Source organism: Citrobacter sp. MGH104 (genome assembly GCF_001034485.1).
Taxonomy (GTDB): Bacteria; Pseudomonadota; Gammaproteobacteria; order Enterobacterales; family Enterobacteriaceae; genus Citrobacter; species Citrobacter freundii.
In genome coordinates, this window is sequence record NZ_KQ089819.1 from 691,375 (window position 1) to 746,177 (window position 54,803).

Here is a 54,803-nt window from a genome sequence, read left to right on the forward strand (position 1 = left end):
TATCTGGATTAACGGCGACAAAGGCTATAACGGCCTCGCTGAAGTGGGCAAAAAATTCGAGAAAGACACCGGGATCAAAGTCACTATTGAGCACCCGGACAAACTGGAAGAGAAATTCCCGCAGGTTGCCGCGACCGGCGACGGCCCGGACATCATCTTCTGGGCTCATGACCGTTTTGGCGGTTACGCTCAGTCTGGCCTGCTGGCTGAAATCACGCCTGACAAAGCGTTCCAGGACAAACTCTATCCGTTCACCTGGGATGCCGTACGCTATAACGGCAAACTGATTGCCTACCCGATCGCGGTTGAAGCGCTGTCGCTGATTTACAACAAAGACCTCGTGCCAAACCCACCGAAAACCTGGGAAGAAATTCCTGCACTGGATAAAGAGCTGAAGGCGAAAGGTAAATCCGCGCTGATGTTCAACCTGCAAGAGCCGTACTTCACCTGGCCGCTGATTGCCGCCGACGGCGGTTACGCATTCAAGTTTGAAAACGGCAAGTACGATGTGAAAGACGTGGGCGTGGATAACGCCGGCGCGAAAGCGGGTCTGACCTTCCTGGTTGACCTGATCAAGAACAAACACATGAACGCGGATACCGATTACTCCATCGCCGAAGCGGCCTTTAACAAGGGCGATACCGCGATGACCATCAACGGTCCGTGGGCGTGGTCCAATATCGACAAGAGCAAAATCAACTACGGCGTCACGCTGCTGCCAACCTTCAAAGGTAAAGCGTCTAAACCATTTGTTGGCGTTCTGAGCGCCGGTATCAACGCCGCCAGCCCGAACAAAGAACTGGCGAAAGAGTTCCTCGAAAACTACCTGCTGACCGATCAGGGTCTGGATGAAGTGAACAAGGACAAGCCGCTGGGCGCCGTTGCGCTGAAATCCTTCCAGGATCAGTTAGCAAAAGACCCACGCATCGCCGCCACCATGGATAACGCCCAGAAAGGCGAAATCATGCCGAACATCCCACAGATGTCCGCATTCTGGTATGCCGTTCGTACCGCAGTGATCAACGCAGCCAGCGGCCGTCAGACCGTCGATGCCGCGCTGAAAGATGCACAAGGTCGTATCACCAAGTAATGCTGTAGCACACGTGCCGGATGGCGGCATAAATGCCTTATCCGGCCTACAACACACCGTAGGCCTGATAAGCGCAGCGCCATCAGGCACGCTGACCAACAGGTTTTCATTGTTGTTGAGGATTGAACCCCATGGATGTCATTAAAAAGAAACACTGGTGGCAAAGCGACACGCTGAAATGGTCAGTGATGGGTCTGCTTGGGCTGCTGGTCGGTTACCTTGTTGTTTTGATGTACGCTCAGGGGGAGTACCTGTTTGCCATCATGACGCTGATTTTAAGCTCTGCTGGCCTGTATATTTTCGCTAACCGTAAAGCCTATGCCTGGCGCTATGTTTACCCGGGCGTTGCCGGTATGGGGCTGTTTGTCCTGTTTCCGCTGATTTGTACGATCGCCATTGCCTTTACCAACTACAGCAGTACTAACCAACTGACCTTTGAACGTGCTCAGGAAGTCCTGATGGATCGTTCGTATCAGGCTGGGAAAACCTACAACTTTGGCCTGTATCCGGCGGGTGATGAGTGGCAATTGGCTCTCACCGACGGTGAAACCGGCAAGAATTATGTTTCCGACGCCTTCAAATTTGGCGGCGAACAGAAACTGCAACTGAAAGAAACGGATGCTTTGCCAGCGGGCGAGCGTGGGACGCTGCGCATCATCACGCAGAATCGCCAGGCGCTGAACCAACTGACCGCCATCCTGCCGGATGAAAGCAAAGTGATTATGAGCTCGTTGCGCCAGTTCTCCGGCACGCAGCCACTTTATACGCTCGCTGATGACGGTACGCTCACCAACAACCAGAGCGGCGTAAAATACCGCGCCAATAACGATATTGGTTATTATCAGGCGATTAACGCTGACGGTAGCTGGGGTAGCGAAAAACTCAGTCCAGGCTATACCGTTGCCATCGGCTGGGATAACTTCACTCGCGTGTTTACCGACGAAGGCATCCAGAAACCGTTCTTCGCCATCTTTGTCTGGACGGTGGTCTTCTCCGTTCTGACCGTGATCCTCACCGTTGCTGTGGGGATGGTGCTGGCCTGTCTCGTACAGTGGGAGTCTCTCAAAGGCAAAGCGATTTACCGTGTCCTGTTGATTCTTCCGTATGCCGTACCGTCGTTTATCTCGATTCTGATTTTTAAGGGCTTATTCAACCAGAGCTTTGGTGAAATCAACATGATGCTGAGCGCACTGTTTGGCATCAAACCGGCCTGGTTCAGCGACCCAACCACCGCGCGTTCGATGATTATTATCGTCAACACCTGGCTCGGTTATCCATACATGATGATCCTGTGCATGGGTCTGCTGAAAGCGATTCCTGACGATCTGTATGAAGCCTCGGCGATGGATGGTGCAGGTCCGTTCCAGGACTTCTTTAAGATAACGCTACCGCTGCTGATTAAGCCGCTGACACCGCTGATGATCGCCAGCTTCGCCTTTAACTTTAACAACTTCGTGCTGATTCAGCTGTTGACCAACGGTGGCCCGGACCGACTCGGCACCACCACGCCAGCCGGTTATACCGACCTGCTCGTGAGCTACACCTACCGTATCGCCTTTGAAGGCGGCGGTGGTCAGGACTTCGGTCTGGCGGCGGCGATTGCCACGCTGATCTTCCTGCTGGTGGGTGCGCTGGCGATTGTGAACCTGAAAGCCACACGTATGAAGTTTGATTAAGGGAGACAACGAACATGGCTATGGTACAACCCAAATCTCAGAAACTGCGTCTCTTAACAACGCACCTGCTGCTGCTGATTTTCATCGCGGCGATCATGTTCCCGTTGCTGATGGTTATCGCTATCTCGCTGCGCGAAGGTAACTTTGCTACCGGCAGTTTGATCCCGGAAAACATCTCCTGGGAACACTGGAAACTGGCGCTGGGCTTTAGCGTTGAACACGCGGATGGCCGCGTGACGCCACCGCCGTTCCCGGTATTGTTATGGCTGTGGAACTCGGTGAAAGTGGCCAGCATTACCGCGATCGGTATCGTGACGCTTTCCACCACCTGTGCTTACGCCTTTGCCCGTATGCGTTTCCCGGGCAAAGCAACCCTGCTTAAAGGGATGCTGATTTTCCAGATGTTCCCGGCGGTGCTGTCTCTGGTCGCGTTGTATGCTTTGTTTGACCGCCTGGGTCAGTACATTCCGTTTATCGGCCTGAACACGCACGGCGGCGTGATCTTCGCCTATCTTGGCGGTATTGCGCTGCATGTATGGACGATTAAGGGTTATTTCGAAACCATCGACGGTTCGCTGGAAGAAGCGGCCGCGCTGGATGGCGCAACGCCGTGGCAGGCATTCCGCCTGGTGCTGCTACCACTTTCCGTTCCGATTCTGGCGGTCGTGTTTATTCTGTCTTTCATTGCCGCTATTACCGAAGTACCGGTCGCGTCACTGCTGCTGCGTGATGTGAACAGCTATACCCTCGCGGTAGGTATGCAGCAGTACCTCAATCCACAGAACTATTTGTGGGGCGACTTTGCCGCCGCAGCTGTACTTTCAGCCATTCCGATCACTCTGGTGTTCTTGCTGGCGCAGCGCTGGCTGGTCAACGGACTGACGGCAGGTGGTGTGAAAGGTTAAGTTTTACCGAAGTAACTGCCCGGCAACGGGCAATGCCACTGCAACCCTCAACTTATGTTATCCCAACCTGTGACTGTTATTCGGCGCTCTACGGAGCGCCCTTTTTTTATGTTATTTTGTATTACGCTTACGATTATTTCCTTTCGTGCGCCCCATCACTGCAATTCTATTTTGCACCCGAACGCAATAAAATTAAACAGAATTAAGATCACAGAAAAGACAAAACGTAATTGCAATGTAAAAAATGATAATTGTCTTCCCTGCCTGTTAAATTCAACATCACGGCACTGATCAAAAGAGCTGTATCCTCTAAGGCAGGTCTGAATGAACACTCAATATAATTCCAGTTATATTTTTTCGATTACATTAGTGGCAACATTAGGAGGGCTATTATTCGGCTACGACACTGCAGTCATATCCGGAACGGTAGAGTCCTTAAATACCGTATTTGTCGCCCCACAACACTTAAGTGAATCTGCCGCCAACTCGCTGTTGGGCTTTTGCGTCGCCAGTGCGTTGATTGGCTGCATCATCGGCGGTGCGTTGGGCGGCTATTGCAGTAACCGATTTGGCCGCCGGGACTCGCTGAAAATCGCGGCGCTGCTGTTCTTTATTTCTGGTATTGGTTCCGCCTGGCCGGAACTAGGCTTTACAACTATTAATCCAGATAACGCCGTACCCGTTTATTTAGCCGGATACGTTCCCGAATTTGTTATTTATCGTATCATTGGGGGTATTGGGGTAGGTTTAGCTTCAATGCTCTCACCAATGTATATTGCTGAACTGGCACCCGCGCACATTCGTGGGAAACTGGTGTCATTTAACCAATTCGCCATTATTTTTGGTCAACTGTTAGTGTATTGCGTTAACTATTTTATCGCCCGTTCGGGTGATGCGAACTGGCTGAATACCGATGGCTGGCGCTATATGTTTGCGTCCGAAAGTATTCCCGCTCTGCTGTTTTTACTGCTGCTGTACACCGTACCAGAAAGCCCGCGCTGGCTGATGGCGCGTGGCAGACACGAACAAGCGGAAGGTATTCTGCGCAAAATTATGAGCAGTACCCTCGCCACCCAGGCCATGCAGGAGATCAATCACTCTCTGGAACATGGTCGTAAAACCGGTGGTCGCCTACTGATGTTTGGCGCAGGCGTTATCGTCATCGGCGTAATGCTGTCTATCTTCCAGCAATTCGTCGGTATTAACGTCGTGCTCTACTACGCCCCGGAGGTGTTTAAAACGCTGGGAGCCAGCACCGACGTGGCCTTGTTACAGACCATTATTGTTGGCGTGATCAACCTGAGCTTCACCGTGCTGGCTATCATGACGGTGGATAAATTTGGTCGCAAACCACTGCAGATTATTGGCGCTCTGGGCATGGCCATCGGTATGTTCAGTCTCGGTACCGCGTTTTATACCCAGGCTTCCGGGCTGGTTGCTCTGCTGTCGATGCTGTTTTACGTCGCCGCATTCGCCATGTCCTGGGGACCAGTTTGTTGGGTGCTGCTGGCCGAAATCTTCCCGAACGCGATTCGTGGCAAAGCGCTCGCCATTGCCGTTGCAGCTCAATGGCTGGCGAACTACTTCGTCTCCTGGACCTTCCCGATGATGGACAAAAATTCGTGGCTGGTTTCCCATTTCCACAACGGTTTCTCCTACTGGATTTACGGTTGCATGGGCATTCTGGCCGCGCTGTTTATGTGGAAGTTTGTGCCGGAAACCAAAGGCAAAACGCTGGAAGAACTTGAAGAACTGTGGGAACCCTCCGCAGAGAAAACCCAGCCTGCCTCTGCGCAGTAATCCTGACCTGCAACACGCCGCAGCCCGATTGCGGCGTGTTGTCTTTTACTCTCGCTTCAGCCGTTTGGAATTACACAGCCACAGGGTGATCACCAGCAGCAGGATCGCTGCAGAATAGATCAGCACATCCATCGGCGCTTTATGATCGACAATGATCAACCGCACAATCGCAGTGATCCCGATATAGACAAAGTAGCGCAACGGAAAGTGAAACCCTGACTGAAAGTACTTCACAATCAACGCGATAAATTCAAAGTAGAGGAAGTAAACCACCAGCCCTTCCACCAGCTCATACTTGCTGGTTTGTTCCGGCGCGAACAGCACGTCCGCCAGATGCAGCGTTTCTTTCCCGAGGAATACAACCAGGATCAGGCCCAGACTCAGCAGTCCCAGATTCAACACGGTCTGTAAAATAGTGGAGATAAACTCCACGCGCGGACGAGATAGCGACGTCATAGCAGCACCTCTTACTCAGTGGCGAGGTTCCTGTATAACGCAAAAATGTGACAGAGATCTACATTTTTTGTTTATATTTTGTGCAAGAAAGGTCAACGGAGAATGATGAATGCCACGATACATTTCACAGGATGAATTATGCAGCTAAGACAATCCGCTGTCCGCAACGTTACCTGCGGTGAGAACGTGGTGATTTATGAACCTGCCAATCTCTACGATTGCACATTGGGAGACAACGTTTTTGTCGGACCATTTGTTGAAATCCAGGGCAACACACAGATTGGCGCAGACAGCAAAATTCAGTCGCACACCTTCATCTGCGAATATGTCACCCTCGGCGCCCGCTGTTTTATCGGTCATGGCGTGATGTTCGCCAACGATATGTTCCGCGAAGGAAAACCCAACGCCGACCGCAACAGTTGGGGAAGAATTACGATTGGCGACGATGTTTCGATCGGCAGCGGGGCGACCATTCTGGCGGTCACTGTCTGCGATGGCGCGGTCATCGGCGCAGGAAGCGTAGTGACCAAATCAATCACCGAGAAAGGCGTGTACGCGGGAAACCCGGCAAAATTATTGCGTCGCCTGTAACTTCCCTGATGACGGCGTAAATACCTTATCCGGCCTGCAATACAGGCTCTTTGTAGGCCGGATAAGCGTAGCGCCATCCGGCTGGCAAACGGCTCGATTACCGAAAATTCACGCTGCGATCGCTGGTCATATCGTACAGACCAAACTTACGCCCAAGCTGCTGACCGCCATCACGTGTTAACGGCGTCCAGCCAATCGCCGCACGGCTGCGGGTCGGACCAGACGAGAACAGATCCAGCGGCACGGAAACGTACACCCCTTTAGTAAAATCACCCTCGCCATACTCATCCGGCGAGGCGTTAGTGATAGTCGCATAACCACCCACCACGACACCGCTGTCGAAGCGTTTGGCGATCTCCAACGTTCCGCCCTTATCCCCGGCCAGATACTGACCCACGCTGGCTTTCACCAGCACATCCTGGGCGAAAGAAGGATTCCAGTACGCGGTCAAATGCCCGGTCTTCACGCTGTAGTCGGTGAATTTCATCATGTCCTGCGCGCTACGCCAGTCACGCTGTTTCACGTAGTTGGCATCAACACCAAACGCCCAGTTGCTGTCCAGCGGGCGATACAGCACTTCTGCCCCCGCCCCGCCGTACATGGTCTCCAGATAGCCGCCGTAAACCTGTCCGTAAAAGCCGTTGCCGAGTGACTGGAAGTAGTTGGCCTGCAGGTTATTCACGTAAACATCGTTTTGCACGTAGTCACGTACATGGGTACGCACACGCGGCAAATGCGAATCCTGCGGCGGGTTGGTGTAGTTAAACTTGTCATAGTTATTGGCGAGGTTGGCGAACAAACTCCCGGTGGTCAGCAGATGATCGGTCACCCACCAATCCGCCGTACCCATCACGCCCAACTGATACATATAGAAGTTTTCCGGGCCGCCCACCGACTGGTTAAGCACCGGATCGATGTGGAAATCGAAGCGCGACTTATCTATATACCAGCCCTGCTCGGTCGTTTTCGGCACCACCGGCTCCACGCGTTTTTGCGCCAGCTGAGTCTCATGGCCCAACGGCTCGCCTTCCAGATGGCGCTTGAGGCTGGAAACCTCTGTTTCGGTCGTCACCTGCGGCAAGTTAAGACGATTTTCCGTAATACGGATCGTGCGGATCCCGTCAGGAAGATCGTTCATCACGATCCGGTTGGCACGCTCGATCCCCTCGCGTGAATCACGGTATTTCACCTGTTCGCCTGTTACATACAGCGTATCGCCCTGCACCTGGATTTTAGGATCAGCCAGCCCGGCATTGTATTTCAGCAGCGTTAGCTGATTCGCCACCACCGAATGTTGCAGGATGGCATCCTGCGGCTGCGGCTGATATTTCGGGCGGGCGTTATCGTTATAGTTTGGTCGCAAATCGTTGAAGTTAGTCCGCAGCGTGAACCCAAACATAAAGGTGTTCCCGCGCTCATAGCTGAGGTTAACGTCGGCCCAATCGGTGACGCGATAAATAGCGCCGACGTTAAACTTGCTCTTCTGATCCAGCTTGCCCGCGAAATCCTGCTGGTAATTATTACCCTCATACTCCAGTTTCAGACGCAGCGGCTGCCAGGGTGTCTGATATTCCACGCCGCCAAACAGCGATGCCGGGCCGTGGAACATCTGGCTGCCGTCAATGGAACCCGCCTGCTTGTAACTGTTATCGCGATGACAGAATTTATCGCTGTATGAGCAAAACGGATTGCTGACGTTGCCGCTGGTCCCGAGGTATCCCCAGCCAAGACCGAGTGAGAAATCAAACGGTCCCCAGGCTTTGTTTGCCACAATATACTCCGCATCGAACAGGCCCGTTCCGCCAATATCGCGCGCACCTACCGCCACCTGCGGCATCCAGTAGCTCTCTTCCCACAGACGTAGTTTGAGATCAAAAGCTTTATCCTTGTATGTCTGATCGCCAGAAAACGACTCGACGCTGCTGTATTTTTTAGTACGCACATCGGTGTAGCGCAGCGTGGTTTCCAGCCACGGGAACAGTTGTACCGACGCAGAGTAATAGCGGTACTGATCGTTATCGCGGTAGTTAAGGCTCATTTCGCCCTCACGCGCCATGCGTGCGGTTGGGGTTTGCAGCAGCCCCACGCCGCCAAAATCGGACTGGGAAGGACCAATCGGCGCAGGATACGTTTCACCGTGACAGGCCGCACTGATACCCAGCGCCAACAGGCTGAGCAGATAAGTTTTTCTCATTATTCGGGTATCCGCTGGGTCAGGGTGCGAAGAATGTCGGCATTGATTTCATCCGGGGTGCTGCTCCAGACAGAGTCCGACAACCCGACAAAAATGATGCTGCCGGGCATCGGCTCAATGTGACGTTTGTTCCAGTAGGCGACCGGTACTTTTTGTGTGCGTCCGTTGGGATAGACAACCCAGGCGTAGCTACGATCCGCGCCGCTGAGCCGATGCTGCCCATCGAGATAGCTGGCAACATCACGTCCGGGTATAAACAGCTGTTTACCCGTGTGGCTTAGCAAACCCAACAGCGTGATATCCGTGGGCTGCGGTCCGACCCACAGTGTGTAATTACCCTGCAACGGCGGGTTGCCTGGCTCACTGGTACGCACTACATCCGGGTCGAGATTAATCGTCTGTCTACCGGCCACCTTCAGCGCCTGAATTTGCTGGCGTAATGCGTTGATAGCGCCAGCATCCTCACCGCTTGCTTCAGCGCTCAACGTCGCCAGACGAGCCAGTAATGCCTGCTGCTGACGTTGTGCCTCAGTTGTTGCCCGCTCTTCGCTGATAACCGCGCCTGGCCACCAGCTATTGCTTAACCGCGGCTGTCCAACCAGGTCGAGCAGATGTTCAGCACCGGTCAGCATTTTTGCTTCTGTGCTACCTGTCGTAATCACTTTTACGCTGCCCGCAGCAAAAACAGATGCCGCGCACAGGCTGAATGTCAGCGCAGTAATCATTTGTTTCATCATGGTTTTGCCGCCTTAATCAGCGTGGTTTTCACCGGGAAGAAACCTGCGCCAAGATACTGTTCCGACTGGCGAATCATGCCGTCACTGTCTACCCAGTAGCGGTTATGCCAGCGCGTTTGATCGGTGGTGACCTCTTCATCAAGGATCCGTACCGGCGTGTTATCGCTGCCGACTTTGATGGTGTCTGCGCCATCCCATGTGAAAACCGAGCGCGCGGTGGCATAGCGTACCTGCTGATGTTCAGTCCAGCCCATCGTGCGGGTCCACGTTGTGCCGTCGACTATCTGATTTGGCTTGATGAGCGGGTCTGTCGCCAGATTATTCACCTCGATTAGGTTGTCCCCGCCAAGGTGCGTTTTCACAATGCGCCCATGCTGCGTGACGAGAATAGCCCGATCCTGAGTCACCCATTTCTGCTGTCCGTTTTCTGCAAACGCGAGTACCACAAACAGTTGGGGACCGCCGTTGAGCTGCATGTACTGGCTGGCGTAAGGCATGTTTTGAATTTCATCGTCCGTCATCTGTACGCCGGGAGTACCAAACACGCTATCCCACAGCGAATGACCCAGCCCTTCGGTAGTGGCTGAGCACGCCTGCAGTAGCAGGCAAACCATTATGATCGCTGGTCGCTTCACGACGTTTCTCCGCATTATTGCCGGGTGGCGCGACGCTTACCCGGCCTACAAATCCCACAGACTTTTGGCAATTCCAAAATAACCACACCGAAGTGTGGTTAGAATTAAACGTACCTTTATTACTGGGTACTGGTGGTTGTGGTAGTTGTGGTTCCGGTATTAGAACCATCGCCGCCGCCGGTCGCCGCCAGGGCAACCCCCACCGCAGAACTTACGGTGCTCACGCTGGTTGCGGAGGAACTTCCTGCCGAAACCGACGCAGCAGCCGACCCTGCAGCCTCACCCACCTGAACGGGGGCGGCATAGACAGAGGTCGCCGCAAGCGCAGATATAGCCCAAAGGCCATACAGAACTTTTTTCATCACAAATTCCCTTCATTGTATGAATGGAGATTTACCCAAAAGAATTTCGGGCGAGATCGAGTATACACAAGCGAAGTTTGTAAATTAGGTCGAGAGAGAATTTAGGACAATTAGATAACGAGAGAAAATATGATTAACAACAAATAATAAAAACAAATTAATTCAAAGAGTTAAAATATCATAATAAAAACACAATACCCGGTAAATCTGAAAATATCAGAAACAGGATAACGTTGAATAAATTATTTTAGGATTAAGCTCAATTAAAGAGTGAAGTAAAAACGTAGATATCCTGGAGTAATCTTATAAAAAAGCCGATATTAATATCGGCTTTTTTATTTCATTAATGCCGGATGGCGGCGAAACGCATTATCCGGCCTACAGGATATGTGCCTGTAGGCCGGATAAGCGCAGCGCCATCAGGCGCGCCAGGCTTTGTAACGGTTAATCAACCCATTAGTAGAAACATCATGGGAAGAAACAGTTTTATCATCGTTCAGCTCTGGCAGAATGCGGTTCGCCAGCTGTTTGCCCAGCTCAACGCCCCACTGGTCAAAGGTGAAGATGTTCAGGATCGCGCCCTGAGTGAAGATTTTGTGTTCGTACAGCGCAATCAGCGCACCCAGGCTGAACGGCGTGATTTCGCGCAGCAGGATGGAGTTCGTTGGACGGTTACCTTCGAACACTTTGAACGGCACAACGTGCTCAAGCGTAGCCGGATCTTTACCCTGGTCGCGATATTCCTGCTCAACCACTTCGCGAGATTTACCAAAAGCCAGCGCTTCGGTTTGCGCGAAGAAGTTAGACAGCAGTTTCGGATGGTGATCCGACAGCGGGTTGTGGGTGATTGCCGGCGCGATGAAATCGCACGGCACCATTTTGGTACCCTGGTGGATCAGCTGGTAGAACGCATGCTGGCCGTTAGTACCCGGCTCACCCCAGATGATTGGGCCAGTCTGGTAATCCACCGCATTGCCGTTACGGTCAACGTATTTACCGTTGGATTCCATGTTGCCCTGCTGGAAGTAGGCCGCGAAACGGTGCATATACTGGTCATACGGCAGAATCGCTTCGGTTTCGGCACCGAAGAAGTTGTTGTACCAGATACCGATCAGCGCCAGCAGCACCGGCAGGTTTTTCTCAGCCGGGGTGGTGGAGAAGTGTTTGTCCATCGCATGCGCGCCGGAGAGTAGCTCAACAAAGTTGTCGAAGCCTACGGACAGGATGATGGACAGACCGATTGCAGACCACAGGGAGTAACGACCGCCAACCCAGTCCCAGAACTCGAACATATTGGCTGTATCAATACCAAACTCGCCAACCGCTTTACCGTTAGTGGAAAGCGCTGCGAAGTGTTTGGCTACGTGCTTGTTGTCGCCAGCGGTCGCCAGGAACCAGTCGCGCGCGCTGTGGGCGTTGGTCATGGTTTCCTGGGTGGTGAAGGTTTTGGAAGCGACCAGGAACAGCGTGGTTTCCGGATTCACTTTCTTCAGCACTTCGGCAATGTGCGTACCATCGACGTTAGACACAAAGTGCATGTTCAGGTGATTTTTATACGGACGCAGCGCTTCGGTCACCATGAACGGGCCAAGGTCAGAACCGCCGATACCGATGTTTACTACATCAGTGATGGCTTTGCCGGTATAGCCTTTCCAGCTCCCGGAGATGATCGCTTCAGAGAAAGATTTCATCTTCTCCAGTACCGCATTCACTTCCGGCATCACATCTTTGCCGTCAACGATGATCGGCGTATTGCTACGGTTACGCAGCGCCACGTGCAGCACGGCACGGTCTTCAGTACGGTTGATTTTCTCACCGGAGAACATGGACTTGATGGCACCCGCCAAATCGGTTTCTTTCGCCAGATCCTGCAGTTTAGCCAGCGTCTCTTCAGTGATGCGGTTTTTGGAGAAATCCACCAGCATCAGATCGTCAAACGTCGCGGAAAACTTAGTGAAACGATCGCTATCTTTCGCGAAAAGATCCGCGATAGTAACGTCTTTCATTTCTTCAAAGTGTTTTTGTAGTGCCTGCCAGGCTGAGGTCTGCGTTGGATTGATGTTTTTCATTAGCAATACTCTTCTGATTTTGAGAATTGTGACTGAGATCGATTGTAACGCCAGTCACAGAAAAGTGTGATTGTTTTAATGCCATTGCCAGGGCATCCGCCAAACGTGGCTAAAAAGTATAGCGGTTATCAGCGTTGTTATTAGTACCGTTACTCAACGCAGTTGCAGCATGAAAAATCCGCATAATCCCAGCGTTGACAGTGCAAGCTACACATTTTATTTATAAATACGGTATTTGCATTTGCGCCTGCACCGGTTTTCGTTCTGCCTTATGTGCCATGGTCGCTCTATTCATTCCCTGACACGAGGTAGTTATGACTGATGTAGTTGTCTCCAAGTTTGGTGGTACCAGCGTGGCGGATTTTGATGCCATGAATCGCAGCGCTGATGTAGTGCTTTCTGATGCTAACGTCCGTGTGGTGGTACTTTCCGCTTCTGCGGGAATCACCAACCTGCTGGTCGCACTGGCTGAAGGGCTGGAGCCAACCGCGCGCTTCGAAAAACTCGATGCCATTCGTCAAATTCAGTTCAATATTCTGGAACGCCTGCGTTATCCAAACGTGATCCGTGAAGAGATCGAACGTCTGCTGGAAAACATCACCACACTGGCAGAAGCGGCGTCACTGGCGACCTCAACCGCGCTGACCGACGAACTGGTCAGCCACGGTGAACTGATGTCTACCCTGCTGTTCGTCGAGATCCTGCGTGAACGCAACGTGCAAGCGCAGTGGTTTGACGTGCGTAAAGTGATGCGCACCAACGATCGTTTTGGTCGTGCAGAACCCGACGTCACGGCGCTGGCTGAACTGGCAACGCTCCAGTTGGCCCCGCGTCTGAGCGAAGGTCTGGTGATTACTCAGGGCTTTATCGGCAGTGAAGGCAAGGGCCGCACCACCACGCTGGGACGCGGCGGCAGCGATTATACCGCCGCCTTACTGGCAGAAGCCCTACACGCAACGCGCGTTGATATCTGGACCGACGTTCCCGGCATCTACACTACCGATCCGCGCGTGGTTCCGGCTGCGCAGCGTATTGATGAAATCGCCTTTGAAGAGGCCGCGGAAATGGCGACCTTTGGCGCGAAAGTACTGCATCCGGCAACCCTGTTGCCAGCCGTACGTAGCGATATTCCGGTGTTTGTGGGCTCCAGTAAGGATCCAAAAGCAGGCGGTACGCTGGTCTGCAATAAAACCGCGAATCCACCGCTGTTCCGGGCGCTGGCATTACGCCGTAAGCAGACGCTGCTGACGCTGCATAGCCTGAATATGCTGCACTCTCGCGGCTTTTTGGCGGAAGTGTTCGGCATCCTGGCACGCCACAATATCTCGGTCGATTTAATCACCACATCCGAAGTCAGCGTCGCGCTGACTCTGGATACCACCGGTTCAACGTCCACCGGCGATACACTGTTAACACAGTCTCTGCTGATGGAACTGTCTGCCCTGTGTCGGGTTGAAGTGGAAGAAGGCCTGGCGCTGGTGGCGTTGATTGGCAACGACCTGTCCAAAGCCTGCGGCGTGGGTAAAGAGGTGTTCGGCGTACTGGAGCCGTTCAATATTCGGATGATTTGCTATGGCGCGTCCAGCCATAACCTGTGCTTCCTGGTACCCGGTGCTGAAGCCGAGCAGGTGGTACAGAAGCTACACCATAATTTGTTTGAATAAGTAGACGTCAACGCCCGATGGTTCTTAGGCCATCGGGCATTTTCACCGCATCACCGTGCCATATAGCAGCCTGTCCAATTCCCTCACATCCCCTTCCCGGCTGTCTGGTAAGGTTGGCGGGATTTCTCCTCTCTCCAGTTCGGCGCGGATAAACGCATGTAACAATGGACGACGCGGACCATACTCAGCCTCACCTGACCGCTGTTTGCGCGCCAGCAATTCGTCGATTTCCTGACGCAATGGCGCATCCAGTTCACTTCCCGCCAGCAGGTCGGCAAAACGCATCGGCGGTACGCCCTTGCCCGCTTCCACCCAACGCACCGCCAACAGGGGTCGCAGAACGTAGAAGTACTTCTTCAATCGCACGTCGTCACCTTGCAGATAGCCACGGAAGTTTTTCCGCGCCATCGAGTAGTAGTGCCAGCGGGCACGTAGCGGAGAAAACCATTTGGGCACCAACGCTTTCAGCGCCGAAACGGTCACTTCATCCTGCTGATAGACAACTGGCGAATCCAGCCACTCGATAAGCGTCGGGTTTGCGCCTTTGAGTAACCCCAGCGCCTTGCGCCATTCCCAGCCGCACACGTCCAGCTCATCATCTATCGGCAGCTCGATAACATCGCGAGGCGCTTCGACCCGCAGATACCATTCAGGGGGATGAACATAGAGAAATCGCACGTCGTAGTCGCTGTCCGGCGAGGCAAATCCCCAGCCACGGCTGCCGGATTCACAGGCATACAGCACCCTGACGCCATAACGCTGCTCAACCTCTTTTAGCTGGCGCAATACCCTTTCACGCATTGCGCTGTCCACTGTGTTGTCGCTCATTATTCTTATCCTTTTATGTTCACAAGGCCGTGCAGCACCTGATCCAGGCCCCCGAACACCGAGATTTTATCGATACGCTCAGCAACTCTTTCGAGGGTTTCCAGTTCTTTTAAGCGCAGCGCTACCGGGTTGTTTTCCATCACTTTTGCCGTATTTAACAGCGATCGCGTGGCGGCAGTCTCTTCACGACGTCGGATCACGTTGGCCTGGGCGGATTTTTCCGCTTCAACCAGTTGCGATAAAATAGCCTTCATATCGCCGGGCAGGACAATATCCTTTACCCCCAGTGAAGCCACCTCGATACCAAACGGCGTCATCCGGGCTTTCACCTGCGCGCTCACTACTTCATCGATCACCTGCTTATCTTCCAGCAATTCGTCCAGCGTGCGCGTTCCCACCGCTTCACGCAGCGCAAACTGCAATTCACGGTAAAGGTGATCCAGCGGTTTAGTCAGTTGACCAAATGCCAGCAACACATCGCTATAACGCCAGTTCGCCGCCAGGTTTAAACGCAGGTTGACCTTATCTTTGGTCAGTATCTCCTGGCCGCCAACCTCCAGCACCTGCAAACGGGTATCCACCACTTCCGCTTCAATCAGATGGTTTACCTTCCAGTATGCTGTTAACCCCGGCAGCAACAGCGCCTGAGTTTCACCATCAATTTTCAGTACACCGACGTGCCACGCCGGGACCTGCACCGTTAAGATAGCTTCGCGACCTTTCACCGCACCGCTGCGACGTGGCTGTAATACTGCGTTCATCACGTCAACAGGAACCAAAACCTGACGTGTATCCATCCGTACCAGCTTCAGCGCTTCATCGGCCTGCCAGTACAGACGGCGCGTTGCCGGTGGCAAAATTTCCTGCAAGACGCCGTTCACATACAGCGCACCTGCTTCAGTATCGGTTAAATCAGCCACCACACAGTACTGCTCCACCCATGTAGGCTGGAAGCGACGTAAATACTCCGCGAGCGCTTCCGGAATTTCGCTGCCATCGGTATTGATTACCAGAACGTCCGGAGTGTTAAACCATGGCAAACGGTGTTCACCTGCATCCAGTACCTGATAGTAATCACCCTGTCGGGATAACAGGCCAAGCTGGCCTTTACGAATAGTGATTTTTTTCATCATTTTTTATTCCTTATTGTGAGTCAGGCGCGGGTGCAGGGGCGAAGCGACAGGGGAATTCCTTTTTGCCTGTCACACGGCATCATTACCGGCAGCCTGTTCTGGAGCGTGCTAACTGCGCATCACTCCGCTTTATTTCTATGATTAACAACCAGTTTTCATTCGGGGATGAAATTGGGAATCGAACCCACTGTGTGTCATCGGCTGACGGAACACTCCCGGAAAACAGCCTGTGCCGTTCCTGACGTGCCGGCGGGGTTTAACCCCCTGCGCTTTCAGCGTGATTGACGCAAGTGTTATTGCCAGAAGCGTGCCAGGAATTAAAAAAGGCATATTTAATTGTTAATTAATTGATTTTTATAATTTTAATTATTGATGCCAATAATGGCGGTTGTCTTGACGGGTTAATTTTTTTATCTTTTATTCTCTTATTTATCTTTTTGGATAAACCATGAAAAAACGGCGGGTAGTGATTGGCGTACTGGGAACGGTGCTCGATAAGCGCGGCAAGCGGGCCAATCGGTTTAAGAAGTGGCGACCCACGGTTGGGCTATGCCAACAACCCGATTTCCCTGTCGACAGGCTGGAACTCCTCCACCAACCACGCGATGAGAGCATGGCGCAAAGGTTGATTGAAGACGTCGCGCTGCTTTCGCCGCACACCCATGTTCGCCCGCATGCCGTCACCATTAACGATCCGTGGGACTTTGAAGAGGTCTACGCCGCGTTTCTCGACTTTGCCACGCATTATGAATTTGATACGGAAAACGAAGAGTATCTGGTGCACATCACCACCGGCACTCACGTGGCACAAATCTGCTGGTTTTTGCTGACGGAAGCCCGCTACCTGCCCGCCAGCCTGCTGCAAACCGGCCCCGCGCCACGCGGTTCATCAGATGAGGCCATCGCCGCTGGCGTCTGCTCGGTTATCGATCTCGATTTAAGCCGCTACGCCACGCTCACCAGTCGTTTTCAGCGCGAACAGCAGCAGTCGGTCTCTTTTCTGAAAGCCGGGATTGATACGCACAACGCCACCTTCAATAAACTGATCGATCGCATTGAGCGGGTCGCTCTGCGTTCGACCGACCCGATCCTGCTCACCGGCCCTACCGGCGCGGGCAAATCCTTCCTCGCGAAACGCATTTTCCAGCTACGCCAGTCGCGGCATCTGGTAGCGGGAAAACTGGTGGCGGTTAACTGCGCGACCCTGCGCGGCGACAATGCGATGTCCACGCTGTTCGGTCACGTGAAGGGAGCCTTTACCGGTGCGCTCACGGCGCGTAGCGGATTACTGCGAGAGGCCGATGGCGGCGTGCTGTTTCTCGATGAGATCGCCGAATTAGGGCTGGATGAGCAGGCCATGCTGCTAAAAGCGATTGAAGAAAAAACCTTTTTCCCGTTTGGATCGGACAAAGAGGTACACAGCGATTTTCAGCTGATTGCCGGCACCCATCGCGACATGCGGCAATGGGTCGCTGAAGGCCGTTTTCGCGAAGATCTCCATGCGCGTATCAATATGTGGAGCTTCGCCCTGCCCGGTCTGGCGCAGCGGCGGGAAGATATCGCGCCGAACGTCGAGTATGAGCTACACCGTTTTTCCAGCAGTAAACAGATGCAGATCCGTTTCGACAAAGAGGCACGCGCTTCCTATCTGGCATTTGCCTGTTCCTCACAGGCGCAGTGGCGTGGCAATTTTCGCGAGCTAAGTTCATCCATCGCGCGCATGGCGACGCTTGCCGAACAAGGTCGCATCACCTTATCCCTTGTCGAAGAAGAGATTGAGCTGCTAAAGGAGAGTTGGCAGATAGCCACTCCACAGCCTGAACTGAATATGGACATTGACCTGTTCGATCGCCGCCAGTTAGAAACGGTACTGGAAGTGTGCCGCCGCTGCGCGTCGCTGTCGGAAGCCGGACGCGAACTGTTTGCCGTCTCACGGCAGAAAAAAGCCAATCCTAACGATGCAGACCGCCTGCGAAAATATCTCGCCCGCTTCGGGCTGAGCTGGGAAAACATTCACTGCGGAACATAAACATAATTTGTTTGAATAATATTCCATCACGCGATAAACCATAACTATGGTCGGGCTCGATCCCGGCTTTTTTATAACAACACAACACATTTCAATCGCAAGGAATACAACATGCTCGCTACTCTCACGCGGCTGTTCCCGTTATGGGCGCTGCTGCTCTCTGTTATTACGTATTACACACCCTCCACCTTTACGCCTGTCGGGCCATTCGTGCCGTCGTTACTGATGCTGATTATGTTCGGTATGGGCGTGCACCTGAAGGTGGATGACTTTAAACGCGTACTCTCACGCCCGGCCCCGGTCGCGGCGGGTATTTTCCTGCACTATCTGGTGATGCCGCTCGCCGCATGGGTTTTGGCGCTGGCTTTTAATATGCCGCCGGAATTGTCCGCAGGTATGGTGCTGGTCGGTAGCGTGGCCAGCGGAACGGCATCTAACGTAATGATCTACCTGGCGAAAGGCGATGTGGCGCTCTCCGTGACGATTTCATCGGTTTCAACGCTGGTCGGTGTTGTCGCCACGCCGCTGCTCACCCGTCTTTACGTCGACGCGCATATCCAGGTGGATGTGATGGGTATGCTGCTGAGTATTCTGCAGATCGTGGTTATTCCGATTGCTTTGGGTCTGGTCATTCACCATCTGTTCCCACGCGTCGTGAAAGCCGTAGAACCGTATCTGCCCGCGTTTTCTATGGTGTGCATCCTGGCGATTATCAGCGCTGTTGTGGCAGGTTCTGCGTCGCACATAGCGTCAGTCGGCTTTGTGGTAATTATCGCCGTTATTCTGCATAACACCATTGGCCTGCTTGGCGGCTACTGGGGCGGGAAACTGTTCGGCTTTGATGAATCCACCTGCCGCACACTGGCGATTGAAGTCGGCATGCAAAACTCCGGCCTCGCCGCTGCGCTGGGCAAAATTTACTTCGGTCCGCTCGCCGCTCTGCCCGGCGCGCTATTTTCCGTCTGGCACAACCTTTCTGGTTCGCTACTGGCGGGTTACTGGTCCGGGAAGGCGATTGAAGAGAAACCGCACGCAGTAAAACAACACTGATCTCTATAAAATGGAGGAGGCATCCTCCATTTCTCCCTATCTGCATTTGAACCTCATCACAAAACAACAAACATCAACATAAAACAAAATAATTATTTAATTTTTATATTTCAATTGTATATATAAAAAATACAGTTTAAAACTCAAATAAACCCACTTCATAGATGTTGATTTGGTTTGTTTTAATTGGGAATATGCTGTCACTACAACACAGATAAACCCTTACCCTATCTTCGAGGCCGCTATGAAAAAAATTGCGATTATTGGAAGCAGTGGAGGCAACCTCTACAACCTGGGTGGCGCAGAGCCAGAGAAGTTACTCCAGGAAATCTATCAGCAGTGCGAAGCCGCAGGTGTGGAAGTTGCCGCCGTGCAGTTTATCGCGGCGGAAGCTTCGATGGATGTAGCCAAACCCCACACACCGGCATCCGTGTATGCATTAACCACAGAAAACCAACAAAAACCACAAAGGATATTTCAGGGCAAACTTTCAGAGGTGAACGCATCGGTGGTCGAAAGCGATCGCCAGATTGCTGAGATGATCCGTAGCGGCGCGATCGACGGAATCGTTGTGATGAGCGCCGATCCGGGAAAAGCGAACCACGAAGTCTTCACCGCCGCCGTTGAAATGAAAACGCCGATCGTTGGCACCGGCGGAACGTCAATGGCGCTGGTGGCTGCAAAAGGGGCAAATATTGTCGCTACCTCTGGTACGACCGGCACCACCAGCCGAACCCGCGCAGTCTCTTTCGTGGCGTCTCTGTGTAAACACTGGGGCATTAAGTACAAGCCGCAGTTGGGTAACGCTTCACCCTCCCAGGGTGGCTCCGGAAAGAGCCTGCTCAAACGCTTTAACATTCGCAGCATTATGATCCCTGCGCTGCCTGGCTTTATCGCGATGGCGATTGTTCTCGCCCTGAGCCACATCCCGGGTCTGGAAAAACTTAACGATATTTTTGAAATCCTGCTGAAAGGCCTGCCGGTATTGGTTGCCGTGCTGGCGGCAAAACAGATTTCTGAGCTGGATGAAGTCTCAATCGTTGCCGGGGTCGTCGCCGGGGTGCTGTCCGTCGAGGGGGGCCTGATTGGCGGGATCATCGGTGGTTTGATGGCCGGGATTTTCGTTCGTTGGCTGTTTGAATTATGCCTGAACTGGCGCTTTCCGATGACCACCGTCAACATCGTTGCCGGTGGGATTTCAGGTCTTGCCGCCGGGTTGATCATGCACTATCTATTGAGTCCGCTGGCGTTGTCAGCAGGTAATTACATCAAACTGGCTATCGAAAGCACCCTGGCTTTCAGTCCTGTTCTTGCCGGACTGCTGGCAGGGCTGGTTATCTGGCCAGCCATCCTGGGCGGTGTCTATCATGCGGTCATCCTGCCGCTGGTTCTGCTGGAGATGGAAAAATCCGGCGTAAGCTTCCTCGGCGCAGTCGATATGGTGGGTCTGGTGATGGTTGCCGCAGGGATTAACCTTGCCAACGTTATCGCCCCTCGTGAAAAAAGTGAAGCCGCCGTCGCCACACCGGGGCTGCTTATAAACCTGGGTTTCGGAACCTTCGTGGAATCTGCCTACCCCTTCATGTTCGCCAACAAAATTGTCTTTGGCTCCGCCATTTTCTGGGCCGGAATGGGCGGCATGATGCTGGGCTTCTTTAACGTTAAAGGCGTGGCCTATGTTCCCGCTTTTGCCTCGCCGTTCTTGTCCAGCAATGCGCTTCAGATGGCCATCGTGATGATCACAACAATGGCGATGACCTGTATTACCACCATTATTGCTAACCGTTTTAAGGCTGTCGTACAGAGCGAACCTGCAGCGTCAGCCCGTTAATTAATGCACCAACACCAGAGGTACACCATGTTTAAAGGCGATATGAATAAAAAACGCGCCAAAGCGTTACAGAAAGTGAAAGACGCCATTGCGCTCCACGGCGGACAAACCATCCTCAGTACCGGGATCACTGGCGACGATGCGCGTCTGGCGAAAGCGGTGTGTGAGGCAGGCGTTAAGCTGCTGGAACCAAACCACCCAGCACTGGCGCTGGCGCGTGGACACAAAGGCGTGAGCAATATGCATGCAGCGGAGCAGATCCGCCATGAAATCACCAACGGGCAAATGGCTGAAGCGGTACACGGCGTGCGTAACGTGGTTCCTGACGATATTTTCATTACCGTGGGTATTGCGGGAGGTTTTACCGAAACCTTGCCCGTGCCGCTCAGTGACACTGAGATTCTGGAGATTGCCCGTGCCGGAGCCGATGGTTTGCACACGCATAAATCCGACTGGGACGATCTGCAGGATATCGTTAATCTCGCCCATCAATATGGTCTGACCGTTGACGCCTATATTGGTCACCCGGACGATCTGCATACTTTCGGTATTCCTGCGCGCACGCCGGAAGAGGTTTCCAGCGTGGCGAAGCGGATGCAGGAAATTGGCGTCGATATGATCGGCCTGATGACCGGTATGAGCTATGAAGGCGTAGCCGCAGGCGACATTCCACAGGCCATTAAAGAAAGGCTGCGAGCGCTGGTTGGCGCGGTTGATGTACCGACGCTGGCAGAAGGCGGTATTAACCTCGCCAACGCCAAAGCGTTTAAAGATACCGGGGTCAATATTCTGGTCGTCGGTACGGCAATCGACAATATGGTCTGCAACGCCGCCAAAGAGGCCGTCACGCCGTTTATTGCTCAGTAAACGCAGAGGAAAGAGAAATGTTGCTGGTGACCGATCTGGATGGAACGTTACTGACATCACAGAAAACAATCAGCCCGCGCACGCGTCAGGCGCTGGTTGAGTTCCGCCAGCGTGGCGGTCTGCTGGCAGCCTGTTCCGCCAGGCCGGTCTCCTCTATGGTGCGCCTGTTACAACAGCAACAGGTAGATAAATTGTTTGCCTGGTGCGCCGGTTTTAATGGCGGGCAAATTCTGGAGATGACGTCGCAGCATATGATTCATACTGCGACACTCTCTTGCATGGCTCTCCGGGAGATTGACCAATCTCTTTCCTGCTACCCCCATCATTTTTTTAGCGCCGATGCTATTTATCATCGTGATGACCGACTCGTGGCACCATGGACGACTTATGAGGCCAACTTATTTGAGCTACCCTTTATTTCGGCAGCGCCTGAATATATTTTTAATCAGCATGACATTTATAAGATCACATTAGTGGCAGAACAATCAAAAGTAAATGCATTATGTACGGCAATGAATAATGAATTACCCTATGGTTATATGGCGACAATCACCGGAGGGAATTATATTGACATCCAACGTACTGAAATAAACAAAGGCTATGCTATAAACATGTTAAGGCAACAGCTAAATATAGCGACCGAACAGGTTACGGCGATTGGCGATCAGCAGAACGATATCAGTATGTTTACCGCTGCGAACATCGGTATCGCCATGGGCAATGCGCCTGATGCAGTAAAACAACACGCCAGCTATGTAACGGCCTCTAATGATGATGAAGGTATTGTCTGTGCACTGGAGTGGTTGCGTTGCTTTGCGCATCCAGTTACCATGCGCCAAAGCACGACATTGGCGGAAAATAATGAACCCGATTAAAAGAAGAAAACATATTCTTGATGAATTAAATAAGTTCGGTGAAGTCACAGTCATCAAATTATCGGAAACGCTAAAAGTTACATCAGAGACCATTCGCCGTGACCTCTCGATACTGGAGTCCGAAGGACAAATTACCAAAATCCATGGCGGGGCTGTCAAAAAACAGGTCGTTCAGGAAGATGAGTTCGGCGCGCGGATTGATATACACCGTGATGAAAAAATGGCAATTGGTAAAATTGCCGCCACGATGGTTAGCGAACGCGATACGCTGTTTATTGACTCCTGTACGACTAACTTAATTCTTGCTGAACTATTACCCCCACTCGCTTATTCTGTTATTACCAACTCAGCGTTAATTGCGGATAAAATTAAAGAGCATAATCTTCAGGCCCGCGTTTACGTCTTAGGCGGTGAATATGACTACCATTTTCGCGCCAATCTCGGTGTCTCGGTTTGTCAGCAAATTAACGCCATTCACGCCGATATCTGCTTTATTGGCGCAGGTGGAATTTCGCCTCAGCATGGAGTGCTGGTAAAAAGTTTTGATGAGGCGTACGTGGCGAAGTCCATGATTGCCATGAGCAAAAAAGCGGTAATTCTCGCCGACCATACCAAATTTGGTCAGGATGGGGTGATGTGTATCGCCACGTTAAAAGAAATCGATAGCATCATCACGGATAAAGGATTCAAAACAACGGGTTATACCCAGCAGGACTTTGGCGGAAAATTGCGTATTGCCTATTGAGCGCTATCAGCCTGGCCAGGATTACCGTACACTGAGGATATCGGCTAACAGAGGGCACCCGTATGGCACTCCCCCGCATTACCCAAAAAGAGATGACCGAGCGCGAACAGCGTGAACTGAAAACGCTGCTTGACCGCGCGCGCATTGCGCATGGCCGGCTGCTGACCAACGCAGAGACCAACAGCATCAAGAAAGAGTACATCGATAAACTGATGGCCTTGCGCGAAGCGGAAGCGAAAAAAGCCCGCCAGTTAAAGAAAAAGCAGGCTTATAAACCGGATGCGGAAGCATCGTTTTCCTGGTCAGCGAATACGCCAACGCGCGGCAGACGTTAACGTCCTTTCTTCTTACGCCCCGGCGAGGTAAAGCGTTTACCGTTTGCTGCCGGGCGTGATTTCTCTTTCTCCGCAGATTTTTCGATTTTCACTACCGGGCGCTTAATGCCTGCGGTTTTTGGCTTCGCTTTCGCCTTCGGTTTGGCCTCTGAGGACGAGTTCTCAATCAACTTGAACAGATCGATCAGTTCGTCATCCGTCAGGTCGCGCCATTCACCCAGTGGCAAGCCGGACAAACTCACGTTCATGATGCGTGTGCGCTCAAGCTTGGTAACTTCATAGCCAAAGTGTTCGCACATACGACGGATCTGACGGTTCAGCCCCTGAATCAGCGTGATGCGAAACACAAACGGCGCTTCTTTCTTCACCTTACATTTCTTGGTGACGGTACCGAGGATTGGCACACCAGCCCCCATACCACGGATAAAGTCATCAGTGACCGGCTTATCTACCGTCACCAGATACTCTTTTTCGTGATCGTTACCGGCACGCAGGATTTTATTCACCAGGTCGCCGTGGTTGGTCAGAAAGATTAGCCCCTGGGAATCTTTATCCAGACGGCCAATGGGGAACACGCGCTTGCTGTGATTCACGAAATCAACAATGTTGTCGCGTTCGCTGTCTTCGGTGGTGCTGACAATTCCTACCGGCTTGTTCAGCGCGATAAAAACCAGATCTTCCGCTTCACGCGGCTCAATCAACCGACCATTCACTTTTACGACGTCGCCAGGCATCACCTGATCGCCGATGGTGGCGCGTTTACCATTCAGGAAGACATTCCCTTGTTCGATAAAGCGATCCGCCTCGCGACGCGAGCAGATTCCGCTTTCACTGATGTATTTATTTAATCGGATGGATGAGTCGGGCAGCATAATTTCTCCTGTATACACTTCATCCTTCAAGCCGTCTCTGCGTTGGCTGCCCTCACTTACCCTGGTCACATAGTTATCTATGCTCCCAGGAATTCGTTCCCTTGCCGCCTTGATACAACTTGAATGCTTTTGTGTATTAAAAGCGAAATATACCCTACCTTGCGGACGATAAAAAATAATCGTGTTCGACTGCCCACGCGCTATTTGTGATCCGTCACACCTTTTGACACAAAAGTGTCAGCGATTCATCCCTGCAATTTTGTTGGGTGAAAACAAGCAGAATCAATACATTAGAGAGACAAACACATCTGTGCCGACAGCACGCCATCACCACATCAAATGTGCAACACAATCGGCCATTACAGGGCACTGAAATAAGTGAAAATAGCTTTGAGATGGAGAACGGTTGGGGTTATATCAGATCAAGAAGACAATTTCGTGATTTGCACAAATGTGCAGGAGTCCAAAAATGGCGACGGAAAACAGCGATGATATCCGCCTAATCGTAAAGATAGCGCAGCTGTATTACGAACAGGATATGACACAAGCGCAAATCGCCCGCGAGCTGGGGATTTACCGCACCACGATCAGCCGGTTGCTAAAACGTGGACGCGAGCAGGGTATCGTCACCATCGCCATTAATTACGACTACAACGAAAATCTGTGGCTGGAACAGCAGCTAAAACAGAAATTTGGCCTGAAAGAAGCGGTGGTGGTCTCCTGCGACAGTGAACAGGAAGACGAACAACTCACCATGATGGGTGTGCACGGTGCACAGTTGCTGGAACGCTTACTGGAACCAGGGGACATTATCGGGTTCTCATGGGGCCGCGCGGTGCGGGGACTGGTGGAAGGGTTATCCCCTGCCAGCCAGTCGCGCCAGCTGATCTGCGTGCCGATTATCGGCGGACCGTCCGGCAAGCTTGAAAGCCGCTACCACGTCAATACGTTGACCTACGGCGCTGCGGCAAAGCTTAAAGGGGAATCACACCTGGCAGATTTCCCGGCACTGCTGGAAAACCCGCTGATCCGTAACGGGATCATGCAGTCACGACATTTTAAATCGATTTCAGCTTATTGGGATAATCTGGACATCGCGCTGGTTGGGATTGGATCTCCGGCAATACGTGATGGCGCCAACTGGCACGCTTTTTACGGCAGTGAAGAGAGTGATGACCTGCATGCTCGCCGGGTCGCCGGAGACATTTGCTCGCGCTTTTACGATATCAACGGTGCAACCGTAGAAACCAATATGAGTGAAAAGACGCTCTCCATCGAAACCAATAAATTAAAACAGACGCGTTATTCCATTGGCATTGCAATGGGTGAAGAAAAATACAGTGGGATATTAGGCGCATTACGTGGGAATTATATTAATTGTTTAGTCACCAACAGCCATACCGCTGAATTATTGTTGAAGTAAATAAATTCTAATTGGTCCTGCCATAATTAATTTTATGTGGGATCCCCTTATCTGAAATCGGGAGTTAATTATGCAAACGTGGTTAAACTTGCAGGGCAAAGTCATTATTGTTACCGGTGGTGCATCCGGTATTGGGCTAGCGATTGTTGAAGAGTTATTAGCGCAGGGCGCTAATGTGCAAATGGCGGATATTCACGGTGGTGACGGTAAATATGAAGGCCATAATGGATATCATTTCTGGCCGACAGATATTTCCAGCGCCAAAGAAGTTAATCATACCGTTACCGAAATTATCCACCGCTATGGGCGTATCGATGGTTTGGTGAATAACGCAGGCGTTAATTTTCCGCGGCTACTGGTCGATGAAAAAGCCCCCGCCGGGCAATATGAACTCAACGAAGCCGCTTTTGAAAAAATGGTGAATATCAACCAGAAAGGTGTGTTCTTAATGTCGCAAGCAGCGGCACGCCAAATGGTAAAACAGCGTAACGGCGTGATTGTGAATGTCTCTTCAGAAAGCGGGCTGGAAGGTTCAGAGGGCCAAAGTTGCTATGCCGCCACCAAAGCAGCATTGAATAGCTTTACCCGTTCCTGGTCGAAAGAGTTGGGCAAACACGGCATTCGTGTGGTGGGCATTGCACCCGGCATTCTGGAAAAAACCGGACTGCGTACCCCCGAATATGAAGAAGCGCTGGCCTGGACTCGCAACATCACCGTCGAACAGCTGCGCGAGGGCTACACCAAGAACGCGATCCCAATTGGGCGCTCAGGGCGCTTAAGCGAAGTCGCTGATTTTGTTTGTTATCTTTTGTCTGAGCGCGCCAGTTACATAACCGGAGTAACCACTAACATTGCTGGCGGAAAAACGCGAGGCTAAGGAGGTTTTATGGTCAATGCAATCTTCTGTGCTCACGGCAAACTGGCCTGCGCCATGCTGGAATCGGTACAGATGGTCTACGGTGATGCCAACGTTGAAGCCGTGGCATTTGTCCCCGGAGAGAACGCCAGCGACATCGTGGAAAAGCTGAAAAAGTTAGTAAGTATTCACACTGGCGATGAATGGCTGATTGCCGTCGATTTGCAGTGTGGCAGTCCCTGGAATGCTGCCGCGACGCTGGCGATGCACAATCCGGCGATACGGGTCATTAGCGGGTTATCACTGCCGTTGGCGCTGGAACTGGTAGACAACCAAAGCAGTATGAATGTGGATGAACTGTGCGAACACCTGACGACCATTGCTCAACAAACCTGTGTCGTCTGGAAACATCTGGAAACGGCCGAAGAGGATTTCTGATGAACATTACCCTTGCTCGTATTGATGACCGCCTGATCCACGGTCAGGTCACCACCGTCTGGTCGAAGGTGGCGAATGCCCAACGGATTATTATCTGTAATGACGACGTTTATAACGATGAAGTACGTCGTACATTATTACGTCAGGCCGCCCCGCCGGGAATGAAAGTGAACGTTGTTAATATCGAAAAGGCGGTCGCAGTTTACCATAATCCGCAATACCAGAACGAAACCGTTTTTTATCTATTTACCCGCCCGCAGGATGCATTAGCAATGGTAAAACAAGGGGTAAAAATCACCACATTAAATATTGGCGGCATGGCCTGGCGACCAGGTAAAAAACAATTAACCAAAGCCGTTTCTTTAGATAACGACGATATTCATGCGTTTCGTGAGTTAGATAAACTGGGTGTCACGCTGGATTTACGCGTCGTCGCATCCGATCCATCTATTAATATTCTCGAAAAAATAGAAGAACAATCGTTCGCTGAATAAATAAAAATGCCTGTGTACTTATGCTTTAACAGGCAGGGATGATCACATTCACAAGGTGACATATTATGGAAATAAGTACCCTACAAATTATCGCCATATTCCTATTTTCCTGTATTGCCGGAATGGGTAGCGTGCTGGATGAGTTCCAGACCCACCGTCCGCTAATTGCTTGTACCGTTATCGGCCTGATCCTCGGTGATTTAAAAACCGGGATTATGCTCGGCGGCACGCTGGAGTTAATCGCTCTTGGCTGGATGAACGTCGGCGCAGCCCAGTCTCCCGATTCGGCGCTCGCCAGTATTATCTCCGCCATTCTGGTTATCGTCGGTCAGCAAAGCATTGCTACCGGTATCGCCATCGCCCTGCCGGTGGCGGCGGCAGGCCAGGTACTGACGGTATTCGCCCGTACTATCACCGTGGTGTTCCAGCACGCGGCGGATAAAGCCGCCGAAGACGCCCGCTTTCGTACCATCGACATGCTGCACGTTTCCGCTCTCGGTGTACAGGCGCTGCGCGTTGCCATTCCTGCATTAATCGTCTCGCTGTTTGTCAGCGCCGATATGGTCAGCAATATGCTCAACGCCATTCCGGAATTCGTCACCCGCGGATTGCAGATTGCCGGTGGCTTTATCGTGGTGGTCGGCTACGCCATGGTGCTGCGCATGATGGGGGTGAAATACCTGATGCCCTTCTTCTTCCTCGGGTTTATCGCTGGGGGTTATCTCGATTTGAGCCTGCTGGCTTTCGGTGGGGTTGGCGTGATTATCGCGCTGGTCTACATCCAGTTGAACCCACAGTGGCGTAAAGCCGAACCGCAGGCGCAACCCGCCTCTTCTCAAGCTATCGATCAGCTTGATGACTAATGGAGCCAGCCATGGAACAGAAAAAACTGACCAAATCCGACCTGTTTAGCATGTTCGTTCGCTCCAACCTGCAACAGGCGTCATTCAACTTTGAACGCATTCATGGGCTGGGCTTTTGCTACGACATGATCCCTGCCATCAAGCGCCTGTATCCACTGAAAGAAGACCAGGTTGCAGCACTCAAACGGCACCTGGTGTTCTTCAATACCACACCTGCCGTTTGCGGTCCGGTGATTGGCGTGACCGCCGCGATGGAAGAAGCTCGCGCCAACGGTGCGGAAATTGACGACGGTGCCATCAACGGTATCAAAGTTGGGCTGATGGGTCCGCTGGCCGGCGTCGGCGATCCGCTGGTATGGGGAACGCTGCGCCCGATTACCGCCGCGCTCGGCGCATCGCTGGCGCTGTCCGGTAACATTCTCGGCCCACTGTTGTTCTTCTTTATTTTCAATGCAGTACGTCTGGCAATGAAGTGGTACGGCTTACAGCTTGGCTTTCGTAAAGGGGTCAACATCGTCAGCGACATGGGCGGCAATCTGCTGCAGAAACTGACCGAAGGCGCATCGATTCTCGGCCTGTTTGTGATGGGAGTATTGGTCACCAAATGGACCAGCATCAACGTGCCGCTGGTGGTATCGCAAACGCCTGGCGCAGACGGCGCCACCGTCACCATGACCGTGCAGAACATTCTCGACCAACTCTGCCCCGGCCTGCTGGCGTTGGGTCTGACGCTGCTGATGGTGCGTCTGCTCAACAAGAAAATTAATCCGGTATGGCTAATCTTCGCCCTGTTTGCGCTGGGAATTATCGGTAACGCACTGGGCTTCCTGTCCTGATTTTTCGCTCCGGCAATGCCGGGGAAACTTCAACAAATAGTCCTCGAAAGAGGAAGAGGTGGTAACAATGCAAACAACAACAGCTTTACGTCTTTATGGTAAACGCGATCTGCGCCTGGAAACTTTCGACCTTCCTGAAATGCGGGATGACGAAATTCTGGCCTCAGTCGTAACCGACAGCCTGTGCCTTTCTTCCTGGAAAGAGGCTAACCAGGGTGAGAACCACAAAAAGGTGCCGGACGATGTGGCCACCAACCCGATCATCATCGGTCATGAGTTTTGCGGCGACATTATTGCCGTAGGCAAAAAATGGCAGCATAAGTTTCAGCCCGGCCAGCGCTATGTCATTCAGGCTAACCTGCAACTGCCGGATCGCCCGGACTGTCCCGGCTACTCCTTCCCGTGGGTAGGCGGGGAAGCCACGCACGTCATCATTCCTGATGAAGTCATGGAGCAGGACTGCCTGTTGGCCTACGAAGGTGAAACCTATTTTGAAGGTTCGCTGGTTGAGCCGCTATCCTGCGTGATTGGCGCATTCAACGCCAACTATCACCTGCAGGAAGGCTCTTATAACCATAAGATGGGCATTCGTCCGCAGGGACATACACTGATACTCGGCGGCACCGGTCCGATGGGACTACTGGCGATCGACTATGCACTGCATGGCCCGGTTAACCCGGCGCTGCTGGTGGTAACCGACACCAATAACGACAAGTTGAGCTACGCCCGCAAGCACTATCCATCAGAACCACAAACGTTGATCCATTATCTCCACGCCCAGGATGCGAGTTATGACACCTTGATGGCGCTGAGCGGCGGGCACGGGTTTGATGACATCTTTGTGTTTGTGCCCAACGAACAGCTGGTTACGCTGGCCTCTTCCCTGCTGGCTGCCGATGGTTGCATGAACTTCTTTGCTGGTCCGCAGGATAAGCAGTTTAGCGCGCCGATTAACTTCTACGACGTACACTACGCCTTCACCCATTATGTTGGGACGTCTGGCGGCAATACCGACGACATGCGCGCGGCGGTTAAACTTATCGAAGAGAAGAAAGTCCAGGCGGCAAAAGTGGTGACGCACATTCTGGGGTTAAATGCGGCAGGTGAAACAACGCTGGAACTGCCAAAAATCGGCGGCGGGAAAAAACTGGTTTATACCGGCAAAGCCTTACCATTAACCGCGCTCACGCAGATTGATGATCCAGCCTTGCGCGATATCCTGGAGCGTCATCAGGGGGTCTGGTCGCAGGAAGCCGAACAGTACATATTGTCTCACGCCGAGGAAATTTAACATGATTAACCGCGACACCCAGTTGTGCATGTCGCTTGCCGGTCGCCCCGGCAACTTTGGCACTCGCTTTCACAACTATCTGTATGAAAAATTAGGGTTAAATTTTATCTACAAAGCCTTTACCACGCAGGATATTGAGGCCGCAGTGAAAGGCGTTCGCGCGCTGGGTATCCGCGGTTGCGCGGTATCAATGCCGTTTAAAGAGAGCTGCATGCCGTTTCTGGATGCCATCGATCCTTCCGCAAGCGTCATTGATTCCGTCAATACCATCGTCAATGACAACGGTACGCTGACAGGATTTAACACCGACTATATTGCGGTAAAAAGTCTGATTGCCAGCCACCAGCTCAATAGCAGCGCACGCGTGATGATTCGCGGCAGCGGCGGCATGGGCAAAGCGGTGATTGCCGCCTTTCGCGATGCGGGGTTTACGGATGTAATCATTGCCGCACGTAATCGAGAGAGCGGCACTACGCTGGCAAAACAGTACGGTTTCCAGTGGCAGCCGCAGCCGGATGGAATTGCCTGCGATATTCTGGTCAACGTGACGCCCGTCGGCATGGCGGGCGGTAAAGAAAGCCATGAGCTGGCCTACAGCGAAGCGATGGTCGCTGCCGCCAGCGTAGTGTTTGACGTCGTCGCCCTGCCGCCAGAAACACCGGTGATTAAGCTGGCACAGCAGTTGGGTAAAAAAACCATCAGCGGTGCAGAGGTGATTGCCTTACAGGCTGTAGAGCAATTCGCCATGTACACCGGCATGCGCCCGGATGACGCGCTGATTGCCGAAGCCGCAGAATTTGCGCAGGCGGGATAAAGGAGCAGAACTGAGCGCCGGGGATGGGCGCTCTAATAACCATTAATCAGAAAATCATCATGTCACACTAAGGTGGTTATAAAGGTCTGTCACGCCCCCAAAGAAGACGTCTGCGAGACGCTTTCCAGATTAGTTTCTTCGTCCTTCATTTTGTCCATTCTTTATGGAGTAACGCGTAGATGTATGTGTCGTCATACCTTGCCTTACCATCCTCGTTTTCAAAAGAGACAAACTCTTTAAAACACCCTTCATTTCGCATATGCAAACGTTCACAGAGTTTTTGAGAGGCCAGATTGAAAACCTCTACCCAGGCATACAAACGTCGGGCATCTTTTACTTTAAATAAATAATCAAACAGTGCAGCGACTGACTCGCTCGCATATCCCTGACGTTCATAACTTTGATTAAAATGCCAGCCCACTGACCAGGTATTGCTGTCTGGCTCGTTGCTATTGTCTGCAAAAAGATGGCCGATCAACTCATCAGTTTCTTTTAAACAAACGGCAAACTGTCCTGGTTCACTGGCCCGCTTAGTCACTTCTGCCTCCGCCTCGGCTATCGAATGCAGTTTTTCTTCATTAAAGCAGGGGACACGTGGCGTAGAAAGATAATCAAAAAGTGCAGCTGCATCTTTTTCCTTAAAAGGCCGAATAATTAATCTTTGGGTGAAAATGACGTTCATAGTGTCCTTAACTATTAAATACCAGCCAGCCAAGCGTTAAGTATGCTTGTTGCTGGCTGGGCGTATAATTGTTATTAGCCGTTCCGGCTATTATCCTTGCTGTCTTTTCGCATTTCAGTAATTCGGGTAATCACCACAAAAAATACCGGAACGAAGAAAATTGCCAGTAACGTTCCGCTAATCATCCCGCCGAATACACCAGTACCAATCGCATGTTGCGTGCTGTCGCTGGCTCCACTGGCGAGCATCAGCGGAACAACGCCTAATGTGAAAGCCAGAGACGTCATAAGTATTGGCCGTAAGCGTTGTTTTGCTGCCGTCAATGTTGCATCAATAAGGCTCTTTCCTTCTTTAATTAATTGTCTTGCGAACTCGATAATCAGAATCGCATTCTTGGCGGAAAGTCCAATCAAGGTTATCAGGCCCACTTTGAAAAAGACGTCATTCGTCATATTCGCAACGGATACGGCCAGCACGGCGCCGAGCAGTCCCAAAGGAACAACGAGCATGACTGCGAAGGGAACGGACCAACTTTCGTAAAGAGCAGCCAGCACCATGAATACCACCAGTACCGAGAGCACAATAAGACCTGGAAGCTGTGATGCGGACTCCTTTTCCTGTAACGAACTTCCCGCCCACTCACCGGCGAACCCTGGCGGTAAGTGCTTAGCCAGCTTGTCCATTGCCGCCATTGCGGTACCCGTCGATTTTCCCTGTGCGGCACTCCCGGTTATGCGTATGGCTGGATATCCCTGATAACGTATCAGTTGCTGTGGTGCAACATTCCACGAAAGCGTCACAAAAGTGGATAACGGAAGCATCTGTCCCAACCGATTTTTGACAGACAAAGCCAAAAGTTGTTCGGGTTGCATCCGGTAGGGCGCATCCGCCTGGACGATAACCTGCTGAACCCGGCCATTATTGGTATAGTCATTAACATAATTGGAGCCTGCTGCAACGGAAATTGTTTGATTTATCTCATCAAACGACACCCCCATGGCCTCCGCTTTTTCCCTGTCGATATGCAGGGCAAGACTTGTTCCCTCACCAAGCCCATCAATATAGACATCGGAAAGATGAGAATTACTATTTGCCTGCACAATAAGCTTATCGGCCGCCTGCTTGAGTGCCTGATAGCCTTTCCCGCCTCTGTCCTGCAAATAGTAAGTGAAACCGGATGATGTTCCCATATCAGAAATGGCCGGAGGCAGCAGGCTCATCGTTACGGCGTCCGGCACATTTGCCATTTGGGCCTGAATATAGTCGGCTTCCTCTTGCGCCGTGGTGCCTTTGCGTTGCTTCCAGTCCTTGAGGGTAGTGAATGCCATGGCCGAGTTCTGGCCTGAGCCAGAAAAACCGAATCCCAGAATCATAATGTTACTTTCTACCGCCTGCCGGTGGGCGATCTCCTCTTCAAATGTATCGACGACCTTAAGCGTCCGCTGCATCGTGGCATCAGAGGGAAGCTGGATTGAGGACATAAAATAGCCCTGATCTTCATCGGGTAAAAATGATGAAGGTAAGGAAGATAGACCGGCAAACAATGCCAAACATAATGCAGCGTAGATCATCATCATACGGCCGGTACGCTTCAGAAAAAAGCCCAGACCAGTGGCGTAAAACGAAGTCAGACGATGAAAGTGAGCGTTAAACCACCCTGAAAATGCGCTGCTTTTACCCCGATGTTTATCATGCGGCTTGAGTAGGGTTGCACAAAGCGCAGGGGTTAACGTCAGCGCCAGGAATGCCGATAGTAAAATGGATATCGCCATCGAAATGCTGAATTGTTGATAAATAATACCCACGGATCCGCTAGCAAAGGCCATAGGGATAAATACCGCAGTGAGTACCAGCGTAATGCCAATAATGGCCGGCGTAATTTCACGCATCGCTTCTCGTGTCGCTTCCTGCGGAGACATTTCTTTGTCTTCCATCAGTCGTTCGACGTTCTCTACCACAACAATCGCATCGTCAACAATAATCCCGATGGCCAGCACCATTCCAAACATGGTCAAAATATTGATGGAATAACCGCTTAATAGCATGACAGTAAAAGTGCCGAGCAGCGCCACAGGTGCCACAATCGCAGGAATAAGCGTGCAGCGTATCTTGTGAAGGAAAAGCAGCATAACGAAAAAGACCAGTACCATGGCTTCAACAAATGTCTCAACCACCTTCAATATCGATAGTTTTACGAACGGAGCCGTATCGAAAGGCACGGTGAATGTCATTCCCTCAGGAAGTACACCCGACAGTTCGGTTAACCGCGCACGGATACCCGACGCGGTACTAATCGCATTTGCGCCGGGAGAAAGCTGAATAGCTGCCGCCGTTGCGGGGACGCCATTTTCACGGATTCCAAATGCGTAACTTTGTAACCCTGATTCCACGCGGGCGACGTCTGCCAGCGTCAGCCGGGCGGCGGAGACCTGTGATTTAATCGTGATATTACGAAATTCTTCAACCGAAGAGAGTTGTCCTTTTACCGATATCGGATAAGTCACACCTTGCCCGCCAATCGCAGGTTCATCTCCGGTTCTGCCCGGTGAAACAATCACGTTTTGTTGACTGATGGCGCTTAATACATCCGTAACAGAGAGCCCATAGCTGTGTAATTTCATCGGGTCCAGCCATATGCGGAGTGCCTTTTCTCCGCCAAAAAGCTGGACTTTACCTACGCCGGGTACGCGCCGTAGTTCATCAGTAACATTCCTGGCAAAATAATCGCTTAAGTCAGCTTCCTGATATTCGCCGTGTTGAGATTTTAATCCCACCATCATTAAAAAACCGGAATTAGCTGCCTCAACATTTATCCCATTTTGTCTTACCGACTGCGGCAAGCGAGATTCCACAATCTTAATTTGGTTTTGCAGATCCATCTGGGCGAGTTTGATGTCGGTTCCAGGTTTGAAGGTTACGGTAATTGACGCCATCCCCGTCGTGTCACTGGAAGATTCAAAATAGAGTAAATTGTCAACACTCGCAATTTCACGCTCGATCAGAGACACGACGGACGTGTTCATTACGTCCGGACTCGCACCAGGGTAACTGACTGAAATGATAATACCCGGTGGCGCAACGGCTGGGTATTGCGCCACCGGTAAATGAGGAATAGACAATATTCCGGTCAGAACAATAAACAAGGCAATAACCCATGCAAAAATGGGGCGCTCAATAAAAAAATGCGGCATCAGATGTACTTCCAGTCAACGTACGAATGGTCAAAAATCAACATGTATTACCTGATAAAGAGGGCTCATCGTCTGTTGAGACCCGTTTACCGATATCCCTGAGCTGGGAAAATTTTTCCAGGAGATGTGGGGCGTCATCCAGGCTGGTTGAAAACATCCACATATACGTCATGACGGAATAAATATGTCCGGCATTAATTCCAGATTCCTGGCTCATCCTGATAATGGTCATGGAAAAGAGAACAGAAACCAGAATACCTATGGATAAATATCCCCATGCTTCTCTGTCGGATAAAGCCACACGCAGGTGAGCAAGTGTGTCATAGTGTCTTTTCAGAGCTCCAAATGATGCCTTATTAACATAATCGACCTCTTTTTCGAGGCGATTGTTAAGACGTTGATATAACGCCTCATTTTTATGGGCATAGTTGGAGACGAAGCACATCAGTATTGCCACGATGATCAAACAAGTTATTCCTGTCCAGAATTCAATCCATAACAGCATTATTGCGGCCCCGAAAAGGGAAATGATCGAGGTGATCAATACAGGCAGGTGCAACTCGAAGAAATCAACGAATTCTCGTGATAGCGTTACTCTCGCAGCAATAGTCGAGTGATTAAGTGAATATTTTCGCTGGGCTAATACTACTGTCACAGCAAGATTTGCGTAGATATGTGCAAACGTTCGTGTATCTACACTACGTCTGGCGGCTCCCATGCACCACATGAACAGAACCATAAGGCCATAAAGGGCCGCACGTGACGCCTGACCTGCCAGAATGGCATTTATCGCCATGCCCGCAAGAACGGGATAGAGCAGGAATGCAACATTTTCAGCAATAACCAGCATGAAAGTAATGCACAATTTCTTTCTGTGCCGCCAGGCGAGTCTTTTAAGCGAGATAGCAACCCCGGGGGCCGTAGGTTTGTTGGTGCCTTTATAAATCATGATAAATGTGTATTACGCATTGAAGTGTAGAAATATTCTGCCGCTAGTTTATTACTTCAGTTAAGAGAAACGAGGCGGCATAATAGAGCCGTCATAAAAGACATGCACTAAGTGTAACGTCATGATGTCAATCGTGAATGGATGCTTTATGGAGGATATGTGTACTCACTCCTGATGTTGTACATCATGCTGAAAATGCGTAAGATTAAATCATTCTTATACATAAACACACCGGTAGTCCGCAGAAGAAAATCAATAAAAAACATTCATAATAAAAAACAAAATCATAAATATCCGGAAAAATATTCAAAAGCAGATGTAATACAGTGATGGTATGTATAAATAGCAAAATCAGACCAAGTGTTATTGCAATGATATCTTTTAAAACCCCAGGTTTTTTCTGGAAAAAGAATGATAATACAGCAATGATTATTAAAACACGAATCAGTAAGGATGAAGGTAAAGTAGATTCTACTTTTTCATTAATGGCACGCACAAGATAAAGCCAAGAATATAATAACCCGCATGAAACCATGAAAAATAAAAGTGAGGCCATCAGATTCTCACCTCGAACAAAAAATTTATTCAGCACCATAGCGTTCCTTACACCGCAGTACATATTGTATGTAACCCACACCCTTGTTGTAGATTATCGTCTGGCGATGTTGATTAATTATTTATGAAATGTGTAGTGAATATGGAGAACGTACATGGTTAAGTTGGCTGAAAATTTTCGATGAACTTTTCCAAAAAACATATGTCAAAGTAAACCAATCTGATAATTAGCATTTATAATTGAGTAAAAATCTTTAAGCATGACGATAAAAGGGTATTTTAGGGTAAAAGGCATGCTGTCATCAGTGCTGTGGAAGAAAATATGAAAAACAACAATCTGATTATCGTAGCAGAAGACGATGATGACATCGCCGCCATACTGACAGGCTATTTAAATAAGGCTGGCATGAAAACCTTAAGAGCCGAAGATGGTGAGCAGGCAATCAACCTTACCCGTCTAAACAAGCCTGATCTCCTACTGTTGGACATCAACCTGCCCGTGTACGATGGCTGGAATGTTCTGACAACGTTAAGAAAGGAAACGAACGTACCGGTCATCATGGTTACAGCACTGGATCAAGACGTTGATAAACTGATGGGCTTGCGGCTCGGGGCTGATGACTATGTGATAAAACCCTTTAATCCCTCTGAGGTTGTAGCCAGAGTTGAAGCCGTACTTCGCAGAACCAGATCTGTTGCAGAGGCTACACACTCGCGGCCCTTAAGAACGCCTTTTCTTACAATTTATCCCGATGAATTTTACGTTGAGATCGCGGTACAGGGTGGCGTTTCCACGCCGGTATTAACTACCACTGAATTTAAGCTTCTAACCTATTTAGCCAGAAATCCAAGGAAAGTATGTTCACGTGAAGAGTTACTCGATACGTGTTTGCCTGAGGGAGATTCGCTCGATCGCACTGTAGACAGTCATATGAGCAAACTCCGGAAAAAGCTTGAACATGCCGGACTTAAAGGTGTTCCTGAAAGTATCAGAGGAATAGGTTACCGCTTGGGCGACAAAAAATGAGCAAAGAAACAATTCTGAGCCGCCAGATATTGACATATATGCTGTCTTTAACATTCGTTATTATTGCAATTGCCGTCCTGGGCTCCTACTTATTTTATAGTTTTTTGATTGACTACCTCCCGGGAGGGATAAGCGCTGGAAATGAAGATGATATGACCTTTCTTGACTGGATGTGGATCTTGATCGCTTCATTGACCAGTCTGGTTGTTTCGCTATTTTTTACCGTAAAACTATCTGCAAGAATATTAAATCCCCTGAATGATGTGGCATACAGCCTTAAACAAATCTCTCAAGGAAACCTTAGCGCAAGAGCGATTAGCAGCGGTTCTCAGTTGGGGGAAATGAATAAACTCGTCAATGATTTTAATGAAATGGCGGAAAAGTTACAGACGCTGGATGTTCAGCGGAATTTATGGAATGCTGCCATCGCTCATGAACTCCGAACTCCTGTTACTATTTTGCGGGGCAGGCTTCAGGGGCTGGTTGATGGCGTATTTGAACCAGAACCGCCGCTCTTTAGAAATCTCCTTAAACAAACTGAAGGTCTGACTAACCTAATCGAGGATCTTCGAGTTGTGAGCTCCTCAGGAGGGGCCGAATATTCCTTGATGCTCAGCGAAGTCGATCTTGCGGCAACGATCTCCAGTGCGCTTGATACTTTTTTGCCTGATTTCGAAACGAATGGCTTCAACATAGTTACTGAGCTTAGTTGTCAGCATTGCATCTGCGATCCATTACGTATTATTCAGTGCCTAACCGTTCTTTTTGACAATGCCTTAAAATATTCCACATCTCAAACACTTTTAGTGAAGAATGGTATTGTGGGGAATGATAATTTTATCCTCATTCAAGACAAAGGACCTGGAATTCCTGAAGAACTCCAGAAGTCCTTATTCCAGCCTTTTCAGCGAGGAGAATATGCTAAAAATATTAACCCCAAGGGTTGTGGTTTGGGGTTGTCGGTAGTAAAAGCCATTATGCGTGCCCACGGCGGAGACGTTAGCTACAGCGTAACACAAGAAAATGGCTCGCTTTTCAAACTGTCATGGCCTGCTTCAGGACATTAATAAACAGGCTCAAATGAGCCTGTTTTAGCAAGAGACAGGTCCCACATACTGCCGAGTTTAGCGTCCCAAATTTCTGGGGTGATTTTAAGTTTGCCTCTTTTGGGACTTAACGTTATTTCGCTGAAATAGACATCTTCTCCTTTTAGCATAAGATCAACACGACAGTAGTCTATTTCTTTTGCTAGCTCTTGGGCAGCAATAACGGATTTATGAAATGATTCGGGTTCATCTACTGGGGTTGGAGTATTTGGATACTCCATCTGAAAGGGTTGCAAATTCCATGCTCTGTCATAGACATTAATGAATCCGTGCCCATTGCTGTCAGTAAAATCAGCCTCAATAAAACATGGCACACCGTGAAAACAGTGTATCCTTAACATTTCAGGAGTGACATTCCTGTTTCGATTGGAAAACAGATCCAGATACATTTCACAGAGAATCACAGGTGATATGTTTTTGTACTGCCATTCTCTGGTTATATAATACATATTCTTTTTAAGTGATAGTTTTAATTTATTTATAGCCTTCGCGGATTCAAAGTCTTCTTTTTCTGTACAGATGACAGCACTACCACTATCATGATTGCATTTCAAAACAAATTTTGAGGGTAGTTTATCAAAGTCAATATCTTCAACTCGACAATAAACGCCAATCAATGGAACAAGCTTAACTAAACTTGTACTTCTACTCACATATTCTCTGACAGCAAGTTTATCAGCCAATGTTGTAAAAAATGGATTGTGTTCGAATATGAGACGATGACAAATCTTCTCATTAAGCGTTAATGGATTAAGTAGGTCAGGGTAGTTCCCCGAATGTTTATTAAGCCTTTTCGCATGAAATGAAATATCTTTAGTAAAAATTGTCCTGCACTTCCTGAGTAAATACTCAATATATTTAATGTGGTAATTTACTTTATTCATAACCCCTCCATTCAGCCCAGTAATTCTGACAGAGGATTGTTGATTTATATTTAGCAAATTATGGAGAGTATATGGACCGACATACTCCTTTATTAACAGAAATTAATCAGGGCCATTATCACTCCTGGCACAAAGCCGACCATCCCCCTTGTTACCGTTTCTCGTATCAACTGCAGCATACTGAAAAACTACGCATTACTGTGAGGCGCTGGCTGTGATGAAGGTGCTCGGTATTGGATTGACACTTAGAAAATAGTCCCAGCTTCTATCTCCCCTTCCAACATCGTGAGCCATATCAGTAAGGCGTCAGGCTGATAGTGGTAGCATTAGCGCGGTTTGTAATTTTCTGATTACATGGAGAAATGATGGAACTGCTTTTATTGAGTAACTCGACGCTGCCGGGCAAAGGCTGGATGGAACATGCGCTGCCGCTGATCGCAGAGCAACTGAATGGTCGCCGTACGGCGGTGTTTATTCCGTTCGCCGGCGTGACGCAAACCTGGGATGAGTACACGGCGAAAACGGCAGCCATCTTTGCGCCAATGGGCGTTAACGTTACCGGTATTCATACCGTTGCCGATCCAATTGCAGCCATTGAAAACGCCGAGCTGGTGATTGTCGGCGGCGGGAATACCTTCCAGTTGCTGAAAGAGAGTCGTGAGCGCGGGTTGCTGGCGCCGATCGTGGATGTCGTCAAACGCGGTGCGCTGTACATCGGCTGGAGCGCGGGTTCCAACCTTGCCTGCCAGACCATCCGCACCACCAACGACATGCCGATTGTCGATCCCAAAGGTTTTGATGCGCTGGGTCTGTTCCCGCTGCAGATTAACCCACATTTCACCAACGCGCTGCCGGAAGGCCACAAAGGCGAAACGCGTGAACAGCGTATCCGCGAACTGCTGGTTGTGGCACCGGAGCTGACGGTGATTGGCTTGCCGGAAGGTAACTGGATCAAAGTGAGTAACGGTAAGTCCGTGCTCGGCGGTCCGAACACCACGTATATCTTTAAAGCGGGTGAAGAGGCGGTTGCTGTTGAAGCAGGCCACTGCTTTTAGTTGATTGGTTGTCTGATGCCGGATGGCGGCTTTGCGTTATCCAGGCTACAACTGTAGGCCTGATAAGCGCAGCGCCATCAGGCAGTTCAGCGCACATTGCCGGATGGCGGCATAAATGCCTTATCCGGCCTACCGCTTCACCTCACTCAATAATCATCCCGCTCATCGTCTTCATCCGGTTGTTCCAGCACGCTGTAGGCCACGGAGCAAAACAGCGAGTTCAGACGCTGCATATCGCCCAGCAGTGCCAGGTGCAGGGAACTGGTCTCGATGCTTTGCACGTTCTGCTGATGCAGACGGTCGACGTGTGCATGCGAATAACGACGGTTAAGAATGCGAAAGCGGTGCTTGCTGCGGCGCAGACGGCGGGCGCTGGTCACGTCGCCGGAGAAGAACACCGACATCGCCAGCTGCAGATTACTGAGCAGCAGATCGTAAAGCGCATCCAGCTCTTTCAGCCCTTCCACAGAAAATGCCCGACGCGCAGCCAGTGACTTATCCGCAATCTCGCTGCCCATACGTTCGACGATATCGGAAGCCTGCTCGAGGTTGAGCGACATTTCGATAATCTCCGCCCAGCGACGCGACTCCTCTTCCGCCAGTTCATCCTTTGGCATTCGTGCCAGGTAGAGCTTAATTGCCGTGTACAGCACGTTGATGTCGTCCGCCATCCTGCGCAGCTCTTTCTCTTCGCGCGGTTCGCCGTGCATCACCTTCTTCAGCCCTTCCATCATCTGTTCCATGGCGTCGCCAATACGCAGGGCTTCGCGGGCGGCATTCGCCAGCGCAAGTGTTGGCGTATCGAGCGCACTGACGTCCAGATGCTTGGGCTTCAGATGCGCATCCAGCTCCGGCTCATCGCGGATGATGCGTTTACAAAAACGCGCCATCGGTTCGGCGAACGGCACCATCGCCACGCAGCGCACCAGGTTGTAGAAGACGTGGAAGTAGATAACCAGTTCAGATTTCGGCAGCGGCAGTTCATCCATCAGATTGGCCAGCGGATGAACAAACGGCAGAATAATCAGGCTGCCCACCAGCTTAAACAGCAGGCTACCGAGCGCCACACGACGAGCGGCGGCATTCGCAGCACTGTTGTTGAGCATCGCCAACAGACCAGAGCCGAGGTTGGCACCAATCACCAGACACAACGCTACCGGGAACGAGATAATGCCCGCCGCGGTCAGCGTTGCCGTCAACAGTACCGCCGCCAGGCTGGAGTAACTGATAATCGCAAACATGGCGCCAATCAGCGCATCGAGCATGATATCGCCGGTGAGCGAGGCGAAAATAACCTGTACGCCATTAGCCTGAGTGATCGGCGTTACTGCCTGCACAATCAGCTCCAGCGCCAGTAAAATCAACCCCAGACCAATACCAACCCGCCCCAGTTGCCCCACGCGGGACTGCTTACGGCCGAGAAAGAAGATCACGCCGATAAAAATCAGCAGTGGCGACAGCCAGGAGAGATCGAAGGTCAGGATACGCGCCATCAGCGCGGTCCCCACGTCGGCACCAAGCACAATCACCAGTGCAGGGGTGAGCGCCACGAGATCTTGTGCAACAAACGAGGTCACCAGCATGGTGGTGGCGTTGCTACTTTGCACCAGCGCCGTCACGCCGATACCTGCACAAAAGGCGAGCGGCTTCTTTTCAACGCTACGGCTGAGCACGGTACGCAAGCGGGCGCCGAAGACGCGCATCACGCCGGTACGCACAATATGCGTACCCCAAACCAGCATCGCGACGGCAGAAAGCAGGTGTAACAGAGTTAACACGGAATCAGGTACTCCTTATCGTTATATGTTCCTGGGCTCGGCGCAGATAGCGTGCCTGATGGCGCTGCGCTTATCAGGCCTACAGAATGTCCCTTGTAGGCCGGATAAGGCGTTTACGCCGCCATCCGGCAAACAGCGCTCGCGAACCTTCTTTCAGTATAAGGGTTTAAACGTAATAAAGAGACAGGGCACTCATTGAGTGCCCTGTTTGTTGTAAATAAAGATGACAGTTTTGTGAATCAGTCAGCGTCGTAACCCAGATTAGGTGCTAACCAACGTTCGACTTCCGCCACGCTCATGCCTTTACGCAAGGCGTAATCTTCAACCTGATCGCGCTGAATTTGCGCCACGGCGTAGTACTTGCTGTCCGGATGACTGAAATACCAGCCGGAAACCGACGCACCTGGCCACATGGCGAAGGATTCGGTGAGCTTCATCCCGGTATGCGCCTCCACGTCCAGCAGTTCCCAAATGGTGGCTTTTTCGGTGTGTTCCGGACACGCCGGATAGCCCGGTGCCGGGCGAATCCCCTGGTAGTTTTCGCGGATCAGCTCCTCGTTACTGAGATTCTCATTCGCCGCATAGCCCCAGTAGACTTTACGTACGCGCTCATGCAGATATTCTGCGAACGCTTCCGCCAGACGGTCAGCGATCGCTTTCACCATGATCTTGTTGTAGTCGTCATGCTGGGCTTCGAAGGCGTCCGCCAGCGCATCTTCTTCCAGACCACCAGTGACAGCAAAAGCACCTATGTAGTCCGCTTTACCGCTCAGTTTCGGCGCAACAAAATCAGACAAGCAGTAGTTGGCGAAACCGACTTTTTCCGTCTGCTGGCGCAGGTGATGACTCACGTTGATGACGTGCGTACGCGTCTCGTCACGGTAAATCTCGATGTCGTCACCCACGCGGTTGGCCGGGAATAAACCCACCACACCGCGCGGATTCAGCGTCTTCTCAGCGCTGAGTTTATCCAGCATGTCGTTGGCATCTTTGAACAGTCGCTTCGCCTCTTCGCCCACTACTTCATCTTCGAGGATTCGCGGATATTTCCCGGCCAACGACCAGGTCATAAAGAACGGCGTCCAGTCGATGTAGTTGCGCAGGGTTTCGATGCTGGCTTCCACTTCCTGTACGCCCAGACGGTGCGCCACCGGCGGAGTGTAGTTTTCCCAGTCAAAGGCCAGATCGTTGTCGCGGGCAGCCTGTAACGTTACGGGCGGAGTACGCGGTTTCTTACGCGCATGCTGGATACGCACGGTTTCATACTCTTTACGCGTACGGGCGACAAAGTCATCACGCTGGGTGTCAGAGAGCAGCGCAGCGACGACGCCAACGGTACGCGAGGCGTTCTGCACGTACACCGTCGGGCCGCTGTAGTTCTGCTCAATTTTCACTGCGGTGTGCGCTTTTGAGGTGGTCGCACCGCCAATCAGCAGCGGAATAGTGAAGCCCTGACGCTCCATCTCTTTCGCCACGTTGACCATTTCGTCCAGCGATGGGGTAATCAGCCCGGAAAGGCCAATCAGATCGGCATTCACTTCACGCGCCGTTCTGAGGATTTTCTCCGCGGGTACCATCACGCCAAGATCGACGATTTCGTAGTTGTTACATTGCAGCACCACGCCGACGATATTTTTACCGATATCGTGCACATCGCCCTTCACGGTTGCGATGACCATTTTGCCGTTGCTGGAACCTTTCTCTTTGCTGGCCTCAATGTACGGTTCAAGGTAGGCCACCGCCTGCTTCATCACGCGAGCGGATTTCACCACCTGCGGCAGGAACATTTTGCCCTCACCGAACAGGTCGCCAACCACGTTCATGCCATCCATCAGCGGTCCTTCAATAACCTCGATCGGGCGCGCGGCCTGCTGGCGAGCTTCTTCGGTATCCAGCTCAATAAACTCGGTTATGCCTTTCACCAGCGAGTATTCGAGGCGCTTTTTCACATCCCAACTGCGCCACTCCGCCATCTGGGCATTCGCCGTGTCGTCGGTTTTACTGCCGCGATACTTCTCAGCAAGCTCCAGCAGTCGTTCGGTGCCATCGTCACGGCGGTTGAGGATCACGTCCTCAACTGCATCGCGCAGCTCGGCGGGCAGGTCGTCGTAAATTGCCAGTTGTCCGGCGTTGACGATCCCCATGTCCATACCGTTGCGAATGGCGTAGTAGAGGAATACTGCGTGAATGGCTTCACGTACTGGGTCGTTGCCACGGAACGAGAATGAAACGTTAGAAACGCCGCCGGAGATCAGCGCGTGCGGCAGTTCGCGTTTGATGTCTTCACAGGCCCCGATAAAGTCCTGCGCGTAGTTGTTGTGTTCATCAATCCCGGTCGCGACGGCAAAGATGTTCGGGTCAAAGATAATATCTTCCGGCGGGAAGCCCACCTCTTCGGTAAGAATCTTGTACGCCCGACGGCAGATCTCAATTTTGCGCGCGCGGGTGTCGGCCTGGCCCTGCTCGTCAAAGGCCATCACCACCACTGCAGCACCGTAGCGACGCAGCAGCTTCGCGTGATGGATAAAGGTCTCAACCCCCTCTTTCATCGAGATGGAGTTAACGATGCCTTTACCCTGAATGCACTTCAGCCCTTTTTCGATTACTTCCCATTTCGAGGAGTCGATCATAATCGGCACGCGGGCGATATCCGGTTCACCGGCAATCAGGTTGAGGAAACGAACCATCGCCGCTTCGGCGTCGAGCATCCCCTCATCCATGTTGATATCAATGATCTGCGCGCCGCTTTCCACCTGCTGACGGGCGACATCCAGCGCTTCGCTGTATTTCTCTTCTTTGATCAGGCGTTTAAACTTCGCCGAACCGGTAACGTTGGTACGCTCGCCGACGTTCACAAACAGGCTGTCGTCGCCGATGTTCAGCGGCTCAAGGCCGGAAAGGCGGCAGGCAACCGGGATTTCCGGCAAGCGGCGTGGCGGCAGTCCGTCCACTGCGCGACTCATGGCGGCGATGTGTTCCGGCGTGGTGCCGCAGCAGCCGCCAACAATATTCAGGAAACCCGCCTCGGCCCATTCGCGGATTTGCGCCGCCATGGTGTCGGCATCGAGATCGTACTCACCAAAGGCGTTCGGCAGACCGGCGTTCGGGTGTGCGGTAACGTAGCATTCGGCAATACGCGACAGTTCCTGCACGTACTGGCGCAGTTCGTCCGGGCCTAAGGCACAGTTCAGACCAAAAGTCAGCGCATCGGCGTGGCGCAGGGAGTTGTAGAATGCTTCGGTGGTCTGGCCGGAGAGCGTACGCCCGGAAGCGTCGGTGATGGTGCCGGAGAGCATAATCGGCAGCTCAACGCCCAGCGCTTCGAATTCAGTTTTAACCGCGAAAATAGCGGCTTTGGCGTTGAGGGTATCGAAAACGGTTTCAATCAGGATCAGGTCACTGCCGCCTTCCACCAGCGCTTTGGTGGATTCGCGGTAGGCGGCCACCAGCTGATCAAAGGTAATATTGCGGTAAGCCGGGTCGTTGACGTCGGGCGAGATAGACGCCGTACGGTTGGTTGGGCCAAGCACGCCCGCGACGTAGCGCGGTTTGTCTGGCGTGCGCGCCGTCCATTCATCTGCCGCCGCGCGCGCCAGTTTGGCTGCAGCAAAGTTGATTTCCGCCGACAGGGATTCCATCTGGTAATCCGCCATGGCGATAGTCGTGGAGTTAAAGGTGTTGGTTTCGATGATATCCGCGCCCGCCTCAAAGTAGGCGTTATGGATCGCGGCAATCACCTCCGGCTTGCTGAGCACCAACAGGTCGTTGTTGCCTTTCAGATCGCACGGCCATTCGGCAAAGCGTTCGCCGCGGAAATCCTCTTCGCTCAGACGATATCCCTGGATCATGGTGCCCATACCGCCGTCCAGCACCAGAATACGTTCATTTAACTGCTGACGTAATTGTTCTACTTTGCTGCTCACACTCGCTCCCGACAACGCTCAACCAGACCGAAAAAACTCAACAGGCCATACTGGCACAAACCTGAGAGGCGGAAAAGAGAACAACGGCCAACATGAGACATGTTCAGCTTCACTCATCCGATCAGTACAGGAATTCTTGCATTATAATTGAATAAAACGAAAATGATTTCCACGATACAGAAAAGGAGTCTGCCATGGTTGCCCCCGTTCCCGCGAAACGCGGTAGAAAACCCGCCGCTACTACTGCGCCCGCAACCGGGCAGGTTCAGTCCCTGACACGCGGCCTGAAGCTACTGGAGTGGATTGCGGAATCCAACGGCAGCGTGGCGCTGACCGAGCTGGCGCAGCAGGCCGGCCTGCCAAACTCCACGACTCACCGATTATTGACCACCATGCAGCAGCAGGGATTTGTTCGTCAGGTCGGTGAATTAGGGCATTGGGCCGTGGGTGCACATGCGTTTATCGTCGGCAGCAGCTTTTTGCAAAGCCGTAATCTGCTGGCGATTGTGCATCCAATCCTGCGCAAGCTGATGGAAGACTCCGGTGAGACGGTCAACCTCGCCGTGCTGGATCAAAGCGATCATCAGGCCATTATTATCGACCAGGTGCAGTGCACCCAACTGATGCGCATGTCCGCGCCTATCGGCGGCAAACTGCCGATGCATGCTTCCGGCGCGGGTAAGGCGTTTTTATCCCAACTGAGCGAAGAACAGGTGACTGGGCTGCTGCACCGCAAAGGACTACACGCTTATACCCACGCCACGCTGGTGTCGCCAGTGCATCTGAAAGAGGATTTGGCCCAGACGCGCAAGCGTGGCTATTCCTTTGATGATGAGGAACATGCGCTGGGTCTGCGCTGCGTGGCGTCGTGCATTTATGACGAGCACCGCGAGCCGTTCGCCGCGATTTCCATCTCCGGACCCATTTCGCGTATTACCGACGATCGCGTGACCGAGTTCGGCGCCATGGCAATCAAAGCGGCGAAAGAAGTGACGCTGGCGTACGGCGGATTTCGTTAAGATGGGATTGCCGGGTGGCAGCTACGCCTTACCCGGCCTACGGTCTGTTTCATAACGCACGCTGAAACGCTGTTTGCGTCGGTAAGCGTAAACATCTTCCACATGCCCGTTTTTAATCCGCGTTTGCAAACCCCGCCAGTAGTCGGCGCTGAACAAGTCAGCGTGCATCTCTTCAAATAGCGGCCCGATACGCGGGTCGGCACATAGCCAGTGGCGAAACTCTTCCGGGAAGACATCTCCAGGCGATACGCTGTACCACGGCTCAGCGCTCATCTCATCTTCCGGGTAGCGTGGCGGCGGGATATGACGGAAATTAACCTCCGTCATGTAGCAGATTTCATCGTAATCGTAGAACACCACGCGCCCGTGACGGGTGACGCCGAAGTTCTTAAACAGCATATCGCCGGGGAAAATATTGGCGGCGGCCAGCTGACGAATCGCGTTGCCGTACTCTTCAATGGCATCGCGCAGTTGTTGACCTTCGACTTGCTCCAGCCAGATATTCAGCGGCACCATCCGTCGTTCGATATACAGATGGCGAATGACAATCTGATCGCCAAGATCGGTAATTTTTTCCGGGGCTTCCTGCAATAACAGCGCCATCAGCGCCGGATCGATTTGCCGTTTATCCAGCACAAAATTCTCGAACTCCTGGGTGTCAGCCATCCGCCCCACACGATCGTGCTCTTTGACCAGTTGATAACAGGCGCGGACGTGGGCGGCAGACATCTCTTTTTGCGGCGCAAATTTGTCTTTAATGATTTTAAACACCCGGTCAAAGCCCGGCAGGGTAAACACCAGCATCACCATACCGCGGATCCCCGGTGCTTCAATAAACTGCTCATCACAGTTGGCCAGGTAGAGCAGATACTCCCGATAACTTTCCGTTTTTGCATGCTTCTGACAGCCAATCGCCATATACAATTCAGCGGTGGTTTTACCGGGCAGGATCTCGCGCAACCACTCCACCAGTGCCGCGGGCAGCGGGGCATACACCATAAAGTAGGAGCGGGCGAAGCCAAACACAATGCTCGCCTCCGCCGTCGTGGTCAGGCAGGTATCGACAAACAACTCACCTTCGTCTGTCCGGTGGATTGGCAGTAAAAACGGCAGCGTTCCAGAAGGGGTAATCAGCTTCCCGACCAGCCAGGCGGCCTTGTTACGATAAAACAGTTCATTCGCCACCTGTAAATGGCAGCCAGGCAACACATCCGCTCCCAGGGTTTCGGTCAGGTGTTCGATGATGTAGTGGATATCACGATGTTTATTCTGCCACGGAAGACGTAGAGGAAGATCGCTAAGGACGCGAGTTAGCAGCCACTCCCAGCCGGTATCAGGAAAAAAGTCTTTCGCCAACGGGCGTGGGATCGTGCGGAAACGACGCTCTGGCTGAGAACTGAAAATAAACAGCCGCTCGGGAGTCAGCGAGCGGTGGTCAAATAACCGACAGTAAACGGAGTTAAAAAAGCTCTCCGCAATCTCGAAGCGCGGGTAATCCGGCAGTAGCCGGGTGTAATGCTCTTTCACGCGAAGTAAAAAATCCGCGTCGGTACTTTTGCCGTCTGTAATGCAGCGCAACTGCTCCACCACCAGACCTACGTGATGATCGTAAAGGTGAATACGGCTTTTCATCGCCTGCTGAACCGCATGCCAGTCGGCATGTTCAAAACGCTGCTGCGCGCCGGAGGTGACTTCCAGAAAACGCCCGTACTGGGCGTCGAAACCTTGCAAAATCGTCTGAGCAATCAGTAATTCCAGGCCACGCGTCATCGACTTCTCCCATCCGGCACAACGTCATGCCGGATGGCGCGTTCGCTTATCCGGCCTACATCCCTTCGTAGGCCCGGTAAGCACAGCGCCACCGGGCATTAATCAAAACTGCGATTCTTCGGTCGAGCCGGTCAGCGCGGTCACCGAGGAAGCGCCGCCCTGAATGATAGTAGTGACTTTGTCGAAGTAGCCTGTACCCACTTCCTGCTGATGGGACACGAAGGTGTAACCGTCTTTAGCCGCCGCAAATTCTGGCTGCTGAACCTTCTCAACATAGTGGCGCATGCCTTCACCCTGCGCATAGGAGTGTGCGAGGTCGAACATGTTGAACCACATGCTGTGGATGCCCGCCAGGGTAATGAACTGGTATTTGTAACCCATATCCGACAGTTGCTGCTGGAAGCTGGCAATGGTTTTGTCGTCCAGGTTTTTCTGCCAGTTAAATGACGGCGAACAGTTGTAGGCCAGCAGTTTGCCGGGGAATTTCGCGTGAATCGCATCGGCAAAGCGCTTCGCCAGTTCGAGATCCGGCGTGGAGGTTTCACACCACACCAGATCCGCATAAGGTGCATAGGCCAGACCACGGCTGATCGCCTGCTCAATACCCGCATGCGTACGGTAGAACCCTTCGCTGGTACGTTCGCCGGTGATGAACTCGCTGTCGTATGGGTCGCAGTCAGACGTTATCAGATCGGCTGCGTCAGCATCAGTACGCGCAATAACCAGCGTCGGAACACCCATGACGTCGGCTGCCAGACGGGCGGCCACCAGTTTCTGGATAGCTTCCTGAGTCGGCACCAGAACTTTGCCGCCCATGTGACCACATTTTTTTACCGATGCGAGCTGATCTTCGAAGTGAACGGCCGCTGCACCAGCCTCAATCATCGATTTCATCAGTTCAAACGCGTTCAGTACGCCGCCAAAACCCGCTTCCGCATCGGCAACGATCGGCAGGAAGTAATCCACATAGCGCGGATCGTTCGGTTCAATACCGGTTGACCATTGGATCTGATCGGCGCGACGGAATGTGTTGTTGATCCGATCCACCACTGCCGGGACGGAGTTCGCCGGATACAGCGATTGGTCCGGGTACATGCTGGATGCCAGGTTGGCATCTGCCGCCACCTGCCAGCCTGAAAGGTAGACCGCTTCAATACCGGCTTTCGCCTGCTGCAGCGCCTGACCGCCAGTCAGCGCGCCGAGGCTGTTGATATAACCTTTCTTCGATTCGCCGTGCAGCAGACGCCACATTTTCGCCGCGCCAAGCTGAGCCAGCGTGCATTCCGGGTTGACCGAGCCACGTAATTTCACCACTTCCTCCGCGCTATATGGACGGGTGATGCCTTCCCAGCGCGGTTGAGTCCATTCTTTCTGTAATTCTTCGATTTGTTGAGTACGGGTTTTCATGTGCAGATGCTCCATATTGTTATGTGGTGGATTACGCCAGCAGGCGGTAGCCTGGCAGGGTCAAGAAATCGATCAATTCATCAGAGGTAGTGATTTGCTCCATCAGGCGCGCGGCATCGTCAAAACGCCCGCTGCTGTAGCGGTGTTCGCCCAGCTCGTCCTGAATCACCAGCATCTCTTCGGCCAACATCTGACGGAACAGCGGTTTGGTAACCGGCTTGCCGTTGCTGAGCGTCTTCTGGTGGTGGATCCATTGCCAGATGGAGGTACGGGAGATTTCGGCAGTGGCCGCATCTTCCATCAGACCGTAAATCGGTACGCAGCCGTTACCGGAGATCCACGCTTCGATGTACTGCACCGCAACACGAATGTTGGCGCGCATGCCTTCTTCAGTACGCTCACCTTCACAAGGCGCCAACAGTTGCTCTGCGGTAATCGGGGCATCTTCTTCACGGGTCACGAACAGCTGATTTTTGTTTTCACCGAGTACGTCGTTGAACACCGCCATAGCGGTATCTGCCAGCCCCGGATGAGCAATCCATGTGCCGTCATGACCGTTATTTGCTTCCAGCGCTTTGTCCGCTTTTACCTTGGTCAGAACCTGGTTGTTACGTTCCGCATCTTTGCTGGGAATGAAAGCTGCCATGCCGCCCATCGCGAATGCGCCACGTTTATGACAGGTTTTAATCAGCAGACGCGAATAGGCGCTGAGGAATGGCTTATCCATCGTCACCACCTGACGGTCCGGCAGCACGCGATCCGGATGGTTCTTCAGCGTTTTGATATAGCTGAAAATGTAGTCCCAGCGACCGCAGTTCAGACCGACAATATGGTCACGCAGGGCGTGCAGAATTTCGTCCATCTGGAAGACGGCCGGCAGCGTTTCAATCAGCAGAGTCGCTTTGATGGTGCCGCGTGGCAGATTAAAGCGATCTTCTGCATAGCTGAACACTTCGCTCCACCATGCTGCTTCTTGCCAGGCCTGCGTTTTTGGCAGGTAGAAGTAAGGGCCGCTGCCTTTTGCCAGCAACGTTTTGTAATTGTGGAAGAAATAGAGGGCAAAATCGAACAAGCTGCCCGGGATGGATTCGCCACGCCAGGTGACGTGTTTTTCCGGCAGATGCAGACCACGAACGCGGCATACCAACAGAGCCGGATTAGGTTTGAGTTGGTAAATTTTGCCCGCTTCGTTGGTATAGCTAATGGTGCCATTGACCGCATCACGCAGGTTTATCTGCCCGTCGATAACTTTGTTCCACTCAGGAGCCAGCGAATCTTCAAAATCAGCCATAAAGACTTTGACGTTCGCGTTCAGCGCGTTGATAACCATCTTGCGCTCAACAGGCCCAGTTATCTCTACGCGGCGATCCAGTAAATCATCAGGAATTCCGCGAATTTTCCAGTCACCTTCTCGAATGGAAGCCGTTTCCGAAATAAAATCAGGCAACTTACCGTCATCAATATCCTGCTGCTGCTGGATACGTGCAGCCAGAAGTTTATTGCGTTTTGGCGTAAATCTTGTCACCAGTTCAGTCAGAAACTCTACTGCTTCAGCGGTCAGAATTTGTTGCTCCTGTTCGCCACGCGGCCTGGTGAAGACCAGTTCATCGGTTGTCGTTGCCTGTTGATTCATTGCGTAGTTCCTCGTCATTGATCCAAACACATCCCCAATGCGAACGAAGGATCGTTGTGCGCTTTTCGTTCAGCACAACTAAGACTACTCATTTAAATTTCAAAATCAAAAACAATTTCCATTTTTAATTTAATTATCAATTAACCTATTGATAACAATATAAATAAAATTTAATTACACCGTGAGGTGCGTTTCGGAAATAAAAAAGGCACCCGAAGGTGCCTGATTCAATATGCTGAAACGCTTAAGGATCGTCTGCTACAGAAGATTAATCCAGCGTTGGATTCATGTGACGCAGATCATATGGCGTGATCTGGTAGACGTAATAGTTGAGCCAGTTGGTAAACAACAGATTACCGTGGCTACGCCAGGTTGCCCGCGGTTTGTTTTGCGGGTCATCTTTCGGGAAGTAGTTATAGGGCACTTCCGGCGTTAGGCCCGCTTCGACGTCACGAAAATACTCACTGCTGAGCGTATGGGCATCATATTCCGGATGGCCCGTCACAAAGGCAATTCGTTTATCTTTGCTGGCAAACAGGTAGGCATCTCCCTCTTCGGTTTCAGCAAAAATCTCGAGATCGGTGTAGTCGCGAATAAGCGCAGCAGGAAAATCGGCATAGCGCGAATGCGGAGCCAGGAACGCATCATCGAATCCACGCGTCAGCAGCGCATGAGGATGCAGAATATGGTGCTCATAGACGCCTGAGAGTTTGTCCGTACGGGTTTGCTTAGGAATTCCGTACAGGATATTCAGCGCGGCCTGCACCGCCCAACAAACAAATAGCGTTGAGGTAACGTGATCTTTCGCCCATTCAAGCACTTGTTGAATCTGCGGCCAGTAAGCCACGTCATTAAATTCGACCAGACCCAACGGCGCGCCGGTCACGATCAGTCCGTCAAAGTTCTGATCGCAGATATCCTCGAAATTACAGTAAAAGTTATTCAGATGCTCCGTAGGGGTGTTACGTGACTCGCGAGCATCGATGCGCAATAGCTGAACATCTACCTGTAGCGGTGAGTTAGACAGTAAGCGCAGGAACTGGTTTTCCGTTTCAATCTTCTTGGGCATCAGGTTGAGGATGAGCACCTTCAGTGGTCGAATTTCCTGACCGGAAGCGCGGGATGTCGTCATCACAAAGACGTTTTCCTCACGCAAGAAATTGACGGCGGGTAGCTCGTCCTGCACGCGAATTGGCATAACCTGATAACCTCACTACATACGTTTAAACGTTTAGACATCCAGATAGCTGAAGATACCCAGGAATCATGCGAATGTCGAGCCTGCATCCTCAAGTTGAGAAAGTTTCACGGCCCTTGCTGTAGAATAGTGCAGTAAAGATAAAAGGAGAATGCCATGCCCTTTACCATTCGTCGTTCGCGTAAGGACGAAGGCGATAAGCTCATATCTATTTGGTGTCGTTCTGTCGATGCGACGCACCATTTCCTCTCTACGGATTATCGGATTGAGCTGGAAGAGCTGGTAAGTTCATTTTTACCAGAAGCTCCGCTATGGGTTGCAGTGACAGAACAAGATGAGCCTGTCGCCTTTATGCTTTTGACCGATCAGCATATGGATGCGTTGTTTGTCGATCCGGATGTGCGTGGTAGTGGCGTTGGTAAACTGCTGATTGAACATGCTTTATCAATGGTTTCAACGCTAACGACCAACGTTAATGAACAGAATGAGCAGGCAGTTGGATTCTATAAGAAGATGGGATTTACTGTGACGGGACGGACGGAAGTGGACGATCTCGGACGAGCGTACCCGTTACTCAACCTCGTACACGGGTAGCCGTATCCGGATAACTGCTGGCGCACACCGCATCCGGCGTTTTTTTACCCCGCACACACGCAAAAAAGCCCATCCGTCAGGATGGGCTTCTTCACTTTATTTGATGCCTGGCAGTTTATGGCGGGCGTCCTGCCCGCCACCCTCCGGGCCGTTGCTGCGCAACGTTCAAATCCGCTCCCGGCGGATTTGTCCTCCTCAGGAGAGCGCTCACCGACAGACCACAGATAAAACAAAAGGCCCGGTCTTTCGACCGGGCCTTTCGCTTTTATTTGA

At 51.7% G+C, this 54,803-nt stretch carries 46 protein-coding genes (1 of these 46 running past the window's edge); 26 read left to right on the forward strand and 20 right to left on the reverse strand.

Translation table 11 applies throughout. The annotated features are described in order from the left end of the window. From malE to xylE, 4 genes are all read left to right on the forward strand, one after another. Nucleotides 1–1,090, forward strand: partial view of a maltose/maltodextrin ABC transporter substrate-binding protein MalE gene (malE, locus tag SK34_RS21590; protein ID WP_003031680.1) — the 3' portion only. The gene continues 101 nt to the left of window position 1, outside the view; only the last 1,090 of its 1,191 coding nucleotides appear in the window; the start codon falls outside the window, past its left edge; it ends in the stop codon at nucleotides 1,088–1,090. A gap of 131 nt (nucleotides 1,091–1,221) precedes the next feature. Continuing rightward, on the forward strand, nucleotides 1,222–2,766 hold the full coding sequence (gene malF, locus SK34_RS21595; protein ID WP_048234153.1) for a maltose ABC transporter permease MalF: 1,545 nt from the start codon (nucleotides 1,222–1,224) through the stop codon (nucleotides 2,764–2,766). Between the two features lie 14 nt (nucleotides 2,767–2,780). After that, nucleotides 2,781–3,671, forward strand: coding sequence for a maltose ABC transporter permease MalG (gene malG / locus SK34_RS21600; RefSeq protein WP_003031677.1), 891 nt, complete (start codon nucleotides 2,781–2,783; stop codon nucleotides 3,669–3,671). 324 nt (nucleotides 3,672–3,995) lie between these two features. Next, a complete protein-coding gene (xylE, locus tag SK34_RS21605; RefSeq protein WP_048234154.1) occupies nucleotides 3,996–5,471 on the forward strand; it encodes a D-xylose transporter XylE in 1,476 nt (491 codons plus the stop codon). 45 nt (nucleotides 5,472–5,516) lie between these two features. On the opposite strand, the gene psiE is transcribed toward xylE, so the two are convergent. Next, nucleotides 5,517–5,927: a phosphate-starvation-inducible protein PsiE gene (gene psiE / locus SK34_RS21610; RefSeq protein ID WP_003031674.1), complete on the reverse strand. Its 411-nt coding sequence runs from the start codon at nucleotides 5,925–5,927 to the stop codon at nucleotides 5,517–5,519. A gap of 138 nt (nucleotides 5,928–6,065) precedes the next feature. On the opposite strand from psiE, the gene SK34_RS21615 reads away from it, so the two are divergent. Further along, complete coding sequence (locus tag SK34_RS21615) at nucleotides 6,066–6,518, forward strand: acyltransferase (RefSeq protein ID WP_003031673.1); 453 nt, start codon at nucleotides 6,066–6,068, stop codon at nucleotides 6,516–6,518. 97 nt (nucleotides 6,519–6,615) lie between these two features. Here the strand turns inward: SK34_RS21615 and SK34_RS21620 are convergent, their stop codons facing one another. The 5 genes from SK34_RS21620 to pgi all read right to left on the reverse strand — a co-directional run bounded on the left by SK34_RS21620 (nucleotide 6,616) and on the right by pgi (nucleotide 12,515). Beyond that, on the reverse strand, nucleotides 6,616–8,712 hold the full coding sequence (locus tag SK34_RS21620) for a YjbH domain-containing protein (protein WP_048234155.1): 2,097 nt from the start codon (nucleotides 8,710–8,712) through the stop codon (nucleotides 6,616–6,618). Further along, nucleotides 8,712–9,449 carry a capsule biosynthesis GfcC family protein gene (locus SK34_RS21625; RefSeq protein ID WP_048234156.1) on the reverse strand — a complete coding sequence of 246 codons (738 nt, stop codon included), beginning with the start codon at nucleotides 9,447–9,449 and terminating at the stop codon, nucleotides 8,712–8,714. Before SK34_RS21625 ends, SK34_RS21620 begins: the two co-directional genes overlap by 1 nt. Further along, nucleotides 9,446–10,084 (reverse strand): YjbF family lipoprotein, encoded by a 639-nt coding sequence (locus tag SK34_RS21630; RefSeq protein ID WP_032938210.1) that lies wholly within the window; start codon nucleotides 10,082–10,084, stop codon nucleotides 9,446–9,448. The genes SK34_RS21625 and SK34_RS21630 overlap by 4 nt, the downstream gene beginning before the upstream one ends. Before the next feature lie 119 nt (nucleotides 10,085–10,203). Then, the gene (gene yjbE, locus SK34_RS21635) at nucleotides 10,204–10,446 is read right to left on the reverse strand and encodes an exopolysaccharide production protein YjbE (protein WP_003826562.1); all 243 of its coding nucleotides are present in this window, start codon (nucleotides 10,444–10,446) and stop codon (nucleotides 10,204–10,206) included. Nucleotides 10,447–10,865: 419 nt separating this feature from the next. Further along, complete coding sequence (pgi, locus tag SK34_RS21640; RefSeq protein ID WP_003031668.1) at nucleotides 10,866–12,515, reverse strand: glucose-6-phosphate isomerase; 1,650 nt, start codon at nucleotides 12,513–12,515, stop codon at nucleotides 10,866–10,868. Nucleotides 12,516–12,829: 314 nt separating this feature from the next. Here pgi and lysC point away from each other — a divergent pair, with 314 nt between their 5' ends. After that, entirely contained in the window at nucleotides 12,830–14,179 is a 1,350-nt protein-coding gene (gene lysC, locus SK34_RS21645; protein WP_003844704.1) for a lysine-sensitive aspartokinase 3, read from the forward strand. A 42-nt stretch (nucleotides 14,180–14,221) separates the two neighbouring features. On the opposite strand, the gene SK34_RS21650 is transcribed toward lysC, so the two are convergent. Then, nucleotides 14,222–15,007 (reverse strand): nucleotidyltransferase domain-containing protein, encoded by a 786-nt coding sequence (locus SK34_RS21650; RefSeq protein WP_048234158.1) that lies wholly within the window; start codon nucleotides 15,005–15,007, stop codon nucleotides 14,222–14,224. Nucleotides 15,008–15,012: 5 nt separating this feature from the next. Then, entirely contained in the window at nucleotides 15,013–16,140 is a 1,128-nt protein-coding gene (locus SK34_RS21655) for a slipin family protein (protein ID WP_003841393.1), read from the reverse strand. Nucleotides 16,141–16,588: 448 nt separating this feature from the next. Here SK34_RS21655 and rtcR point away from each other — a divergent pair, with 448 nt between their 5' ends. The 7 genes from rtcR to SK34_RS21690 all read left to right on the forward strand — a co-directional run bounded on the left by rtcR (nucleotide 16,589) and on the right by SK34_RS21690 (nucleotide 23,872). Then, entirely contained in the window at nucleotides 16,589–18,169 is a 1,581-nt protein-coding gene (rtcR, locus tag SK34_RS21660) for an RNA repair transcriptional activator RtcR (protein ID WP_048234159.1), read from the forward strand. A 111-nt stretch (nucleotides 18,170–18,280) separates the two neighbouring features. Next, complete coding sequence (gene panS, locus SK34_RS21665) at nucleotides 18,281–19,219, forward strand: ketopantoate/pantoate/pantothenate transporter PanS (RefSeq protein ID WP_048234160.1); 939 nt, start codon at nucleotides 18,281–18,283, stop codon at nucleotides 19,217–19,219. Nucleotides 19,220–19,463: 244 nt separating this feature from the next. Beyond that, nucleotides 19,464–21,050, forward strand: coding sequence for a PTS sugar transporter (locus tag SK34_RS21670; protein WP_044702274.1), 1,587 nt, complete (start codon nucleotides 19,464–19,466; stop codon nucleotides 21,048–21,050). 27 nt (nucleotides 21,051–21,077) lie between these two features. Further along, nucleotides 21,078–21,917 carry a beta/alpha barrel domain-containing protein gene (locus SK34_RS21675; RefSeq protein ID WP_044702272.1) on the forward strand — a complete coding sequence of 280 codons (840 nt, stop codon included), beginning with the start codon at nucleotides 21,078–21,080 and terminating at the stop codon, nucleotides 21,915–21,917. 17 nt (nucleotides 21,918–21,934) lie between these two features. Continuing rightward, nucleotides 21,935–22,792 carry a Cof-type HAD-IIB family hydrolase gene (locus tag SK34_RS21680; RefSeq protein ID WP_044702271.1) on the forward strand — a complete coding sequence of 286 codons (858 nt, stop codon included), beginning with the start codon at nucleotides 21,935–21,937 and terminating at the stop codon, nucleotides 22,790–22,792. Next, nucleotides 22,779–23,537: a DeoR/GlpR family DNA-binding transcription regulator gene (locus tag SK34_RS21685; protein ID WP_005132777.1), complete on the forward strand. Its 759-nt coding sequence runs from the start codon at nucleotides 22,779–22,781 to the stop codon at nucleotides 23,535–23,537. The genes SK34_RS21680 and SK34_RS21685 overlap by 14 nt, the downstream gene beginning before the upstream one ends. A 62-nt stretch (nucleotides 23,538–23,599) precedes the next feature. Further along, on the forward strand, nucleotides 23,600–23,872 hold the full coding sequence (locus SK34_RS21690) for a YjbD family protein (RefSeq protein WP_003826541.1): 273 nt from the start codon (nucleotides 23,600–23,602) through the stop codon (nucleotides 23,870–23,872). Here the strand turns inward: SK34_RS21690 and rluF are convergent. Continuing rightward, nucleotides 23,869–24,744 carry a 23S rRNA pseudouridine(2604) synthase RluF gene (gene rluF / locus SK34_RS21695; protein ID WP_048234161.1) on the reverse strand — a complete coding sequence of 292 codons (876 nt, stop codon included), beginning with the start codon at nucleotides 24,742–24,744 and terminating at the stop codon, nucleotides 23,869–23,871. The genes SK34_RS21690 and rluF overlap by 4 nt on opposite strands. 469 nt (nucleotides 24,745–25,213) lie before the next feature. Here rluF and SK34_RS21700 point away from each other — a divergent pair, with 469 nt between their 5' ends. From SK34_RS21700 to SK34_RS21735, 8 genes are all read left to right on the forward strand, one after another. After that, nucleotides 25,214–26,167 carry a sugar-binding transcriptional regulator gene (locus SK34_RS21700; RefSeq protein WP_048234163.1) on the forward strand — a complete coding sequence of 318 codons (954 nt, stop codon included), beginning with the start codon at nucleotides 25,214–25,216 and terminating at the stop codon, nucleotides 26,165–26,167. Between the two features lie 70 nt (nucleotides 26,168–26,237). Beyond that, entirely contained in the window at nucleotides 26,238–27,044 is an 807-nt protein-coding gene (locus SK34_RS21705) for an SDR family oxidoreductase (protein ID WP_003031649.1), read from the forward strand. 9 nt (nucleotides 27,045–27,053) lie between these two features. Beyond that, nucleotides 27,054–27,461, forward strand: coding sequence for a mannose/fructose/sorbose PTS transporter subunit IIA (locus SK34_RS21710; RefSeq protein ID WP_003031647.1), 408 nt, complete (start codon nucleotides 27,054–27,056; stop codon nucleotides 27,459–27,461). Beyond that, nucleotides 27,461–27,955, forward strand: a complete 495-nt coding sequence (locus tag SK34_RS21715; protein ID WP_003031646.1) for a PTS sugar transporter subunit IIB — start codon at nucleotides 27,461–27,463, stop codon at nucleotides 27,953–27,955. Before SK34_RS21710 ends, SK34_RS21715 begins: the two co-directional genes overlap by 1 nt. 65 nt (nucleotides 27,956–28,020) lie before the next feature. After that, nucleotides 28,021–28,818, forward strand: coding sequence for a PTS mannose/fructose/sorbose transporter subunit IIC (locus SK34_RS21720; protein ID WP_003841402.1), 798 nt, complete (start codon nucleotides 28,021–28,023; stop codon nucleotides 28,816–28,818). A gap of 11 nt (nucleotides 28,819–28,829) precedes the next feature. After that, on the forward strand, nucleotides 28,830–29,654 hold the full coding sequence (locus SK34_RS21725; protein WP_048216971.1) for a PTS system mannose/fructose/sorbose family transporter subunit IID: 825 nt from the start codon (nucleotides 28,830–28,832) through the stop codon (nucleotides 29,652–29,654). Between the two features lie 67 nt (nucleotides 29,655–29,721). Beyond that, nucleotides 29,722–30,945: an L-sorbose 1-phosphate reductase gene (gene sorE, locus SK34_RS21730; RefSeq protein ID WP_003031639.1), complete on the forward strand. Its 1,224-nt coding sequence runs from the start codon at nucleotides 29,722–29,724 to the stop codon at nucleotides 30,943–30,945. Nucleotide 30,946: 1 nt separating this feature from the next. Continuing rightward, entirely contained in the window at nucleotides 30,947–31,759 is an 813-nt protein-coding gene (locus SK34_RS21735) for a shikimate 5-dehydrogenase (RefSeq protein WP_048234164.1), read from the forward strand. Nucleotides 31,760–31,904: 145 nt separating this feature from the next. On the opposite strand, the gene SK34_RS21740 is transcribed toward SK34_RS21735, so the two are convergent. The 4 genes from SK34_RS21740 to crrC form a co-directional block, all read right to left on the reverse strand. Further along, entirely contained in the window at nucleotides 31,905–32,441 is a 537-nt protein-coding gene (locus SK34_RS21740) for a GNAT family N-acetyltransferase (protein WP_048234165.1), read from the reverse strand. A 74-nt stretch (nucleotides 32,442–32,515) separates the two neighbouring features. Further along, nucleotides 32,516–35,632, reverse strand: coding sequence for a multidrug efflux RND transporter permease subunit KexD (kexD, locus tag SK34_RS21745; RefSeq protein ID WP_048234166.1), 3,117 nt, complete (start codon nucleotides 35,630–35,632; stop codon nucleotides 32,516–32,518). Between the two features lie 37 nt (nucleotides 35,633–35,669). After that, nucleotides 35,670–36,581, reverse strand: a complete 912-nt coding sequence (locus SK34_RS21750; RefSeq protein ID WP_048234168.1) for an ABC transporter six-transmembrane domain-containing protein — start codon at nucleotides 36,579–36,581, stop codon at nucleotides 35,670–35,672. Nucleotides 36,582–36,786: 205 nt separating this feature from the next. Then, a complete protein-coding gene (crrC, locus tag SK34_RS21755; protein ID WP_048234169.1) occupies nucleotides 36,787–37,176 on the reverse strand; it encodes a colistin resistant protein CrrC in 390 nt (129 codons plus the stop codon). 282 nt (nucleotides 37,177–37,458) lie between these two features. Between crrC and SK34_RS21760 the strand changes: the two genes are divergently transcribed. Both SK34_RS21760 and SK34_RS21765 read left to right on the forward strand, forming a co-directional pair. Continuing rightward, nucleotides 37,459–38,163 (forward strand): response regulator, encoded by a 705-nt coding sequence (locus SK34_RS21760; protein ID WP_048234170.1) that lies wholly within the window; start codon nucleotides 37,459–37,461, stop codon nucleotides 38,161–38,163. Beyond that, entirely contained in the window at nucleotides 38,160–39,230 is a 1,071-nt protein-coding gene (locus tag SK34_RS21765) for an ATP-binding protein (protein ID WP_048234171.1), read from the forward strand. The genes SK34_RS21760 and SK34_RS21765 overlap by 4 nt, the downstream gene beginning before the upstream one ends. On the opposite strand, the gene SK34_RS21770 is transcribed toward SK34_RS21765, so the two are convergent. Then, entirely contained in the window at nucleotides 39,227–40,153 is a 927-nt protein-coding gene (locus tag SK34_RS21770) for an ATP-grasp fold amidoligase family protein (RefSeq protein ID WP_048234172.1), read from the reverse strand. The two genes, SK34_RS21765 and SK34_RS21770, sit on opposite strands and share 4 nt — an antisense overlap. Before the next feature lie 365 nt (nucleotides 40,154–40,518). On the opposite strand from SK34_RS21770, the gene pepE reads away from it, so the two are divergent. After that, entirely contained in the window at nucleotides 40,519–41,208 is a 690-nt protein-coding gene (gene pepE, locus SK34_RS21775) for a dipeptidase PepE (RefSeq protein ID WP_003841421.1), read from the forward strand. Between the two features lie 146 nt (nucleotides 41,209–41,354). On the opposite strand, the gene SK34_RS21780 is transcribed toward pepE, so the two are convergent. Both SK34_RS21780 and metH read right to left on the reverse strand, forming a co-directional pair. Further along, entirely contained in the window at nucleotides 41,355–42,986 is a 1,632-nt protein-coding gene (locus tag SK34_RS21780; protein ID WP_048234173.1) for a Na/Pi cotransporter family protein, read from the reverse strand. 239 nt (nucleotides 42,987–43,225) lie between these two features. Further along, entirely contained in the window at nucleotides 43,226–46,909 is a 3,684-nt protein-coding gene (gene metH / locus SK34_RS21785; protein ID WP_048234175.1) for a methionine synthase, read from the reverse strand. A 194-nt stretch (nucleotides 46,910–47,103) separates the two neighbouring features. On the opposite strand from metH, the gene iclR reads away from it, so the two are divergent. Then, the gene (gene iclR, locus SK34_RS21790) at nucleotides 47,104–47,928 is read left to right on the forward strand and encodes a glyoxylate bypass operon transcriptional repressor IclR (RefSeq protein WP_003844677.1); all 825 of its coding nucleotides are present in this window, start codon (nucleotides 47,104–47,106) and stop codon (nucleotides 47,926–47,928) included. Between the two features lie 21 nt (nucleotides 47,929–47,949). Here the strand turns inward: iclR and aceK are convergent, their stop codons facing one another. From aceK to metA, 4 genes are all read right to left on the reverse strand, one after another. Further along, on the reverse strand, nucleotides 47,950–49,698 hold the full coding sequence (gene aceK, locus SK34_RS21795; protein ID WP_003841427.1) for a bifunctional isocitrate dehydrogenase kinase/phosphatase: 1,749 nt from the start codon (nucleotides 49,696–49,698) through the stop codon (nucleotides 47,950–47,952). A gap of 102 nt (nucleotides 49,699–49,800) precedes the next feature. After that, on the reverse strand, nucleotides 49,801–51,105 hold the full coding sequence (gene aceA / locus SK34_RS21800) for an isocitrate lyase (protein WP_003031609.1): 1,305 nt from the start codon (nucleotides 51,103–51,105) through the stop codon (nucleotides 49,801–49,803). Between the two features lie 31 nt (nucleotides 51,106–51,136). Then, nucleotides 51,137–52,738 carry a malate synthase A gene (gene aceB, locus SK34_RS21805; RefSeq protein WP_003844674.1) on the reverse strand — a complete coding sequence of 534 codons (1,602 nt, stop codon included), beginning with the start codon at nucleotides 52,736–52,738 and terminating at the stop codon, nucleotides 51,137–51,139. 268 nt (nucleotides 52,739–53,006) lie between these two features. Next, nucleotides 53,007–53,936, reverse strand: a complete 930-nt coding sequence (gene metA / locus SK34_RS21810) for a homoserine O-acetyltransferase MetA (RefSeq protein WP_048234176.1) — start codon at nucleotides 53,934–53,936, stop codon at nucleotides 53,007–53,009. A 156-nt stretch (nucleotides 53,937–54,092) separates the two neighbouring features. Between metA and SK34_RS21815 the strand changes: the two genes are divergently transcribed. Next, nucleotides 54,093–54,530: an acetyltransferase gene (locus SK34_RS21815; RefSeq protein ID WP_032938238.1), complete on the forward strand. Its 438-nt coding sequence runs from the start codon at nucleotides 54,093–54,095 to the stop codon at nucleotides 54,528–54,530. Nucleotides 54,531–54,803 lie beyond the last annotated feature (273 nt).

Excerpts from the sequence above, each read along its gene's own strand:
- SK34_RS21620 (WP_048234155.1), bottom strand. The coding sequence starts at position 8,712 with ATGAGAAAAACTTATCTGCTCAGCCTGTTGGCGCTGGGTATCAGTGCG.
- SK34_RS21685 (WP_005132777.1), top strand. The coding sequence starts at position 22,779 with ATGAACCCGATTAAAAGAAGAAAACATATTCTTGATGAATTAAATAAG.
- iclR (WP_003844677.1), top strand. The coding sequence starts at position 47,104 with ATGGTTGCCCCCGTTCCCGCGAAACGCGGTAGAAAACCCGCCGCTACT.
- rtcR (WP_048234159.1), top strand. The coding sequence starts at position 16,589 with ATGAAAAAACGGCGGGTAGTGATTGGCGTACTGGGAACGGTGCTCGAT.
- pgi (WP_003031668.1), bottom strand. The coding sequence starts at position 12,515 with ATGAAAAACATCAATCCAACGCAGACCTCAGCCTGGCAGGCACTACAA.
- malF (WP_048234153.1), top strand. The coding sequence starts at position 1,222 with ATGGATGTCATTAAAAAGAAACACTGGTGGCAAAGCGACACGCTGAAA.
- crrC (WP_048234169.1), bottom strand. The coding sequence starts at position 37,176 with ATGGTGCTGAATAAATTTTTTGTTCGAGGTGAGAATCTGATGGCCTCA.
- malG (WP_003031677.1), top strand. The coding sequence starts at position 2,781 with ATGGCTATGGTACAACCCAAATCTCAGAAACTGCGTCTCTTAACAACG.
- SK34_RS21655 (WP_003841393.1), bottom strand. The coding sequence starts at position 16,140 with ATGATGAAAAAAATCACTATTCGTAAAGGCCAGCTTGGCCTGTTATCC.
- SK34_RS21760 (WP_048234170.1), top strand. The coding sequence starts at position 37,459 with ATGAAAAACAACAATCTGATTATCGTAGCAGAAGACGATGATGACATC.
- SK34_RS21725 (WP_048216971.1), top strand. The coding sequence starts at position 28,830 with ATGGAACAGAAAAAACTGACCAAATCCGACCTGTTTAGCATGTTCGTT.
- rluF (WP_048234161.1), bottom strand. The coding sequence starts at position 24,744 with ATGCTGCCCGACTCATCCATCCGATTAAATAAATACATCAGTGAAAGC.
- yjbE (WP_003826562.1), bottom strand. The coding sequence starts at position 10,446 with ATGAAAAAAGTTCTGTATGGCCTTTGGGCTATATCTGCGCTTGCGGCG.
- psiE (WP_003031674.1), bottom strand. The coding sequence starts at position 5,927 with ATGACGTCGCTATCTCGTCCGCGCGTGGAGTTTATCTCCACTATTTTA.
- SK34_RS21720 (WP_003841402.1), top strand. The coding sequence starts at position 28,021 with ATGGAAATAAGTACCCTACAAATTATCGCCATATTCCTATTTTCCTGT.
- aceB (WP_003844674.1), bottom strand. The coding sequence starts at position 52,738 with ATGAATCAACAGGCAACGACAACCGATGAACTGGTCTTCACCAGGCCG.
- metA (WP_048234176.1), bottom strand. The coding sequence starts at position 53,936 with ATGCCAATTCGCGTGCAGGACGAGCTACCCGCCGTCAATTTCTTGCGT.
- aceK (WP_003841427.1), bottom strand. The coding sequence starts at position 49,698 with ATGACGCGTGGCCTGGAATTACTGATTGCTCAGACGATTTTGCAAGGT.
- panS (WP_048234160.1), top strand. The coding sequence starts at position 18,281 with ATGCTCGCTACTCTCACGCGGCTGTTCCCGTTATGGGCGCTGCTGCTC.
- SK34_RS21680 (WP_044702271.1), top strand. The coding sequence starts at position 21,935 with ATGTTGCTGGTGACCGATCTGGATGGAACGTTACTGACATCACAGAAA.
- pepE (WP_003841421.1), top strand. The coding sequence starts at position 40,519 with ATGGAACTGCTTTTATTGAGTAACTCGACGCTGCCGGGCAAAGGCTGG.
- sorE (WP_003031639.1), top strand. The coding sequence starts at position 29,722 with ATGCAAACAACAACAGCTTTACGTCTTTATGGTAAACGCGATCTGCGC.
- SK34_RS21815 (WP_032938238.1), top strand. The coding sequence starts at position 54,093 with ATGCCCTTTACCATTCGTCGTTCGCGTAAGGACGAAGGCGATAAGCTC.
- kexD (WP_048234166.1), bottom strand. The coding sequence starts at position 35,632 with ATGCCGCATTTTTTTATTGAGCGCCCCATTTTTGCATGGGTTATTGCC.
- SK34_RS21705 (WP_003031649.1), top strand. The coding sequence starts at position 26,238 with ATGCAAACGTGGTTAAACTTGCAGGGCAAAGTCATTATTGTTACCGGT.
- SK34_RS21625 (WP_048234156.1), bottom strand. The coding sequence starts at position 9,449 with ATGATGAAACAAATGATTACTGCGCTGACATTCAGCCTGTGCGCGGCA.
- SK34_RS21650 (WP_048234158.1), bottom strand. The coding sequence starts at position 15,007 with ATGAGCGACAACACAGTGGACAGCGCAATGCGTGAAAGGGTATTGCGC.
- lysC (WP_003844704.1), top strand. The coding sequence starts at position 12,830 with ATGACTGATGTAGTTGTCTCCAAGTTTGGTGGTACCAGCGTGGCGGAT.
- aceA (WP_003031609.1), bottom strand. The coding sequence starts at position 51,105 with ATGAAAACCCGTACTCAACAAATCGAAGAATTACAGAAAGAATGGACT.
- SK34_RS21740 (WP_048234165.1), bottom strand. The coding sequence starts at position 32,441 with ATGAACGTCATTTTCACCCAAAGATTAATTATTCGGCCTTTTAAGGAA.
- SK34_RS21715 (WP_003031646.1), top strand. The coding sequence starts at position 27,461 with ATGAACATTACCCTTGCTCGTATTGATGACCGCCTGATCCACGGTCAG.
- SK34_RS21675 (WP_044702272.1), top strand. The coding sequence starts at position 21,078 with ATGTTTAAAGGCGATATGAATAAAAAACGCGCCAAAGCGTTACAGAAA.
- SK34_RS21770 (WP_048234172.1), bottom strand. The coding sequence starts at position 40,153 with ATGAATAAAGTAAATTACCACATTAAATATATTGAGTATTTACTCAGG.
- SK34_RS21710 (WP_003031647.1), top strand. The coding sequence starts at position 27,054 with ATGGTCAATGCAATCTTCTGTGCTCACGGCAAACTGGCCTGCGCCATG.
- SK34_RS21615 (WP_003031673.1), top strand. The coding sequence starts at position 6,066 with ATGCAGCTAAGACAATCCGCTGTCCGCAACGTTACCTGCGGTGAGAAC.
- SK34_RS21700 (WP_048234163.1), top strand. The coding sequence starts at position 25,214 with ATGGCGACGGAAAACAGCGATGATATCCGCCTAATCGTAAAGATAGCG.
- xylE (WP_048234154.1), top strand. The coding sequence starts at position 3,996 with ATGAACACTCAATATAATTCCAGTTATATTTTTTCGATTACATTAGTG.
- SK34_RS21670 (WP_044702274.1), top strand. The coding sequence starts at position 19,464 with ATGAAAAAAATTGCGATTATTGGAAGCAGTGGAGGCAACCTCTACAAC.
- SK34_RS21765 (WP_048234171.1), top strand. The coding sequence starts at position 38,160 with ATGAGCAAAGAAACAATTCTGAGCCGCCAGATATTGACATATATGCTG.
- SK34_RS21690 (WP_003826541.1), top strand. The coding sequence starts at position 23,600 with ATGGCACTCCCCCGCATTACCCAAAAAGAGATGACCGAGCGCGAACAG.
- SK34_RS21735 (WP_048234164.1), top strand. The coding sequence starts at position 30,947 with ATGATTAACCGCGACACCCAGTTGTGCATGTCGCTTGCCGGTCGCCCC.
- SK34_RS21750 (WP_048234168.1), bottom strand. The coding sequence starts at position 36,581 with ATGATTTATAAAGGCACCAACAAACCTACGGCCCCCGGGGTTGCTATC.